The sequence below is a fragment of the Nonomuraea purpurea genome (assembly GCF_042650645.1).
Lineage (GTDB): Bacteria > Actinomycetota > Actinomycetes > Streptosporangiales > Streptosporangiaceae > Nonomuraea > Nonomuraea purpurea.
This window is the reverse complement of sequence record NZ_JBHSBI010000025.1, coordinates 114,666-162,717: the sequence shown is the minus strand read 5'-3', so window position 1 is coordinate 162,717 and position 48,052 is coordinate 114,666. Positions and strand designations below refer to the sequence as shown.

Annotated in this window: 44 protein-coding genes (1 of these 44 running past the window's edge); 28 read left to right on the top strand and 16 right to left on the bottom strand. The window is 69.5% G+C overall.

The features are described 5' to 3' along the window. Positions 1–15: 15 nt before the first annotated feature. From ACFOY2_RS38355 to ACFOY2_RS38340, 4 genes are all read right to left on the bottom strand, one after another. On the bottom strand, positions 16–237 hold the full coding sequence (locus ACFOY2_RS38355) for a hypothetical protein (RefSeq protein WP_379533013.1): 222 nt from the start codon (positions 235–237) through the stop codon (positions 16–18). 203 nt (positions 238–440) lie between these two features. Further along, positions 441–977 carry a hypothetical protein gene (locus ACFOY2_RS38350; RefSeq protein ID WP_379533012.1) on the bottom strand — a complete coding sequence of 179 codons (537 nt, stop codon included), beginning with the start codon at positions 975–977 and terminating at the stop codon, positions 441–443. Between the two features lie 118 nt (positions 978–1,095). Then, positions 1,096–2,316 (bottom strand): helix-turn-helix domain-containing protein, encoded by a 1,221-nt coding sequence (locus ACFOY2_RS38345; RefSeq protein ID WP_379533011.1) that lies wholly within the window; start codon positions 2,314–2,316, stop codon positions 1,096–1,098. Between the two features lie 370 nt (positions 2,317–2,686). Continuing rightward, positions 2,687–3,136, bottom strand: coding sequence for a hypothetical protein (locus ACFOY2_RS38340; RefSeq protein WP_379533010.1), 450 nt, complete (start codon positions 3,134–3,136; stop codon positions 2,687–2,689). 441 nt (positions 3,137–3,577) lie between these two features. Here ACFOY2_RS38340 and ACFOY2_RS38335 point away from each other — a divergent pair, with 441 nt between their 5' ends. The 5 genes from ACFOY2_RS38335 (at position 3,578) to ACFOY2_RS38315 (ending at position 9,030) form a co-directional block, all read left to right on the top strand. Continuing rightward, positions 3,578–4,264: an SDR family oxidoreductase gene (locus ACFOY2_RS38335; protein WP_379533009.1), complete on the top strand. Its 687-nt coding sequence runs from the start codon at positions 3,578–3,580 to the stop codon at positions 4,262–4,264. A 26-nt stretch (positions 4,265–4,290) separates the two neighbouring features. Continuing rightward, positions 4,291–5,466, top strand: coding sequence for an allantoate amidohydrolase (locus tag ACFOY2_RS38330; protein WP_379533008.1), 1,176 nt, complete (start codon positions 4,291–4,293; stop codon positions 5,464–5,466). Further along, positions 5,457–6,779 carry a formimidoylglutamate deiminase gene (locus tag ACFOY2_RS38325; protein ID WP_379533007.1) on the top strand — a complete coding sequence of 441 codons (1,323 nt, stop codon included), beginning with the start codon at positions 5,457–5,459 and terminating at the stop codon, positions 6,777–6,779. Before ACFOY2_RS38330 ends, ACFOY2_RS38325 begins: the two co-directional genes overlap by 10 nt. A gap of 61 nt (positions 6,780–6,840) precedes the next feature. Beyond that, a complete protein-coding gene (hutI, locus tag ACFOY2_RS38320) occupies positions 6,841–7,983 on the top strand; it encodes an imidazolonepropionase (RefSeq protein WP_379533021.1) in 1,143 nt (380 codons plus the stop codon). A gap of 105 nt (positions 7,984–8,088) precedes the next feature. Further along, positions 8,089–9,030: a sigma-70 family RNA polymerase sigma factor gene (locus ACFOY2_RS38315; RefSeq protein ID WP_379533006.1), complete on the top strand. Its 942-nt coding sequence runs from the start codon at positions 8,089–8,091 to the stop codon at positions 9,028–9,030. 263 nt (positions 9,031–9,293) lie between these two features. Here the strand turns inward: ACFOY2_RS38315 and ACFOY2_RS38310 are convergent, their stop codons facing one another. Then, positions 9,294–9,866 carry a TetR/AcrR family transcriptional regulator gene (locus tag ACFOY2_RS38310; RefSeq protein ID WP_379533005.1) on the bottom strand — a complete coding sequence of 191 codons (573 nt, stop codon included), beginning with the start codon at positions 9,864–9,866 and terminating at the stop codon, positions 9,294–9,296. 80 nt (positions 9,867–9,946) lie between these two features. Between ACFOY2_RS38310 and ACFOY2_RS38305 the strand changes: the two genes are divergently transcribed. Beyond that, a complete protein-coding gene (locus tag ACFOY2_RS38305; protein WP_379533004.1) occupies positions 9,947–10,753 on the top strand; it encodes an alpha/beta fold hydrolase in 807 nt (268 codons plus the stop codon). Between the two features lie 30 nt (positions 10,754–10,783). Further along, positions 10,784–11,560 carry an MOSC domain-containing protein gene (locus ACFOY2_RS38300; RefSeq protein WP_379533003.1) on the top strand — a complete coding sequence of 259 codons (777 nt, stop codon included), beginning with the start codon at positions 10,784–10,786 and terminating at the stop codon, positions 11,558–11,560. Positions 11,561–11,568: 8 nt separating this feature from the next. On the opposite strand, the gene ACFOY2_RS38295 is transcribed toward ACFOY2_RS38300, so the two are convergent. Beyond that, on the bottom strand, positions 11,569–12,495 hold the full coding sequence (locus tag ACFOY2_RS38295) for an ABC transporter substrate-binding protein (protein WP_379533002.1): 927 nt from the start codon (positions 12,493–12,495) through the stop codon (positions 11,569–11,571). Positions 12,496–12,704: 209 nt separating this feature from the next. On the opposite strand from ACFOY2_RS38295, the gene ACFOY2_RS38290 reads away from it, so the two are divergent. The 7 genes from ACFOY2_RS38290 to ACFOY2_RS38260 all read left to right on the top strand — a co-directional run bounded on the left by ACFOY2_RS38290 (position 12,705) and on the right by ACFOY2_RS38260 (position 21,156). Beyond that, the gene (locus tag ACFOY2_RS38290) at positions 12,705–14,060 is read left to right on the top strand and encodes an ammonium transporter (protein WP_379533001.1); all 1,356 of its coding nucleotides are present in this window, start codon (positions 12,705–12,707) and stop codon (positions 14,058–14,060) included. Beyond that, positions 14,057–14,395, top strand: coding sequence for a P-II family nitrogen regulator (locus ACFOY2_RS38285; RefSeq protein WP_185071480.1), 339 nt, complete (start codon positions 14,057–14,059; stop codon positions 14,393–14,395). The genes ACFOY2_RS38290 and ACFOY2_RS38285 overlap by 4 nt, the downstream gene beginning before the upstream one ends. A gap of 35 nt (positions 14,396–14,430) precedes the next feature. Further along, the gene (locus tag ACFOY2_RS38280) at positions 14,431–16,656 is read left to right on the top strand and encodes a [protein-PII] uridylyltransferase (protein ID WP_379533000.1); all 2,226 of its coding nucleotides are present in this window, start codon (positions 14,431–14,433) and stop codon (positions 16,654–16,656) included. A gap of 225 nt (positions 16,657–16,881) precedes the next feature. Beyond that, on the top strand, positions 16,882–19,764 hold the full coding sequence (locus ACFOY2_RS38275) for a nitrate- and nitrite sensing domain-containing protein (protein ID WP_379532999.1): 2,883 nt from the start codon (positions 16,882–16,884) through the stop codon (positions 19,762–19,764). A 21-nt stretch (positions 19,765–19,785) separates the two neighbouring features. Further along, on the top strand, positions 19,786–20,208 hold the full coding sequence (locus ACFOY2_RS38270; protein WP_357823577.1) for a roadblock/LC7 domain-containing protein: 423 nt from the start codon (positions 19,786–19,788) through the stop codon (positions 20,206–20,208). A 26-nt stretch (positions 20,209–20,234) separates the two neighbouring features. Further along, the gene (locus ACFOY2_RS38265) at positions 20,235–20,597 is read left to right on the top strand and encodes a DUF742 domain-containing protein (RefSeq protein ID WP_379532998.1); all 363 of its coding nucleotides are present in this window, start codon (positions 20,235–20,237) and stop codon (positions 20,595–20,597) included. After that, on the top strand, positions 20,578–21,156 hold the full coding sequence (locus tag ACFOY2_RS38260) for a GTP-binding protein (protein WP_357823583.1): 579 nt from the start codon (positions 20,578–20,580) through the stop codon (positions 21,154–21,156). The genes ACFOY2_RS38265 and ACFOY2_RS38260 overlap by 20 nt, the downstream gene beginning before the upstream one ends. A 5-nt stretch (positions 21,157–21,161) precedes the next feature. Here the strand turns inward: ACFOY2_RS38260 and ACFOY2_RS38255 are convergent, their stop codons facing one another. Beyond that, positions 21,162–21,929 carry a TetR/AcrR family transcriptional regulator gene (locus tag ACFOY2_RS38255; protein WP_379532997.1) on the bottom strand — a complete coding sequence of 256 codons (768 nt, stop codon included), beginning with the start codon at positions 21,927–21,929 and terminating at the stop codon, positions 21,162–21,164. Positions 21,930–22,008: 79 nt separating this feature from the next. Between ACFOY2_RS38255 and ACFOY2_RS38250 the strand changes: the two genes are divergently transcribed. From ACFOY2_RS38250 to ACFOY2_RS38235, 4 genes are read left to right on the top strand one after another with little or no spacing between them, the layout of a single operon-like run. Further along, positions 22,009–22,947 carry an ATP-binding cassette domain-containing protein gene (locus tag ACFOY2_RS38250; RefSeq protein ID WP_379532996.1) on the top strand — a complete coding sequence of 313 codons (939 nt, stop codon included), beginning with the start codon at positions 22,009–22,011 and terminating at the stop codon, positions 22,945–22,947. Beyond that, positions 22,944–23,732: an ABC transporter permease gene (locus ACFOY2_RS38245; RefSeq protein ID WP_379532995.1), complete on the top strand. Its 789-nt coding sequence runs from the start codon at positions 22,944–22,946 to the stop codon at positions 23,730–23,732. Before ACFOY2_RS38250 ends, ACFOY2_RS38245 begins: the two co-directional genes overlap by 4 nt. Positions 23,733–23,762: 30 nt before the next feature. Further along, on the top strand, positions 23,763–26,639 hold the full coding sequence (locus tag ACFOY2_RS38240; RefSeq protein WP_379532994.1) for a BTAD domain-containing putative transcriptional regulator: 2,877 nt from the start codon (positions 23,763–23,765) through the stop codon (positions 26,637–26,639). A 46-nt stretch (positions 26,640–26,685) separates the two neighbouring features. Then, on the top strand, positions 26,686–27,894 hold the full coding sequence (locus ACFOY2_RS38235; RefSeq protein WP_379532993.1) for an FAD-dependent monooxygenase: 1,209 nt from the start codon (positions 26,686–26,688) through the stop codon (positions 27,892–27,894). Here the strand turns inward: ACFOY2_RS38235 and ACFOY2_RS38230 are convergent. The 6 genes from ACFOY2_RS38230 to ACFOY2_RS38205 are packed head-to-tail and all read right to left on the bottom strand — an operon-like array spanning position 27,872 to position 34,620. Beyond that, positions 27,872–28,018, bottom strand: a complete 147-nt coding sequence (locus ACFOY2_RS38230; protein ID WP_379532992.1) for a hypothetical protein — start codon at positions 28,016–28,018, stop codon at positions 27,872–27,874. The two genes, ACFOY2_RS38235 and ACFOY2_RS38230, sit on opposite strands and share 23 nt — an antisense overlap. Positions 28,019–28,049: 31 nt before the next feature. Then, a complete protein-coding gene (gene betA / locus ACFOY2_RS38225; RefSeq protein WP_379532991.1) occupies positions 28,050–29,672 on the bottom strand; it encodes a choline dehydrogenase in 1,623 nt (540 codons plus the stop codon). Further along, the gene (locus tag ACFOY2_RS38220; protein ID WP_379532990.1) at positions 29,669–30,604 is read right to left on the bottom strand and encodes an ABC transporter substrate-binding protein; all 936 of its coding nucleotides are present in this window, start codon (positions 30,602–30,604) and stop codon (positions 29,669–29,671) included. The genes betA and ACFOY2_RS38220 overlap by 4 nt, the downstream gene beginning before the upstream one ends. Before the next feature lie 53 nt (positions 30,605–30,657). Next, positions 30,658–31,626, bottom strand: coding sequence for an ABC transporter substrate-binding protein (locus tag ACFOY2_RS38215; RefSeq protein ID WP_379532989.1), 969 nt, complete (start codon positions 31,624–31,626; stop codon positions 30,658–30,660). Then, positions 31,623–33,536, bottom strand: a complete 1,914-nt coding sequence (locus ACFOY2_RS38210; protein ID WP_379532988.1) for an ABC transporter permease — start codon at positions 33,534–33,536, stop codon at positions 31,623–31,625. Before ACFOY2_RS38210 ends, ACFOY2_RS38215 begins: the two co-directional genes overlap by 4 nt. A gap of 58 nt (positions 33,537–33,594) precedes the next feature. Next, positions 33,595–34,620: a quaternary amine ABC transporter ATP-binding protein gene (locus ACFOY2_RS38205; RefSeq protein ID WP_379533020.1), complete on the bottom strand. Its 1,026-nt coding sequence runs from the start codon at positions 34,618–34,620 to the stop codon at positions 33,595–33,597. Positions 34,621–34,986: 366 nt separating this feature from the next. Between ACFOY2_RS38205 and ACFOY2_RS38200 the strand changes: the two genes are divergently transcribed. The 4 genes from ACFOY2_RS38200 to ACFOY2_RS38185 are packed head-to-tail and all read left to right on the top strand — an operon-like array spanning position 34,987 to position 39,008. After that, positions 34,987–37,596, top strand: a complete 2,610-nt coding sequence (locus tag ACFOY2_RS38200) for a sensor histidine kinase (protein WP_379532987.1) — start codon at positions 34,987–34,989, stop codon at positions 37,594–37,596. 49 nt (positions 37,597–37,645) lie between these two features. Next, entirely contained in the window at positions 37,646–38,080 is a 435-nt protein-coding gene (locus tag ACFOY2_RS38195) for a roadblock/LC7 domain-containing protein (protein WP_379532986.1), read from the top strand. 12 nt (positions 38,081–38,092) lie between these two features. Continuing rightward, positions 38,093–38,461, top strand: coding sequence for a DUF742 domain-containing protein (locus ACFOY2_RS38190; RefSeq protein WP_379532985.1), 369 nt, complete (start codon positions 38,093–38,095; stop codon positions 38,459–38,461). Then, positions 38,442–39,008: a GTP-binding protein gene (locus tag ACFOY2_RS38185; protein ID WP_379532984.1), complete on the top strand. Its 567-nt coding sequence runs from the start codon at positions 38,442–38,444 to the stop codon at positions 39,006–39,008. The genes ACFOY2_RS38190 and ACFOY2_RS38185 overlap by 20 nt, the downstream gene beginning before the upstream one ends. 6 nt (positions 39,009–39,014) lie before the next feature. Here the strand turns inward: ACFOY2_RS38185 and ACFOY2_RS38180 are convergent, their stop codons facing one another. Further along, positions 39,015–39,974, bottom strand: coding sequence for an SIS domain-containing protein (locus ACFOY2_RS38180; protein ID WP_379532983.1), 960 nt, complete (start codon positions 39,972–39,974; stop codon positions 39,015–39,017). Next, the gene (locus ACFOY2_RS38175; RefSeq protein WP_379532982.1) at positions 39,971–40,993 is read right to left on the bottom strand and encodes a hypothetical protein; all 1,023 of its coding nucleotides are present in this window, start codon (positions 40,991–40,993) and stop codon (positions 39,971–39,973) included. The genes ACFOY2_RS38180 and ACFOY2_RS38175 overlap by 4 nt, the downstream gene beginning before the upstream one ends. 255 nt (positions 40,994–41,248) lie before the next feature. Here ACFOY2_RS38175 and ACFOY2_RS38170 point away from each other — a divergent pair, with 255 nt between their 5' ends. From ACFOY2_RS38170 to ACFOY2_RS38155, 4 genes are read left to right on the top strand one after another with little or no spacing between them, the layout of a single operon-like run. Next, a complete protein-coding gene (locus ACFOY2_RS38170) occupies positions 41,249–42,367 on the top strand; it encodes a polyamine ABC transporter substrate-binding protein (RefSeq protein WP_379532981.1) in 1,119 nt (372 codons plus the stop codon). Positions 42,368–42,378: 11 nt separating this feature from the next. After that, positions 42,379–43,245, top strand: coding sequence for an ABC transporter permease (locus ACFOY2_RS38165; RefSeq protein ID WP_379532980.1), 867 nt, complete (start codon positions 42,379–42,381; stop codon positions 43,243–43,245). Beyond that, complete coding sequence (locus ACFOY2_RS38160; RefSeq protein WP_379532979.1) at positions 43,238–44,020, top strand: ABC transporter permease; 783 nt, start codon at positions 43,238–43,240, stop codon at positions 44,018–44,020. The genes ACFOY2_RS38165 and ACFOY2_RS38160 overlap by 8 nt, the downstream gene beginning before the upstream one ends. Then, positions 44,007–45,056 (top strand): ABC transporter ATP-binding protein, encoded by a 1,050-nt coding sequence (locus tag ACFOY2_RS38155; RefSeq protein WP_379532978.1) that lies wholly within the window; start codon positions 44,007–44,009, stop codon positions 45,054–45,056. Before ACFOY2_RS38160 ends, ACFOY2_RS38155 begins: the two co-directional genes overlap by 14 nt. Here the strand turns inward: ACFOY2_RS38155 and ACFOY2_RS38150 are convergent. Then, entirely contained in the window at positions 45,050–45,655 is a 606-nt protein-coding gene (locus tag ACFOY2_RS38150; protein ID WP_379532977.1) for a TetR/AcrR family transcriptional regulator, read from the bottom strand. The genes ACFOY2_RS38155 and ACFOY2_RS38150 overlap by 7 nt on opposite strands. A gap of 126 nt (positions 45,656–45,781) precedes the next feature. Between ACFOY2_RS38150 and ACFOY2_RS38145 the strand changes: the two genes are divergently transcribed. Next, positions 45,782–47,053 (top strand): glycosyltransferase, encoded by a 1,272-nt coding sequence (locus ACFOY2_RS38145; RefSeq protein WP_379532976.1) that lies wholly within the window; start codon positions 45,782–45,784, stop codon positions 47,051–47,053. A 29-nt stretch (positions 47,054–47,082) separates the two neighbouring features. Next, positions 47,083–48,052, top strand: partial view of an aminobutyraldehyde dehydrogenase gene (locus tag ACFOY2_RS38140; RefSeq protein ID WP_379532975.1) — the 5' portion only. Its footprint extends 428 nt past the window's final position; 970 of the gene's 1,398 nt are visible here — the first part of the coding sequence; the start codon lies at positions 47,083–47,085; its stop codon lies beyond the right edge, outside the window.

Here is a 48,052-nt window from a genome sequence, read left to right as displayed (position 1 = left end):
GATTCGGGTAAGCCATCAGGCCCAGGAACCTCCCTTCAGTTCCTCCCGGCTCAACCGGGGATACAACAGAGCGCCTCGTGGCGCACTGGCGTTCGAGATCAACTCACTGACGATCAACTGCGCGTTGTCCACGTCCTGGTGACCCGCACCCGACAGGATCGCTGCGACGATGCGCCGAGTCACCGGCACCACCCACGTCTCACCGGGGAATACCATCTCGCTCAGAAACTGCTCCATCACTGCGTCACCTCCCAGATCCGCCGTGACCGGGCTCGGTTGGGACGGTCCCGCAAATGACCATGTACCGATCCCGGCAAAGCCGTTCAATCCGCAGCGCCGCCGTCTCCACCGCTGTGGCCGTGCATGAGGTGTACCGCCACTCCGACCGCTCATCCTGGGCGTTCATGCACCAGCGGTATTGCCAGCCAGCCGGCCCCCACTCACACCACACCGTTATCCCAACCGACCAGATCCCCACCAGCGCGATCCCCTCGCACGATGAGATCCGGGGCTCGATACCGAGATGACGCAGTTGGTCCGCCATTTGATGGGCCAGGATCAGCGCAGGGCATGACGTGCTTGTTGTTGTCACCGTTCTTCCCTTCCGCCCCTGGCACATGAGGACTAATTGCCCGCGACGGCCCCTGCTCAGGACCATGCTTGGACAGCGTCTCCTCCGCAGGCCCACCACTCGACGCGGGTTTTCCGCTGTCGCTCTCGCTGCCGGGTGCAATTAGAGCGCCACGCAGATAGCGCCGCTCATGCTCGGCCAGGCTTTCCTGAAGCATTTCGCTGTTGATCGCACGCAGCTCTACTGCTTCATCCTGGATCCGCTGGGCAACCCATTCCGAATGGCTGCCGTCGGGCTTCTGTTCCCGCCAGATGTTCCAGCGCTCGATGTATTCAGCTTGCAGCTCTTCGATTGAGCTTGGCCACGGACCGTGTAGCGTTTCCGCTCTTTCTCTCTCGGGTCTCATCGTGTCATCCTTCGCAGTGTGACTGCTGCGAGGTTATGTGAGGGCCGACCTCTGTAAACAGAAACGCAGCACAGTCTTTTGACTGTGCTGCGTCGCGAAGGACTATGTAACGTAGCCTCTAGTCCGTAACGCCCATTAGATCGGCCAGTGCTCGCTGGTCATCTGTAAGCGTCCGTACCTTCTTGCTCATTACGTCCCGCAGGGTGTCCCGTGCCATCTGCTGATATCGAAGCCATTGTGGGCTCCGCCCACGGATCTCCAGCAATATCTCAATTGCCCGGTCTGGGTCATTTGTCTCGCTGTGTGCTCTTGCTTCGTCTAGCAGATGTCGATCCCACTCTTCGTGTGTCATGTCGTCACCTCGCCGAAGGGAGGACGACAGTTCCAGCGTCTTACCCGCATCGCCCCTGACGAGGGCATTTTCAGCCGCCTTGAGGGCAACCGTCACTGGTCCGAACGTCTTGCTGTCCACGGTCTTGTGCTCGCGCTGTAGCGGCCCGGCCGCCGCAGCAGCAACCCCGATGTACTCTTGGGCCTCTTCGGGCCGGTTGTTTCTCGACGCAGCCGCGCTTGCGCGGAGCAGCATCCAACCCCACGCTGCGAGCTGATCCGGTGTGGCTTTCGACATGCGAGGTTCGAGCTCCTGGGCTGTCTCAGCACACAGCCTTTCCACCTCAGCGAAACGTCCCTGACGCAGCATCGCGTGCGCTTGCCCACTCACGGCTGCTGCCGCAAGTGGCATATCCCCGATCTCCAGCGCATCCCGCAGGGACATGTGAAGGGCAACCAACGCCAGATCATGCGCTCTGACCTGGATAAGGTAGCGTCCGGCCAGCCCCACGATGCTGGCGCGAGTACGCAAGGCATCGAGTCGCTGCCCGTCCGAATACCCCTCGACGTGGTGGTGGGCCGAGCGGACGAGCGCCGGCAGGAAGCCTGCCAACCTGTCATATCGATCGGAGTGGTAAGCCTCCGTCATCGTATTGACCGCTCTGTTTAGCCGGGCAAGGTCCAGCTCATCACCGTCCGCCGTCCCATAAACCGGGCGACCGCCGAGGCCCATTGGTGGATTGATTGCCGACCGAATATCGCTCAGGACAGCCTCATCGTGATCAGCTTCCTTCGGCTCTGGCGAGGTGGACCCGACGAAGGTCACGGTCACCACGCCAAGCGTGCGCGCTAGCTGGTGAAGTGTCTCAAGCCTTGCACTACCACCTTGCTCGATCTTCTTCACCACCTGCACGCTTAGGCCAGCTGCGTTGGCTAGCTCTTCCTGGGTCATCCCGCGCCGCCTACGGATTTCGCGTAGGCGATTGCCTATAAGGTCGTGATCTGGCATTGTGCCTCACCCTTCCACCGTGTCTAGTGGCATCCCCAGGCTAGCTGACTATAAGCAATTCTTGCCCTGATCTCCGATCGGCAGATGAGAGCTACGCCTTGATACATGCCGCTCAGCCTGCTTATTGCGGGGCAAATGGTGCCGAGCCTGCCGGCGTTTGCACATGCGTCATGCCAGGGCCAGGAGCTATAGAGCTTTGGGACCCCCCTCGGGTCAGTCGCCGCTCTGCGTGCCGTTGGTCCGCTCTCCCTTTTACGATCTTGCCGTGAAGTGGGTGTGTCCAGTTAACCCCGCCATGCCTTCCAAGCTTTGGCGTTGGCGGCGCGCAAGATCCGTCCAGTCAGTCGGCGGATCTCTTCGTCCCGGCCGCTCACTCGGCACCGTCGACAGACTGCCCGCCGCTACCGTCGAACGGATTGGCCAGGTCACGGGCGATCTCGGGATCGCTCCAGGCCAGAGCGGTGGAGGTCCACGACCGGCGAGCCCGGGCATAGGGCAGCAGTTCCCCGGTGTCGGCTCCGGCCAGCAGATGAGCGAGGAGTTCGCGGACACACTGCGGCCGCTCGTGCTCCGGAAGCCAGATCAGCCAGGGGAGGTCCTCGGCCAGGGCTTCTTCCGCCAGGGCCCGATTGGAGCGAGCCACGATGGTCATGGATCGGGCCAGCGTGAGGAGAGCGGCGCGGGCCGCCTGGTAACGCTCGTCGCGTACCAGCCAGACGTTTTCGGCGTCTCGCCGCTCCAGGAGCACATCGGCAACGTCGAGCTCGGGGAAGACCTCGTTGCGGTCACGGGCCAGCGCACTGAAAGGGAACGCCTTCATGGCTCCAGGCTACCCATCGAGTGCATCACTAATGCAACACTAATGGCGAAGAGCACGATGGATAGATCTTGAGATTCGCGTTCGCAGGTCGGGTATCGACCGAGGATCTGCAGGGATCCCACCACGTCCAGGCAGCGGCAGCGGTCCCGGGCTGAGCAACTGAGCGAAGGCAGCGGGGCGATTGTGGCCGAGTTCTTCGATCTCGGTCAGTCCCGTTCGGTCGCCTGGTCGCGTCGCCAGATGGCCGGGCGACTGCTGTCACTGCTGGCCGATGCGGGGCATGGCTTCGATGCCGTTGTCGCGGTCCACGCTGCCAGTTCGTCCGACTTGGCCGCCCAGCAACCGCTCATGGCGAGCCGCGTAATCCTGCCAGAGCGGGCGTCGGGAATCTCCCCCTTTGCGCGGGGAGAGCGGTTTCCCCGGCCAATAAGCTTGACCTTCATGAGTGAACGACCGACTGCGCTGGTCACAGGCGCTTCCCGGGGCGTAGGCGCGGCAGTCGCCAGAGCCTTGGGCCCGACCCATCACGTCATCCTCGGAGGCAGAGACGAAGGCGCGCTCGCCGACGTCGCGGCCGGCCTGCCCGACGCGCGGTCGTGGCCGGTGGAGCTGACCGAGGTCACGCAGGCCGACGTCGCGGGGATCGAACGGCTCGACGTGCTCGTGCACAGCGCGGGGATCAGCGTGCTCGGCAGCATCGCCGATCTGCCCGCCGCCGTCTGGCGCCGGACCATGGACGTCAACGTCGTCGCGGTCGCCGAGCTGACCAGGCTGCTCCTGCCCGCCCTCAGGAGGGCCGGCGGCCACGTGGTGTGTGTCAACTCGGGCTCGGGCCAGCGGGCCAACCCGGAGTGGGGCGCTTACGCGGCCAGCAAGTTCGCGCTGAAGGCGTTCGCCGACGCGCTGCGGCTGGAGGAGCCCGAGCTCAGGGTCACCACCGTCTATCCGGGTCGGACGGCCACCGATATGCAGCGCGAGGTGCGTCGGCAGGAGGGCGGCGACTTCGAGGCCGAGAAGTACCTCCAGCCGGAGAGCGTGGCGCGGGCCGTGCTGGCCGCGCTCACGGCGGGACCCGACGCGCACCTGACCGAGTTGACCATCCGCCCCCGAGGCGGTCACGTCAACTGAATGGATCCATTCACTAGAGTGGGGCCATGCTCGAACCACTCGCACACATAGGACGTGATCCGGCGACCGGCGGCTACCTCAGGGACGCCTGGTCGGATGCCGACCTGGAGCTGCGCGAGTGGTTCGCGGGTGAAGCCGCGCGCCGGGGGCTTGACCTGCGCGAAGACCGCAACGGCAACCTGTGGGCGTGGTGGGGCGACCCGTCGCGGCGGCCGGGCGTGGTGACAGGGAGCCATCTCGACTCGGTGCGGCAGGGCGGGGCGTTCGATGGGCCCTTGGGGGTGGTGTCGGCCTTCGCCGCGTTGGACATCCTGAAAAATCGGGAAATAGTGCCTGATCGGCCCCTGGGGGTCGTGTGCTTCACCGACGAGGAAGGAGCCAGGTTCGGCGTGCCGTGCATGGGGTCGCGGCTGCTCACGGGCGTGCTGGGGTCCGACAGGGCGCTCGGGCTCACCGACGACGACGGCGCCACGCTGGCGGAGGTCATGACGAGGGCGGGGCGCAGGCCGTACGACGTCGGGCGCGACGACGAGACGCTGGCCACCGTCGGCACGTTCGTTGAGCTCCACGTCGAGCAGGGCCGGGCGCTCGTCGACCACGATCGCCCGGTGGGCGTGGCCAGCGCGATCTGGCCGCACGGGCGGTGGCGGTTCGACTTCCGCGGCCGGGCCGATCACGCGGGCACCACACGCCTGGCCGACCGCGACGATCCGATGCTGCCGTTCGCCCGCGTGGTCCTGGCCGCCCGCGAGGCCGCCGAGCGCCGCGGGGTCGTCGCCACCGTCGGCAAGGTGCGGGTCTCGCCGGGGAACGCCAACGCCATCCCCGGCCTGGTGTCGGCCTGGCTCGACGTCAGAGGGGCGGACGAGCGGGCGGTGCGCGAACTCGTCGCGGAGCTCGCCCGGTTTTCCGGTGGCGGGCCCGACGTACGCGAGGAGTCGTGGACGCCGACGGTCGACTTCGACGCGGCGCTTCGAGACCGGCTGGCCAAGGTGGTCGGCGGCGACACGCCCGCGCCCGTCCTGCCCACCGGCGCCGGGCACGACGCGGGAATCCTGGCGGCGGCAGGCGTCCCGAGCGCGATGCTGTTCGTCAGGAACCCCACCGGCGTGTCCCATTCCCCCGACGAGCACGCCGAGCGGGCAGACTGCGAGGCGGGAGTCGTGGCACTCGCGGACGTGCTGGAGGATCTGTGTCGCTGACCTACTGGTGCGAGCAGGCCTGGCTGCCCGACGGCGTGGCCGACGGCGTGCTCATCGAGGTCGACGGCCGCAGGATCACCCGGATCGACCGGGGCCCCCAGGGCGCGGCCGAGCGGCTGGCGGGGCTGACCATCCCCGGCCTGGCCAACGCCCACTCCCACGCCTTCCACCGGGCCCTGCGCGGCACCACCCAACAGGGCAAAGGAGACTTCTGGACCTGGCGCGACCGGATGTACGAGGTCGCCGCCAGGCTCGACCCCGACGGCTACCTCCAGCTCGCCAGGGCGGTCTACGCCGAGATGGCGCTGGCCGGGGTGACGTGCGTGGGCGAGTTCCACTACCTGCACCACGCGCACGACGGCCGTCCGTACGACGACCGCAACGCGATGGGCCACGCCCTCATCCGCGCCGCCCGCGACGCCGGCCTGCGCATCGCGCTGCTCGACACCTGTTACCTGACGGGCGGCTTCGGCACCCCGCTGACGGGCGCGCAGCGGCGCTTCGGCGACGGGGACGCCGAACGCTGGGCGTCCAGGACCGAGGACCTCGCGGCGGCCTACAGCGGACAGCCCGACGTGGAGATCGGCGCGGCCATCCACTCGGTACGCGCGGTGCCGCCCGAGCAGATGCCCGTCGTGGCCGACTACTCCCACCACAACGCCGTGCCCCTGCACGCCCACGTCTCCGAGCAGCGGGCCGAGAACGCGGCCTGCGTGGAGCGCTACGCCGCCACGCCCGTCCAGGTGCTGCACGAACGCGGGGCGCTGGGGCCGCGCTCGACCGCCGTCCACGCCACCCACCTGACCGACGTGGACGTCGAGCTGCTCGGCCAGTCACGCGCCTACATCTGCATGTGCCCCACCACAGAACGCGACCTCGCCGACGGCATCGGCCCGGCCAGGGCGCTGGCCGACCGGGGCGCGGCGATCACGCTCGGCTCCGACAGCCACGCCGTGATCGACCTGTTCGAGGAGGCGCGGGCGGTGGAGCTGGACGAGCGGCTGGCAAGTGAGAAACGCGGCCACTGGCCCGCCGCCGACCTGCTCGCCGCCGCCACCTGCGCAGGACACACCTCGCTCGGCTTCCCCGACGCGGGCCTGCTCGTGCCCGGCGCGTGGGCCGACCTGGTGTCGGTGCGGCTCGACTCCGTACGCACGGCGGGCGCGCACGGGCTGGAGGCCGTGGTGTTCGCGGCCACGGCGGCGGACGTGCACTCGGTGGTCTCCGGCGGCCGCCGCGTCGTCTCCGAGGGGCGGCACCAGCTCGGCGACGTCGGATCCATGCTGGCCAAGGCGATTGGGGACCTGCAATGACCGAGCTTGTCGAGGGCATCAATAAGCAGGGAATCATGAGGCCGACGGAGGAGAGCTCGTGATCACGACGCTGATCGACGGCATCGGCCTGCTCTACACCGGCGACCCGGAACGCGAGGAGATCGCCGACGCGGCCCTCGTCCTGGAGGACGGCCTGATCGCCTGGGTCGGCCCGGCCTTCGAGGCCCCCGCCGCCGACACCCGCGTGGACGTCGCGGGCAGGGGCGTCATCCCCGGCTACGTCGACAGCCACGCCCACCTGGTCTTCGCCGGCGACAGGACGGCCGAGTTCAAGGCCCGCATGTCCGGCCGGCCGTACACCGGCGGCGGCATCAGGACCACCGTCGCCGCCACCCGACAGGCCGGCTACCCCGAGCTGGCCGCCCGCGCGCGCGGCCTGGTCAACGAGATGCTCGCCCAGGGCACCACCACCGTGGAGATCAAGAGCGGCTACGGGCTGAGCGTCGAGGACGAGCGGCGCTCACTGGAGATCGCCTCCGGGCTCACCGACGAGACCACCTTCCTGGGGGCCCACGTGGTGCCCGCCGGCATGGACGCCGACTCCTACGTGCGGCTCGTCGCCGGCGAGATGCTCGACGCGTGCGCCCCCTACGCGAAATGGGTGGACGTGTTCTGCGAGCGGGGCGCGTTCGACGGGGACCAAACGCGGGAGATCCTCGCCGCCGGGCTGAAGGCCGGGCTGGGGGCGCGGGTGCACGCCAACCAGCTCGGCGAAGGGCCGGGCGTGCGGATCGCCTGCGAGCTGGGCGCAGCCTCCGCCGACCACTGCACCCATCTGACGACGGCCGACGTGGACGCGCTGGCCTCCTCGGGCACGGTGGCGACGCTGCTGCCCGGGGCCGAGTTCTCCACACGCTCGCCGTACCCGGACGCCAGACGGCTCATCGACGCCGGGGTCACCGTGGCGCTGGCCACCGACTGCAACCCCGGGTCGTCGTTCACCTCCTCGATGGCGTTCTGCCTCGCGCTGGCCGTGCGCGAGATGCGGATGACGCCGCTGGAGGCGATCAGGGCGGCGACGTACGGAGGAGCGCGCGCCCTGCGGCGAACGGACGTAGGCTGGTTGCGGCGCGGAGCCCGCGCGGACCTCGTCGTCCTCGATGCCCCCTCTTATGTGCATCTGGCCTACAGGCCCGGCGTTCCCCTGGTTCACCAGGTGTTTCACCACGGTCTCCTCCTTTAGGAGGACCTCCAGAACCCTCCCTTGGTCGTAGTGCTTTAGGGAATCTTTGCTACGGGCCGGACGTTGGCCGGGTAAGAAGGTAGCTGCGGAACGAGGTGCCTGGGGATGGCAAGGCCTACGGGGAGTCGCACGCAGGAGCAGCATGTCGCCGAGCGCGATCTGCTGGGGACGTATCTGGCCGAGATCGGCCGGGTCCCGCTGCTCACGGCAGAGGAGGAAGTGGAGCTCGCCAAGAGGATAGAGGCGGGTCTTTTCGCCGAGCAGCTCCTCGACAGCGGGGGCTCGGAGCCGCGTATCGGGGACGCGGCCGACGAAGAGCTCGAACGCCTGGCCGTCTCGGGCCAGCGCGCGAAAGACGAATTCATCCAGGCCAACCTGCGCCTGGTGGTGGCGGTGGCCAGAAAGTACTCAGGTCGGGGGATGCCCCTGATCGACTTGGTCCAGGAGGGGAACCTGGGGCTGGTGCGCGCAGTGGAGAAGTTCGACTACCGGCGGGGGTACAAGTTCTCCACGTACGCGACATGGTGGATCAGGCAGTCGGTGGGGCGGGCCATCCACGAGCAGGCGCGGCCCGTACGGCTGCCCACGCACGCGGGGGAGCAGATGACCCGGCTGATGCGGGTCCGCCGCGACATACTGGCCGAGTTCGACGCCGAACCCACCGACGACGACCTCGCCGCGATCCTCGATCTGCCGATCGAGCGGGTACGCGAACTGCGCCGATGGGCCTCCGACCCGGTCTCGCTGCAACTCGGGGTGGGCGACGAGGACGAGACCGAACTCGGCGACATGATCGCCGACGAGACGTGGGCCGACCCCGAGCAGCAGGCCATCGACATCCTGGAGCGGGAGCGGCTGGACCAGTGGCTCACCGGGCTCGAGGGCGACACCAGCGAGATGCTGCGGTGGCGGTACGGGCTGGTGGACGGGCGCGAACACACGCTCACCGAGGTGGGGGAACGGTACGGGATCGGCCGCGATCGCGCCCGGCGAATCGAACGCGACGCGCTGGCCCGCCTCCGCAAAATGGCCACCGCAGCCGCTTGATACCCGCTTGCCCTGACGGGTGACGCTTTCCACGCCGCCCGCTTGAGACCCTTCACGATGACCCGCTTGCCCCGGCCCCTTCGCATGTGACGTGCCAGCCGGGGCAAGCGGCTTTTCGGGTGCCGACTCCCGGCAGGCTGAGCCCCATACCAGCGCACACCACCCCGCCGCCGCAGCGCCCCAAAGACCCCGCTGTCCACTGCGGCGGCCCGCCCACCGCCGCCCGCATCGCCCACGCTCGCGCGTCTGTACGGGTGGGTGGGTCAGGGGCGGTGGTGGAGGAGGCGGTGGAGGAATTCTTCGACGGCGGCTTCGGCGGTTGCGTGGTCGCCGCCCCTGGCCACCAGTAGGGCGCTTTCGTTTACGGCGGCGAGCAGCATGTGGGCGTGCAGGTCCAGGAAGTCCGGCGGCACCGACCCCGTACGTTCCAGCGCCGCCTTGAGCATGCCGAACGAGTAGCGCTCCTCCATGGCGCGCCACCGCTCCCACCCCATGACGGACGGCGCGTCGATGAGGACGATGCGTTTGATGACCGGGTCGCCGGCGAGCCTGATCCAGGCGATGACCCCGGCCCGGAGCGCGGCGGCCGGGTCGGTGATGCCCTGGACCGCCTGGGCGATCTTGACGCCGATGGCCGATTCCGTGGCTTCCAGTACGGCCTCGAACAGCGCTTCCTTGCCCGCGTAGTGGTGGTACAGCGCCCCTCTGCTCAGCCCCGACTCCTGAAGGACCGTCTCGATCGAGGTGTCGTCGTAGCCTCGGTCGGCGAACAGCCGGGTGGCGATCGACAGGACCTTGTCGCGGGTGGCCGCGCCGCGTTCGGCCTTGAGGTTCATGGGACCACCATAGACAAACCGACTGTCAGTCGGTAATTTCGTAGACCGACAGTCGGTTTGTAATCGAGAACGGGGAAACCATGAACGGCATCAACTACGTGGACGTGGGCCAAGGGCCCGTCGCGCTGTTCGTCCACGGCGTCGGCACCAGCTCCTACCTCTGGCGCCACGTCATCGAAGACCTGCGGGACGAACGCCGCTGCGTGGCGATCGACCTGCCGCTGCACGGCGGCAGCGCCTCGCGCGACGACCTGTCCATCCCGGCCCTCGCCGAAGCCGTGGCCGAGCTGTGCGAGGAGCTCGACCTCACCGACGTGGACCTCGTCGGCAACGACACCGGCGGCGCGGTGTGCCAGGTCTTCGCCGTACGCAACCGCGAACGCCTGCGCACCCTCACCCTCACCAACTGCGACGTGCACACCAACACCCCGCCCGAGGCGTTCAAACCCACGCTTGAGCTGGCCGCCGCCGGTCAGCTCACCGAGCTCATGGCGGTCCTGCTCGACCAGCCGGAGTTGATGGCCGGCAGCGCCCTCGGCGAGGGGTACGAGCGCATCGACGACCCGAAGGAACTGGTGGACGCCTTCGTGCGGCCGATCCTGACCAAGCCGGACGGCGGCAGGGACTTCGAGCGGCTGCTGACCTCCATCGACGCCAAGGACATGATCGCGATCGAGCCGGAGCTCACCCTGCTCACCGTGCCGACGCTCCTGGTGTGGGGGACGGGCGACGTGTTCTTCGACGTGAGCTGGGCCCGGTGGCTGCGCGACACGATCCCCGGCGTCCGGGAGATCGTCGAGATCGACGGCGGGCGGCTGTTCTTCCCCGACGAGCGGGCCGCCGAGCTGGTCCCGCACCTGCGCCGGTTCTGGGCCGCCCAGAAATAGGCCATTGGATTCGTTCGTAAGATCGGGTTCATGTACGTACAGGCGTTGCGGCGGTACCCCGTCAAGTCGATGCTGGGAGAGCAGGTCGCCGAGAGCGAGGTGAGCGAGCGGGGGCTGACGGGCGACCGGGCCCGCGCGGTGCTCGACGTCGCGACGGGGAAGATCGCCAGTGCCAAGAACCCGCGGCTCTGGCGCGACCTGCTGACGATCGAGGGTGCCCGCGTCCCCGGCGACGCCGAGTTGTCGGAGGTGCTCGGGCGTGAGGTCCGGCTCATCGACGTGGCGCCGCCGGAGGCCGAGTTCGAGCGTTCCGTCCCAGAACGGGTGCTGGCCGAGGGGCTCGAAGCCGAGGTCCCCTACACCGTGGGACGGCTCGGCGGGGCCTCACCAGAGGGCACGTTCTTCGACTTCGCGCCCGTTCACCTGGTCACCACGTCCGCGCTCGGGGTGGTCGGCGCCGCGGCCCTCCGCTACCGGCCGAATCTGGTGATCGCGACGGAGGCGGAGGGCTTCGTGGAGAACGGCTGGGTGGGGCGCGAACTGCGCATCGGCGACAGCGTGGCGCTCCAGATCATCGCGAGGAGCCCCCGGTGCGCGGTGCCGACGCTGGCACACGGGGACCTCGGGCGCGACCTCGACGCCCTGCGCATGGTCGCCAAGCACAACCGGGTTCCGGTGTTCGCCGGTGACGGATCCGCAGCGAAGCGAGGCCAAGAGGCAACGCCGCAGCCTTGCCTGGGCGTTTACGCTCGCGTGCTGCGGTCCGGCAGGATCGCTGAAGGGGACTCCGTCTCACTCGTGGGGTGAGGTGCCGGTCACACCAGTGGGGTGAGGTATTTGTCCAGGTCGTCGAGGATTTTGCCGGCGGCTGTGACGCCGATGCCGAGCATCCAGACCTCGTCGTCGACGTTGTGGGCGTTGCCGTCCTTGACCGCCTTCAGGTTCTTCCACAGTGGCCCGCCGGTCACCGAGGCCTGCGACTTGGCGGCGGCCTCCCCGTACGCCGTGTAGAACACCACGTCGGCGTCGGCCTTGGCGATGTTCTCCTGGCTCAGTTTGCCGAAGCGCTTGTCATCCTGTTCGGCGAGTTGCTGGGCCTGCGGACGCTGGATGCCGGAGTCGCCCACCACGATGCCGCTGAACGACTCGGGGCCGTAGACGCGGATCTCGGTCGGCATGAACCGCACGATGCCCACCTGCAGCTTCGAGAACTTGGCGCCTATTTCCTCGGCCCGCGTCTCATAGGCGGACATGAGCTGCGTCGCCTGGTCCTTCTTGCCCAGCGCCTCGGCGTCGAGCAGGAAGTTCTCCTTCCAGGTGATGCCGACCCGCTCGGTGAACACCGTCGGGGCGATCTTGCTGAGCTTGTCGTAGAAGGCGGCCTGCCGGAACTTGGTGCCGAGGATGAGGTCCGGCTTGAGCGCCATGATGGCCTCGATGTTGAGCTGCTGGAGGGTGCCCACCGGTTTGGTGGCGGCCAGGGCCGAGCCGAGGTACTTGGGCCAGGACTGGTTCTCCTGGGCTTGTGCCGCGCCGACCGGTGTGAGGCCGAGCGAGACCATCGTGTCGAGCTTGTCGGTGTCGAGGACCACGACCCGCTGCGGGTTCATGGGCACTTTCGTCTCTCCCATGGCGTGCTTGACGGTCCTGGTGGGACCCGCCCCTTCGGAGGAGGTGGACGTCCCGCACGCGGCGAGGGCGAGGAGGGGGAGCATGGCGGTGACGGCCAGGCGCAGACGCATGGGCATTCCTTGATCGCTTAGGTTAGGCAACCCTAAGTGTCTCATGCTTGATGTGTCATTTCCGAAATCGGGGGTGTGAGTGGTCCGAAACGAGCCCGAAACATCAGTGTGGCGAGATTCACGAATGTGAAACACGCCTGGTCGAGCCACGAAACTCCGGGCGAACACGCTGTGGCAACACGTCACATGCAAGAAGGAGGGTCGCTTCGATGATCGACAGCGGCACTACCGCCTGGATGCTGGTATGCACTGCCCTGGTGCTGCTGATGACTCCGGGCCTCGCGTTCTTCTACGGGGGTATGACCCGGGCCAAGAGCGTCCTGAACATGATGATGATGTCCTTCGTGAGCATCATCGTCGTGACGGTCGCCTGGGTTCTGTACGGCTACTCCCTCGCGTTCGACACGGCCGGTGAAGGCGACGGCTTCGTCAACAAGATCATCGGAGGGCTCGACTACGTCGGCTTGAGCGGGGTCTACAACTCCGTCTACGAGGGCCTCATCGTCGAAGGCGGGAACGTGACCGCCGAGGCCGCCGCGGCGGACAACTTCCCGCTGATGGTGTTCGCCGCCTTCCAGCTCACCTTCGCCATCATCACCGTCGCGCTGATCAGCGGCGCCATCGCCGACCGGGCCAAGTTCGGCGCATGGGTCGTGTTCTCCCTGCTGTGGGCCACGGTGGTCTACTTCCCCGTCGCCCACTGGGTCTGGGGCGGCGGCTGGCTCTCCCAGCTCGGCATCGAGGACTTCGCCGGCGGCACCGTCGTCCACATCAACGCCGGCGCGGCGGCGCTCGCGCTCGCACTCGTCCTGGGCAAGCGCCAGGGCTGGCGCAAGGAGCCCATGCGGCCGCACAACCTGACGCTGGTCCTGCTCGGCACCGGGCTGCTGTGGTTCGGCTGGTTCGGCTTCAACGCCGGCTCCGAGCTGGCCCCCGACCAGACCGCGGGCCTGGCGTTCATGAACACCCAGGTCGCCACGGCCGTGGCCGCCGGCGCCTGGATCGTGGTGGAGAAGCTGCGCGACGGTCACGCGACCACGCTCGGCGTCGCCTCCGGCGCGGTGGCCGGCCTGGTCGCCATCACGCCCGCCTGTGGTTTCGTCGACCCGTGGGCCGCCGTGGTCATCGGCCTGCTCGCCGGTGTCGGCTGCGCCTACGCGGTCGGCCTGAAGTACAAGCTGGGCTTCGACGACTCCCTCGACGTGGTCGGCGTGCACCTGGTCGGCGGTGTGATCGGCGCCGTGGCGCTGGGCTTCGTGGCCGCCTATCCGTTCCTGCCCGGCCAGAACAAGGGCATCCTGATCGAGGGTGGCCAGCTCAGCCAGCTCGGCCTGCAGATTCTCGGCCCTGTCGCGGTCGGCGGCTACTCCTTCGTGATGTCCTGGGTCCTCGGTAAGATCATCGACAAGACGATGGGCTTCCGCCTCAGCGCGGACGCCGAGGTCACGGGCATCGACGTCAGCACTCACGCCGAGACCGGCTACGACCTCGGCACGGTCTACGCCTCCGGCGTGGCCTCCCCCAACGGTCCCACCGCTCCTGCTCCGAAGAAGGTGGACGCATGAGGCTCATCACGGCGATCATCAAGCCCTTCAAGCTGGATGACGTGAAGGCCGCGCTGGAACAGTTCGGCATCAAGGGCATGACCGTCAGCGAGGCCAGCGGCTACGGCCGTCAGCGCGGGCACACCGAGGTCTACCGCGGGGCCGAGTACCAGGTGGACCTGGTGCCCAAGGTCCGGCTGGAGGTCCTCGCCGAAGAGGATGACACCGAGGACGTGATCGACGTCATCGTCAAGGCCGCGCACACCGGCAAGATCGGCGACGGCAAGGTCTGGTCCGTCCCGGTGGACACCGTAGTCAGGGTCCGCACGGGAGAAAGGGGCCCAGAAGCCCTGTGAGAGTTCGGGCGGCGCTCGGCAAGGGGGGCACAGTTGTGAGGGGAGAGGCCCGTTCGTATGCCGCGGCCCGCAAGGAGCGGGCCGCGGACACCGACCGCTGGCTCAAGGATCTCTTCCGTACGGCGAGCGACGGCGACCACGTCTCCCTGGTCGCCGTCGGGAGCCTCGGAAGGGGCGAGCTGGCCCCCGGCAGCGACCTCGACCTGGTGCTGCTGCACAACGGCCGGGCCGACGTGGCCAGGATCGCCGACCGGATCTGGTATCCGATCTGGGACTCGGCCGTCAATCTCGATCATTCGGTGCGCACGGTCGAAGAGGCCGTGTCCGTCGCCCGCCAGGACCTCAAGGCGGTGCTGGGCCTCATCCAGGCCAGGCACGTGGCCGGCGACCCCGAGCTGACGCGGAAGGCCAGGGAGGCCGTCCTGGCCGAGTGGCGGGCCGACTCCCGGCGCAGGCTCGGCGAGCTGCGTGAGGCGGCTGACAAGCGGGCTCAGGTCAGCGGCGAGCTGGCCTTCCTCCTCGAACCCGATCTCAAGGACGGGCGTGGCGGGCTCCGCGACGTCCAGGCCATGCAGGCCGTGGCCGCGGCCTGGGTCGCCTCGGCGCCCGGTCCCCGCGCCCGCGAGGCGCACGAGTTCATTCTCGACGTGCGGCACGCGCTGCACGTCGTCACCGCCCGCGGTACCGACCGGCTGGTGCTGCAGGAGCAGGACGCCGTGGCGGGGTTGCTGGGCCTGCTCGACGCCGAGGCGCTGATGCGCAGGCTCGCCGGGGCGGGCAGGACCGTCTCCCATGCCTTCGACGCGACCTGGCGCACCGTTGACCGGTTGTTGTCAGGGCCCGCTCCGCGGGGCCGCCGCCCGCTGGCCGACGGCGTGGTCGAGCACGGCGGCGAAGTGGTGCTCGCCAGGGGGATCGACCCGCGCAAGGACCCCGTGCTGGTGCTGCGCGCGGCTGCCGCGGCGGCCGACTCGGGGTTGCCGCTGGCTCCCGCGACGGTGTCGGTTCTGGCAGCTCAGTCGCCTCCGATGCCGGTGCCGTGGCCGGAGGAGGCCCGCGACTCGCTGGTGTCGATTCTCGGCGCGGGACGCGCCGCCGTGCCGGTGTGGGAGGAGCTCGATCAGGCGGGCATCCTTGTCAAGCTGCTTCCTGACTGGGAACGCGTGCGCCATCGTCCCCAGCGCAACCCGATCCACCGTTTCACCGTCGACCGGCACCTGATCGAGGCCGCCGCCAACGCCGCCAGCCACACCCGCGAGGTCTCCCGTCCCGACCTCCTGCTGATCGGGGCGCTCCTGCACGATGTCGGCAAGGGCTGGCCCGGCGACCATTCGGCGACCGGTGAGGTCGTGGTCCGCGACATCGCCACCCGCATCGGCCTGCCCGCCCAGGACGTCGAGACGCTCGCCACCGTCGTACGCCACCATCTGCTGCTTCCCGAGACCGCCACCCGCAGAGACCTGGACGACCCGGTCACGATCGAGAAGGTCGCCGCCACCGTCGGCACCAGGGAGGTCCTCGACCTGCTGGCCGCGCTGGCGGTCGCCGACGGTCACGCGACGGGGCCGGCGGCCTGGAACAGCTGGAAGGCCGGGCTGGTCGCCGACCTCGTCCGCCGGGTCAGGTCGGTGCTGGCCGGATCGTCGCCGCCCAAGCCGCCCACGCTCTCGGAGGGGCAGGCCTCGCTCGCCAGGCACGGCGGCGGTGCCGTCCGCGTCAACGGGGGAGCGGTCACCGTCGTCGCGCCCGACAGGGTGGGCCTGCTGTGGAGCGCCGCCGGTGTGCTCGCCGCGCACCGGCTCGTCGTCCGCTCGGCCTCGGCCGCCTCGGCGGGGTCCACGGCGGTGATCGAGTTCTCGGTCATCCCCGAGTACGGCACCCCGCCCGACCCGGCCACGCTGGAGTCGGATCTGCGTCTGGTCCTTGCTGGACGTCTTGACATCGAGCAGCGCCTGGCCCGTCGTGCGCGCTCGGTCAGGCCGCCCCGGGTACCTGTGGCTCCACCTCGGGTGACACTGGTCGACGACGCCTCCGCGACCGCCACCGTGGTGGAAGTCAGGGCCCATGACAGGCCGGGGCTGTTGTGGCGTATCGGGCGGGCGTTCGGTGACTGCGGTCTTGACGTGAGGGCCGCCCGCGTGGAGACTCTCGGCGCGGAGGCGGTGGACGTCTTCTATGTAGTGGATCGCGCCGGTCGCCCCCTCAGCGACGACGCGCAGAGGGCCCAAGTTCGCGATCAAGTTCTTGCCGCGTTGCGGTAACCAACAGCACACGACTGCCGGACACGTTTTGTAACAATTGTGTCCGATATGCCGGTTAAGTCAGGTGCTGCGGTTACCGTGTGGACGGTTTGAACGCCCGCAGGCGGACGGGACGATTGAGGGGTAACGGGACCAGTGACAACGGGGAACTCCGACAGCGGCCTCGCCGCGAAGCGGGACCGCGGGAAGCGGTCACTGCCACGCCTCGGCCTGCGAAGCTGGCGCGTGAGGTGGCGGCTCACCGCGCTCATCCTGGTGCCCACCATGGCGGCCGTCGTGCTCGGGGGAGCGCGCGTGGTCGGCTCGGTGCAGACCATCGGCGACTACGACCGCACGGCCACCGGAGCCGAGCAGGCGGGCCGCATTCGCGACCTGGTGCAGGCGATCGGGCTGGAGCGCGACACGGCCGGCTGGATCGGCGCCAACCGCGCGGTGCGCAAGAAGCTCGCCGAGCCGCTGAAGGAGCGGCAGGAGGCCGTCGACGGCCTGGCCAAGCTCGTCCGCGCCGACCTCGGCACGATGGACGACTCCTACGGCGTCCGCATCGCCAAGGCCGCCCGGCAGGCCGGGTCCGACCTGAGCCGGCTGACCAGGATCAGGGCCGAGGGCCAGGCCAACACCAGCCGCTACGACTTCCTCGCCGACAGCCTGCTCAAGCTGCACGACGAGCTGAGCCTGCTGTCCGACGACTCGCAGATCGTCGGCCAGTTCCGCGCCCTGAGCGCGCTCGCCGCCGCCAAGGAGGAGATCTCCCGGCAACGCGTCCAGCTCATGCGGGCCTCCTACAACCCCAACAGCACGGACGCCAAGCAGGTCGAGCAGTTCATCGCCTCCAACGCCCGCGAGCAGAGCGACATGGCCGCCGTCGGCGCCGAGGCGGGCGTCGAGACCGGGCTGAAGTTGTGGCAGCAGCTCACCTCCCGGCCCGAGTACGTCAACCTCCAGCTCACCAAGTCCCGCGCGGTCGCGCTGGTCAGCGGCCGGAGTCCCGGCGCCCAGATCACCCAGAACCTGATCTCGGCCAGGGCCGAGCGCGAGCAGTGGTTCGAGGGCAACACCATCGCCATCGACGTGCTGCACGGGATCGAGAAGGAACTGGCCGGCCGGGTGAACCTGCGCGGCCAGGAACTGCGCGAGGCCGAGATCCGCAACGCGATCATCGCGGGCGTGCTGATCCTGGCGCTGCTGCTGCTGGTCCTGCTGCTCACCGTGGCCATCGCCCGATCCATGGTCGGCCCGCTGCGCCGGCTGCGCACCGAGGCGCTGGAGATCGCCGGTTTCCGGCTTCCCGACGTGGTGCACCAGCTCCGGGTCAGCGGCGACACCTCGGTCACCGACGTGCGGCCGATCGAGGTCGAGGGCCAGGACGAGATCGGCGAGGTCGCCAGGGCCTTCGACCAGGTGCACCGGCAGGCGGTCCGCCTGGCGGGCGAGGAGGCCGAGCTGCGCAGCAACATCAGCTCGATGTTCGTCAACCTCTCGCGCCGCACGCAGACGCTCGTCGAGCGGCAGATCTCGCTGATCGACGGCCTGGAGAAGGGGGAGCAGGACGGCGGCCGGCTGGCCGACCTGTTCAAGCTCGACCACCTGGCCACCCGCATGCGCCGCAACTCCGAGAACCTCCTGGTCCTGGCCGGTCACGAGGCCACCCGCCGGCGCAGCCAGCCGGCCAAGCTGGTCGACGTCGTACGCGCCGCGCTGTCGGAGGTCGAGGGCTACGAGCGGGTCCAGGTCAAGGTGCACCGGGGCACCTCGGTGCTCGGCAGCGCCGCCAACGACCTGGTGCACCTCGTCGCCGAGCTGGTCGAGAACGCCATCCAGTTCTCCCCGAGCAACTCGCCCGTCGTCGTCACCAGCAGCCTCATCGAGGGCGGCGGCGCGTTGCTGTCGGTGAGCGACACCGGCATCAGCATGACCGAGGACGAGCTGGCCGAGGCCAACAGGCGCCTGGCCGAGCCCCCGGTCGTGGACGTGTCGGTCTCGCGGCGCATGGGCCTGTTCGTGGTCGGCCGGCTGGCGCTGCGCCACGGCATCCGGGTGCAACTGCGGAAGGGCGAGGGCGCCGGGCTGATCGCCATGGTGCTGCTGCCGCCCACGCTGGTCGTGGACGGCTCGCAGCCGCAGTCCCAGCCGCAGCGGCCCGCGTTCGGCGGCGGGACGGTGCCCGCGACGCAGCAGCCCGTGCAGAACGGGACGTTCCGGTCGTTCGCCAGCTTCGACGCCCTCGACGCGGGCCAGGCGAGGCCCGGCGGGCCGGCACCGCAGCAGGGGACCGGCTCCTTCGACGGCGGCTCGCTCCCGCGGCGCCCCAGGTCCCACGACAGCCAGGGGCCCGGCGCAGGTCAGGGGCCTGGCGCAGGTCAGGGTCAGGGCGCGGGGCAGGGTCAGGGCGCGTTCGACAGCCAGGGGCCGAGAACCTTCGACAGCACGCCGGGCGCCCCCAGACCGGCGTTCGGCGCGTTCAACTCCGACCCGGGCAGAGCGGGGGTCGCCGGCTTCACGGCCGACACCGACGGCGGCTCCTACAGGCGACGGCACGCCTCGTTCGACTCCGGGACCTACCCTTCGTACCCCGGCACGGGCTCTTTCGCATCCGGTAATGGCGCGTTCCAGACGCCGCCGCCCCCGCAGTCGTACCCCACGAACGACGTGCGCCGCCCGGACCCCGCACCCTCGGTCGAAGTGTCGCCGATGGAGCCTGAGCAGGAGGAATTCCTGCCGATCTTCGCTGCGGTCGAGTCGGCCTGGTTCCGCAGGCCGCCGGACGAGCCGCAGAACGGGCAGACCGAGGGTGGGTCCACGGCCGCGCAAGCCGTACCCTCTGGGGAGGAAACGTGGCGAACGGCCGCCGACGCCGGATGGCAGGCGGCGGCCGCAGCCAGCGAGCCCAGTCTCGGCGGCACCACCGCCGCCGGGCTGCCGAAGCGCACCCCTAGGGCCAATCTGGTGCCCGGTACGGCCGGCCAGACGGCCGCCCAGCCGCAGCAGCCGCAGCGGCAGGCGCCGCCGGTGTCGGCGGACCGGATGCGCAGCCGGATGGCCAGCTTCCAGCAGGGCATGCGCCGGGGCCGCCAGGAAGTACGTGGACAGGAGGAACAGAGTGAGTAAGCGTCCCGCCGGGGAGGATGCGTGACAACCCTTAGCCATGAGGCGCACAAGTTCGACTGGCTGATCACGGATTTCGTTCGTAACACGCCCGGAGTCGCGCACGCCGTCGTCGTCTCGGCGGACGGCCTGTGCCTGGCCGCCTCCGAGGGTTTCCCGCCGGACCGGGCCGACCAGCTCGCCGCGGTCTCGGCGGGCCTGCTGAGCCTGACCGTGGGCGCGGCGAGGGTGTTCGAGGGCGGCGCGGTGACGCAGACCGTCGTCGAGATGCAGCGCGGGCTGCTCATCGTCATGGCGATCAGCGACGGCTCCGTGATCACGGTGCTGGCAAGCCCCGATTGTGACATGGGCCTGGTGGCGTACCAGATGACGCTGCTGGTAGACAGGGCGGGACAGGCGCTCACGCCGGCCTTGCGAGCCGAGCTTCAGGCCGCGAGGACCCGGTGATGTGATGGAACTGATGGGAGAGGGCCGTGTACGGCACTGACGGAATCGGGGAAGAAGAGCCCCTGTTCCGTCCTTACGCGGTGACCGGCGGCCGTTCCGAGCCGCGTTATCACCTCGCGATGGAGACGTTGATCTCGTCGATGTCGATACCGGACGACGAGATGGCCATGCTCACCCCCGAGCAGGAGGCCATCATGCAGTTGTGCAGGTCGATCCGGTCGGTCGCCGAGATCTCGGCCCTGCTCCGCGTCCCGCTGGGCGTGGCCAGGGTGCTCGTGGCGGACATGTCCGACGAAGGGCTTGTCCGCCTGCACCAGCCACAGCTCAGCCAGGGACAGCCAGACCTCAACATGCTCGAAAGGGTGCTCAGTGGACTACGCAGGCTCTAGCGCCGGCCTAACCTCGACGAAGATCGTCGTGGCCGGGGGCTTCGGCGTCGGGAAGACCACGTTCGTGGGGGCGGTGTCCGAGATCCTCCCGCTCACCACGGAAGCGGTGATGACCGACGCGTCCGCGGGCATCGACGACCTCGCCATGACCCCCAACAAGCAGACCACGACCGTGGCCATGGACTTCGGGCGGCTCTCGCTCGACCGCGACCTGATCCTCTACCTGTTCGGGACGCCGGGCCAGCACCGGTTCTGGTTCATGTGGGACGACCTGGTCCGCGGCGCGATCGGCGCCGTCGTGCTGCTCGACACCCGCCGCCTGGCCGACAGCTTCCCCGCCATCGACTACTTCGAAGAGGCCAAGCTGCCGTTCGTGATCGGCATCAACGGCTGGGAGGGGCAGTTCCCGCACTCCGACGTGGAGGTCAGGGAGGCGCTGGCGCTCTCGCCGCACGTGCCGATCGTCCGCACCGACGCGCGCAACCGCGAGTCGGTCAAGGCGACGCTGATCTCGCTCGTCGAGCACGTCGTCCGCCTGCGTTCCGCCCCGGTCTCCTGAAGTGATCAAGCCGAGCGGCGGCTGTTGACCAGGGCCTCGATGCCGTCGAGGACGCGGCGCAGCCCGAACTCGAAGGCGTGCTCCGGGCTGTAGGCGGCGTTGAGCGCCTCGCCCGCCGCCTGGCCCACCCTGGCCGCCGTCGGGAAGTGGTGGGCGTCGGCGATCCTGCTCAGGAAGGGCGCGTGCGCGGCCCACCACTGCTCGTCGGTGATGCCCGTCTTGCTCTCGGCCTGCGCGCTCTCCACGGCGCCCCTGGCGGTGCCGTGGACGAAGCCGGTGACCAGGGTGATCACCGAGTCCATCTCCAGGTCCGACAGGCCGATGCCGTCGATGGCGCGCAGTTCGTAGTCGTACTTGGCCGTGACGTTGGGCCCGAGCACCGGGCGGTTCGCGGCCACCTGCAGCATCCATGGATGGCGCAGGTAGAGGGCCCAGTTCTCGCGGGCGATCTGCTCCAGCCTGCCCCGCCAGCCGCCCGGAACGTCCTGCGGCCTGGCGGTCTCGCCGTAGACCATGTCGAGCATGACGTCGAACAGCTCTGGTTTGCCCGGCACGTACGTGTAGAGCGACATCGTCCCGACGCCCAGCCGTTCGGCCACGCGGCGCATGGACAGCGCCTGCAGCCCCTCCGTGTCGGCCACCTCGATGGCCGCGCGCGCGATCCGGTCGACGCTCAGCTCCGGCTTGCCCTTGCGGCTGGCCCGCTCGCTCGTGCGCCAGAGCAGCGCCAGGCTGCGCGCGGGGTCGCCCTTACCCGAGTACTCAACGGTCACCTTCGTACGGTACACCGTACGGTTGCCGATCTGAATCGTAGACTGTACGGTACCGCCTACGATTCACAGGGAGGCAACCATGCCGGCAGTGCTCGCGCAGGGCCTGCGCAAGACGTACGGCGGGAAGACGGCGCTGGACGGCGTCGATCTGGACGTGGGGCGGGGCACGGTGTGCGGCCTGCTCGGCCCCAACGGCGCAGGCAAGACCACGGCCGTGCGCATCCTCACCACACTCCTGCGGCCCACGGGAGGCCGTGCGGAGGTGGCCGGGTTCGACGTGGCGACCCAGCCCCGCCAGGTACGCCGCCACATCGGCCTCGTCGGCCAGCACGCCGCCGTGGACGAACTGCTCACCGGGCGGCAGAACCTGGAGCTGTTCGGCCGCCTCCACCACCTCACGGGAGCCGAGGCGCGCGCCAGGGCCGACGAACTGCTGGAGAGGTTCGGCCTGGAGCACGAAGGCCCGGCCAAGGAGTATTCGGGCGGCATGCGGCGCAGGCTCGACCTGGCGGCCGGCATGATCCTGGCCCCGCCCGTGCTCTTCCTCGACGAGCCGACCACGGGGCTCGACCCGCGCAGCCGCACCGAGATCTGGCGGGCGGTGCGCGACCTGGTCTCCGGCGGCACCACGGTGCTGCTGACCACGCAGTACCTGGAAGAGGCCGACCAGCTCGCCCACCGGATCTCGGTGATCGACGCCGGACGGGTGGTCGCCGAGGGCACGCCCGCCGAGCTGAAGGCCGAAGTCGGGGGTGACCGGCTCGACGTGGTGATCCGCGACCCCGCGCGGCTCCACGAGGCCGCCGAGATCGTCGGCCGGGCCGCGTCCGGACCGGCCGAGGCCGACCGCGACACCCGGCACGTGAGCGCGCCGGTGCGTGAGCGCGTACGGGCGCTCACCGAGGCCCTGGCCGCACTCTCGGACGCCGGGATCGAGGCCGAGGACGTCGCGCTGCGCCGTCCCACGCTCGACGAAGTCTTCCTCAACCTGACCGCCGCCGGAGGTGGCACGAAGTGACCGCACTGCGCTGGGCGCTGGCCGACGGGTGGACCGTCGCCCGCCGCGACCTGATCCACTGGGCCAACCAGCCGATGACCGTGGTGTTCGGGGTGGTCTTCCCCATGGTGATCACCCTGGCCTTCGGCTACCTGTTCGGCGGCGCGGTCAAGGTGCCGCAGGGGGTGGACTACTTCGCCTTCCTCATGCCCGGCATGTACGGCATGACCATGCTCTTCGGACTGAGCGCCACCATGATCGCGGTAACCACCGACGCCTCCAAAGGCGTCACCGACCGCTTCCGCTCGATGCCCATGGCCCCCGCCGCCGTCCTGATCGGCCGGGCGGTCGCCGACCTGCTCAACTCCGTCCTGATCCTGGCCGGCCTGCTGGCCTGCGGACTCGCGGTCGGCTGGCGCCCGGCCACGCTCTCGGGCGCGCTCGGCGCCGTGGGCCTGCTGCTGCTCCTGCGCTTCTCGCTGCTCTGGGCCGGCATCTACCTGGGGTTGCTGGTACGCGACCCGGGCGGGGTGGTGGCCGTCCAGACACTGGAGTTCCCGATCGGCTTCCTCTCGAACGCCTTCGTCGCCCCCGGCACCATGCCGGGCTGGCTGGGCACGATCTCGGAGTGGAACCCGCTGTCGTCAACAGTCGCCGCTGCCAGGGAACTGTTCGGGAACCCCGGATGGGGCGGGGACTCATGGGTGACCCAACACGCGATCCTCATGGCCGTTCTCTGGCCCCTGGTACTCACGGCCCTGTTCTTCACCCTGTCAGTCCGCCTGTACCAACGCCTGGACCGCTGATCGCTGCGCTGCTGGTGGATAATCGCTGGCATGCGGTTCGCGATACTCGGTGAGACCCGGGCTTGGCGGGCCGACGGGGCCGAGGTCGCGCTGGGCGGCCCTGCCCGGCGGGCGCTGCTGGCGCTGCTGCTGGTCAGCCCTGGTGAGGTCGTGTCGGCCGATCGGTTGGCCGAGGAGATGGATCCGGGTGGCGCGCTGTCGGCGCACGCGCTGCAGTCCCAGGTGTCCAGGTTGCGCGCGGCCCTGGGCCCGGCGGTCGCGATCGAGCGGGCCGGGGCGGGCTACCGGATCGTCGTCCCACCCGAGGGCGTGGACGTCTGGCGGTTCGAGCACCTGACGGGGCAAGGCCGGGCCGCGCTGCGTGACGGCGCGGACGCACGGGCGGTCGCGCTGCTGCGTGAGGCGCTGGGGCTGTGGCGTGGCCCGGCGCTGGCCGACCTGGCGGAGAGCATGACGGCCAGGGCCGCCGCTGTCCGGCTGGAGGAGCTCAGGCTGGAGGCGCTCGAAGATCGGATCGAGGCGGAGCTGCGCCTGGGCGAGCATCGCGGGGTCGTGCCGGAGCTGCGCGAACTGGTGAGCCGCCACCCGCTCAGGGAACGGCCGGCGGGGCTGCTGATGCGGGCGCTGTTCGCCGAGGGCGGGCCCGCCGCGGCGCTGGCGGTGTTCGAGGAGACCCGGCGGCGCCTGGCCGACGAACTGGGCGCCGATCCCTCGGCAGAGCTGGTCGCGCTGCACAAGGAGATGCTGAGCGCAGACTCCCGGCCTGCCGCGCCGCCCGCCCAGTTCACCTCCTTCGTCGGCCGCGCCCAGGAGGTGGCCGAGGTCGCCGATCTGCTGCGCGGCGCGCGGCTGGTCACGCTGATCGGCCCCGGCGGGGTCGGCAAGACCCGGCTCTCGGTCGAGGTCGCCGACGTCACGGCCGACGAGGTGTGCTTCGTCGAGTTGGCCGCGCTGCGCGAGGGCGCCGACCTGCCGCGGGCGCTGCTGGGCGCGCTCCGACTGCGTGAGAACGCCCTGCACGCGGCGGGCCGCGCGCAGGGACCGGTCGAGCGCCTGATCGCGGCGCTGTCGGACCGGGTGCTGCTGCTCGTGCTGGACAACTGCGAGCACGTCGTCGAGCAGGTCGCGACACTGGCGGCCCGGCTGCTGGCGACGTGCCCGCGACTGCGGGTCCTGGCGACCAGCCGCGAGCCACTGGGCCTCATCGGTGAGCACCTGTGGCAGGTCAGGCCGCTGGACGGCGCGGCGTCCGTGCGGCTGTTCACCGACAGGGGTCGCGCGGCGCGACGCGGCTTCACCGCCGACCCCCGCCTCATGGAGCAGATCTGCGCGGCCCTGGACAACCTGCCACTGGCCATCGAGCTCGCGGCGGCACGGCTGCGCACGCTGGACGTCGACGACCTGGCCCGCCGGCTGGACGACCGGCTCGGGATCGCGGCCCGCGGCAGCCGCGCCGCCGACGAGCGGCACCGGACGCTGCGTTCGGTGGTCGCCTGGAGCTGGGACCTGCTGTCCGAGCCAGAACAGCGGGCCGCGCGGCGGTTCGCGGTCTTCGCCGGCGGCGCGAGGGAGGAGGCCGCCAGGCGGGTGTGCGACACCGAAGGCGAAACGCTGGAATCCCTGGCCGACAAGTCACTTCTGGAGGTCGCCGGCGGCCGTTACCGGATGCTGGAGACCATCCGCGCCTATGCCGGGGAACGCCTGGAAGCGGCGGGCGAACACGAAGCGGTCCGCCGCGCCCACGCACGCCATCTTCTGAAGCTGGTCAGAACCGCCGGTCCGCACCTGCTGCGGGAGGGACAACTGGAGTGGCTGCCGGTCCTGGCGGCCGAACACGCTGACCTGCTCGCGGCGGTGCGCTGGACGGTCCAGTCGAAGGAGAGCGTCACCGCCTTGGAGTTGCTCGCTGCGGCTGCGCCCTACCTGTGGATCCAGGGTGTGCCCGCGTCGTTCGCACCTGAGGCGATCGCGCTGCTGAACGCCCTGGGCGACGCGCCCCCGGCGGGGTACTCGACGTCCTCGCATGGTGAGGAGTACGCGTTGTGCGTACTCCTGGCGGCCTTCGGAGCCGCCGGGCGGCCGCTCTGGCAGCGGCACCGCGCCTCCGCCGCGCAGACGCTGGCCGCCGCCTGGCCGGGTGACCGTCCTGGCCGCCATCCGGTCGCGCTGCTGCTGTGGATGTTGCGGAACGCGGCCGAGGCCGACGTTCAGGCCGCGTTTGCGCTCGTCTCGTCCCAGCGCGACTGCCCCGATCCGTGGGTGCGGGCGGTCGCCCGGTACGTGGCCGGGTACGGAGCGCTCGGCGAGGGCGACGTCGAGGGCGCGCAGCGCCTGTTCGGCACGGCCGCCGACGGATTCCGCGCACTCGGCGACCGATGGGGCACCGCGCTGACCCTGGACACGCTCGCCGACCTGGCGAGCGCACGCGGCGATCGCACGACGGCGATCGCGCTGACCGACCAGGCGCTCTCCCTCACCCAGCGGCTCGGCGCCCTGGAGGACAGCGCCGACCTGCTGGTCAACCGGGGCGACCATCTGATCGGCGACGACCTGGCGGCGGCGCGCGCCGACTACGACAGGGCCGCGGCGCTGGCCCGTCGCGCGGGCAGCCCCACCTACCTGGCGGCGGCCCTGCGCGGGCTCGGCGACATCGCCCTGCTGGAGCAGGACCTGGCCGAGGCGGAGCGGCTGTACGGCGAGGCCCTGGAACGCCTCGACCCGCACTGGGTCAAGAGCCTGGGCAACCGGGTGCGCACGTTCGCCGGGCTGGGCCGGGTCGCCGAGGCGCGGGGCGACCACGCCGCGGCAGCCGAGCGATACCGGCAGGCCGCCGCGTTGGTCAGCCCCGACATGCTCCCTCTGATGGGTCTCCCCGAGGCCGTCCTGCGGGCCGTGAGTCCACGGTGAGCTCGCGGTGAGCGCATGGTGAGGCCTGCCGGGCAGGCTCGCCGTCATGAAGAACACCAACGTGCTGATCTCGGGCGCCTCCGTCGCCGGTCCCGCGCTCGCCTACTGGCTGCACCGCCACGGTTTCACCCCCACGATCGTGGAGCGCGCCCCCGCGCTGCGCGACGGCGGCTACGCGGTCGACTTCCGCGGCCGGGCACACCTGTCGATCCTGCGCCGCATGGGCATCCTGGCCGACGTCGAGCGCGCCGCCACCGGCATGGGATCCATGTCGTACGTGAACGACGCCGGCAAACCGCTGGCCCGCATGCCCGCCGACCTGTTCTCCGGCGACATCGAGATCCTCAGGGGCGACCTGGCCGGGATCCTCTTCGACGCGACCAAGGAACACACCGAGTACGTCTTCGGCGACTCCATCACCTCGCTCGCCGAGGACGAGCACGGCGTGAGCGTCACCTTCGAGCGCGCCGCGCCGCGCCGGTTCGACCTGGTGATCGGCGCCGACGGGTTGCACTCCGTCACGCGCCGCCTGGCGTTCGGACCGGAGGAGCGGTTCGTGCGGCACCTCGGCGTCTACTGCGCGATCTTCACCACGGCCAACCACCTCGGGCTCGACCACACCGGGCACGTCTACCGCACCGCGGACCGGCTCGTCTCGATGTACAGCGCCCGCCACAACACCGAGGCCAAGGCCTGCTTCTACTTCGGCTCGCCGGTCCTGGGCCTCGACCGCAAGGACGTGGCGCGACAGCAGGCCGTCCTCGTCGAGCACTTCGCCGGCAACGGCTGGCAGAGCGACCGGCTGCTGCACGACATGCGGTTCGCGCCGGACTTCTACTTCGACTCGGTCGGCCAGGTTCACATGGACGGCTGGTCACGCGGCCGGGTCGCCTTGGTCGGCGACGCCGCCTACTGCCCGTCCTCGCTGTCGGGCATGGGTTCGGGGCTCGCGCTGGTCGGCGCGTACGTCCTGGCGGGCGAACTGGCCGCGGCCCACGGCGACCACCGCGTCGCGTTCGCCCGCTACGAGCGGGAGCTGCGGGAGTACGTCGCGGGCTGCCAGAAGCTGGGCGACGGCGTCGCCAAGATCATGATGCCGAGCAACCGCCTGCTGCTCGCGTTCCTCAACCGTTACTACAAGCTGCTGCCCTACCTGCCCGGCAAGAACATTCCGGCCATCATGGGCCGCAGGGCGGCCGAGAACATCACGCCGCGCGACTACGAGGACCTGCTCAGCGGTGGCCGGGGTCGGTGAGCAGGGCGATCGAGCGTTGGGCCGAGCGGATGCGGCCGGTGATGGGCGCCAGGCCCCAGGCGTCGCCGCAGAACGTCGCCACCCGCTCGACCCATTCGAGCGTCCGCTCGCGGTCATCAGCCATGAAGGTCAGCTTACTTCGGAGGAACTGTACGTCAGCGGCGGTAGAAGTCCACGGGCTCCGGCGGGAGCGGGGTGTTGCCGAGGATGAGGTCGGCGGCCTTCTCGGCGAGCATCATGACGGGCGCGTAGATGTTGCCGTTCGTGACGTACGGCATCGCCGAGGCGTCCACGACGCGCAGGCCGTCCAGGCCGTGGACGCGCATGGTGGCCGGGTCGAGCACGGACATGTCGTCCAGGCCCATCCTGCAGGTGCACGACGGGTGCAGGGCCGTCTCGCCGTCGCGGGCCACCCAGGCGAGGATCTCCTCGTCGGTGCGCACGCCGGGGCCCGGCGAGAGCTCGCCACCGTCCAGGTCCGCCCAGGCCGGTTGGGAGAGGATGGCGCGGGCGTGCCGGATGGCCTCCACCCACTCGCGGCGGTCCTGGTCGGTGGACAGGTAGTTGAAGCGGAGCGCGGGCTTGGCCCGGGGGTCGCGCGAGGTGAGGCGGACCGAGCCGCGGGCGTCGGAGTACATCGGGCCGATGTGCACCTGGTACCCGTGGCCGCCTGCCGGGGCGGAGCCGTCGTAGCGGACCGCGATCGGCAGGAAGTGGAACATCAGGTTCGGGTACGCCGCGTCGTCGTTCGAGCGGATGAAGCCGCCCGCCTCGAAGTGGTTCGTGGCGCCGGGGCCGCTTCTGCGAAAGAGCCAGTCGGCGCCGATGAAGGGCCGTCGCCACCTGGCCAGGGACGGCTGCTGGGAGACCGGCTTCGTGCAGGCGTGCTGGACGTAGACCTCCAGGTGGTCCTGCAGGTTCTCACCCACTCCCGGCAGGTCGTGCACCACGTCGATGCCCAGGTCCGACAGTGGCGTGCGGGGGCCGACCCCCGACAGTTGCAGGAGTTGCGGGGTGTTGATCGCGCCGCCGCACAGGATCACCTCCCCGGCATCGACGCGCTTGCCGTCGCACTGCACACCGACCGCCCGTTTCCCCTCAAAGAGGACCTTCTCCACGAAGGCGCGGGTCCTGACCGTGAGGTTGCGGCGGCCGCGCACCGGGTGCAGGTAGGCGCGGGCGGCGCTGAGCCGGCGGCCCCGGTGGATGGTGCGGTCGAAGGCGGCGAAGCCCTCCTGGCGGTAGCCGTTCACATCGTCGGTGAGCGGGTGGCCGGCCTGCTGGACCGCCTCGAAGAAGGCCTCGAACAGCGGCCCGCGCGCCGGGCCGCGCTCCAGCTTCAGCGGGCCCGCGCCGCCACGGAAGTCCGTGCCGGGATCGGCCAGGCAGTTCTCCATCCGCTTGAAGTAGGGCAGGCAGTGCGCGTAGTCCCAGTGCTCCATGCCGGGGTCGGCCGCCCAGCGCTCGTAGTCGAGGGGGTTGCCGCGCTGGAAGATCATGCCGTTGATGCTGCTGGAGCCGCCCAGGACCTTGCCGCGGGCGTGGTAGACGCGGCGTCCTTCCATGTACGGCTCCGGCTCGGACTCGTACTTCCAGTCGTAGAAGCGGCTGCCGATCGGGAACATCAGGGCGGCCGGCATGTGGATGAAGACGTCCCACAGGTAGTCGGGCCGCCCGGCCTCCAGTACGAGCACCGACACCGACGGGTCGGCGCTGAGCCGGTTGGCCAGGGCGCAGCCGGCGCTGCCGCCGCCGACGATGACGTAGTCGAACCTCAACGCGGCATCCAGTCCTTCCAGACGATCTTGTTCTCCGCCACCCACCGCTTGGCGGCCTCGGCGGCGCTCATCTTCTCGTTGATCATGTCGCTGGCCACGGTGTTCTGGTCGTCGTTGGTCCAGGTGAAGTTGCGGACCAGTTCGTAGGCGGGCCCGCCCCGTTCGGCGAACCGCTTGCTGACGATCTTGTCCAGCAGGTACGGCGGGTAGTCGCAGGCCACCCTGGCCGCCACGTTGTCGCAGCCCACGGCGTACGGGGGCAGCGTGACCTTGACCAGTTTGACCTTGGTGAACAGCCATTGCGGTTCGTAGAAATACATGAGAAGAGGGGTGCGATTCTTCGTCGCGAACTGCGCCGCCTTGATCAGCGCGTCCTCGCTCCCCGAGTAGACGACCTTGTAATTGAGCCCGAGGTTCTTCACGAGAGCCTCGTCGTTGGTGACGAACGTCGGATCGCCATCCAGGATCTGTCCGGCATTTCCGGTTTTTTCGGTCCGGAAAAGGGGGGCGTACTTATTGAGGTTTCGGTAGTCCGTAATATCGGGATACTTTTTGGCCATCCACTCGGGGACGTACCAGCCGATCACCCCTTTGTTCCCGGTGAGCCCGGCCGACAGCGCCACCTTCTTCTCCTCGATGAACTCCTTCTTCAGGTCGGGATGACCCCAGTTCTCGATGATCACATCGACCTTGCCGGTCTCGAAATCCCGCCAGGAATCGGCCTCCTTCATGGTCCGTTTGGACACCTTGTACCCCAGCTCGTGTTCGAGCAGGTACGCCAGCACGGCGGCCTGGGCCTCGTAGCCCACCCAGCCGTGGACGTCGATGTTGACGGCGCCCTTGGGCTGGGCGACGGTCTCGGGCGTCCCGCTGGAGCAGGCCGCCAGCAGCAGGGCCGCGACCAGCGGCCCGATCAGCGTCTTCATGCGCATGAGAGGTCTCCGCGACCGCGGCTCCCCGGCGGGGAGCCGCGCTCAGGCAGCGGTCACTTGGGGATCCAGGCCTGCCACTTGGCGGTGTTGGCCTCGACCCACTTCTTGGCGGCCTGCTCACCGGTCAGGCCGTTGTTGGTCATGTCGTCGGCGACGGCGTTCTGGTCCTCGTTGGTCCAGCTGAAGTTCTTGATCAGGTCGTACGCCTTGCCGCCGGTGTCGGCGAACTTCTTGCTGACGATCTTGTCGAGGTCCAGCTCCGCGTAGTCGCAGGCGACCTTCTTCGGGTCGGCGTCGCAGCCCTCGGTGTAGGCGGGCAGGTTGACACGGACCAGGTCGGTCTTGCTGAAGAGCCAGTGCGGGTCCCAGAAGTAGAACAGCAGCGCCTTCTTCTGCTCCTGCGCCTGCTGGGCGCCCTTGATCAGGGCCGCCTCGCTGCCGCCGACGACGACCTTGAAGTTCAGCTTGAGGTTCTTGATCAGGGCTTCCTCGTTGCTGACGTAGGACGGGTCACCGAACAGCAACTGCCCCTTGCCGCCCGACTCGGAGGTCTTGAACAGGTCGGCGTACTTGTTCAGGTTCTTGGAGTCGGTGATGTCGGGGTGCTCGTCTGCCATCCACTTCGGGATGTACCAGCCGATGACGCCCTTGTTGCCGGTGGAGCCCGCCTCGAGCGCGACCTTCTTCTCCTCGATGAACTTCTTCTTGAGGTCGGGGTGGCCCCAGTTCTCGATGATGACGTCGACGTCGCCGGTCTCGAAGCCCTCCCAGGCGAGCTGCTCCTTGATCTCGGGCAGCTCGACGGTGTAGCCGAGCTCGTTCTTCAGCAGGTACGCCACCACGTTGGCGCTGGCCTCGTAGCCCACCCACGGATTGATCGCGATCTTGACCGTGCCCGCGGCGGAGCCGGCGGCGGTCTGCGGGGCCGAGGAGGAGCCGGTCGAGCTGTCGACCGTGGCCCCGCCACATCCCGTGGCGGCGATTCCCAGTGCGAGAAGGCCTGCGAGCAGGCGAATCTTCATGTGAACTTCCTTTTTCGGGGGGAAGGGCGCTTGTCGGCGCCCTGCGTGATGCGGTCGAGCATGACTCCGAGCAGCACGGTCGCGATGCCCGCGATGAAGCCCATGCCGAAGTCGGTTCGCTGGGAGAACCCGGCGACCACGTCGTAGCCGAGCGCGCCGGCCCCGACCAGGCCGCCGACGACGACCATGGCCAGCGTCATGACGATGCCCTGGTTGGCCGCGAGCAGGATCGCCCGCCTGGCCATGGGGAGCTGCACCTTCCACAGGAGCTGGCCCGGAGTCGACCCGGCCGAGGCCGCCGCCTCGACGACCGTGGCGGGCACGGCCTTGATGCCGTCCTCGACCAGGCGCACCACCGGCGGCACCGCGTAGATGATCGAGGCGAAGATGGCGGTGAACCTGGTCGTCTCGAACAGGGCCAGCGCCGGCAGCAGGTAGACGAAGGCGGGCATGGTCTGGGCGGCATCCAGGATGGGCCGCTGGATGGCCGAGTAACGCGGCGAGCGGGCCGCGGCCACCCCGAGCAGCAGGCCGATCAGCAGGGTGACCAGCACCGCGACGGCCACCGTGCTCATCGTCTGCATGGTGTGCTCCCAGACGCCGAGCAGCGCGATGGCCAGCAGGCAGCCGAGCGCCGTCAGCGCCGGGCGCACCCCGCTGACCCGCCAGGCGACGGTCAGCACCGCGAGGGCGACCAGCCACCACGGGGCCGTGGTGAGCAGCGCCTCCAGGGGGTTGAGCAGGGCGGCGGAGGTGAGGTCCTTGATGAACGTCGTGACCCCGTACCAGCTCGTCTCGGCCCAGCGGACGACGTCGTTCACCCCGGCGACGAAGTTGACCGTCAGGTTCTCCGGCCAGACGCGCGGCAGCACGGGGATGAGCGCCAGCCCGGCCACGGCCAGCACCCCCGCCGCGACCAGGTCGGTCCGGTTGGTCTTGGCGTGCGGGTCGCGCCTGGCGACGGCCATCATCATGCGGTCGAGTACCACCGCCATGACCACGACGGCCACGCCCGCCGGGAGCATGATGCCGACCTGCGCCCGCGACAGGCCCCTGATGATGTCGCCGCCCAGCCCCGGCGCCGAGATCAGGTTGGCGATGACGACCATGGACAGGGCCATCATGATGGTCTGGTTCACCGCCAGCGCCATCGTCGACCTGGCCAGCGGCAGGTAGACCTTGAAGAGCGTCTGCGCGCGCGTCGCGCCCAGCGACGTGGACGCCTCCACGGCCGTGGGCGAGACCCGCGAGATGGCCAGCGCGGTGATGCGGATGGCGGGCGGGATCGAGTAGATCATGGTCGCGATGGCCCCGGCCGGCGCGCCGATGTGGAAGAAGAGCGCGAGCGGCGCCAGGTACGCGAACGTCGGCATGATCTGCATGACGTCCAGCACCGGCGTGATCGTCCGGCGTACGCGTGCCGACAGCCCGGCCCAGACGCCCAGCGGGACGCCGATCGCCAGCGACAGCAGCACGGCCACCGCGACCAGGGCCAGCGTGTCGATGCTCGACTGCCACAACCCCAGCACGCCGAACGTGCTGACGCCCGCCATCGCCAGCAGCCCGATCCGCCAACCGCCCGCCAGCCAGCCCAGCGCGCCCATGACGCCGGTGACGCCCGGCCAGCCGAGCGCGTACAGGACGGTCTCGAAGGCGTCGTAGAGTGCGCCGACGCCGAGCCTGATGTAGTTGAGGAAGTACAGGAAGAGCGGGTTGTCGTTGCGGTGGTCGTCGATCCATTCGCGCAGGTCGGTGACGGCCAGGAACTGCGGCGCCTCCTTGTCGTGCGGCAGCGTCCCGGTGCCGCGGAAGACCAGGTACGCCGCCGCGAACGCCACCGCCACCCCCACCGGAGCCGCCCACCTCGGCAGCCCGAGCCTGGAGGGCGTGCTGACGGCAGTGCTGCTCATGAGACCTCCTTCGTCGGCCTCATGTTTCCTTGCTGTCTGATGAGCTCGACAAGCTCGCTCATGAGACCTTCACCGCGACGTCCTGGCCCGACAGGAAGGTGAGCAGGTCCACGCGGTCCACGACGCCCACCAGCTCCTCGCCGTCCACGACCCGGATCGGGCGCGAGGAGGCCGAGGCCAGGCCGATGGCGTCCTTGACGACCGTGGTGACCGGCAGCGCGGGCCCGTCCAGCGGCTCGCCCGGCTCGGGGTCGCGGCAGATCCAGCGCAGCGTCAGCACGTGGCTCCTGGGCACGTCGCGGACGAAGTCGGCGACGTAGTCGTCGGCCGGCGCGCCCACCAGCTCCTCGGCCGTGCCGATCTGCACGATCGAGCCGGCTCGCATGATGGCGATCCGCTCGCCGAGTTTGAGCGCCTCGGACAGGTCGTGGGTGATGAACACCATCGTCTTGCCGACCTCGCGGTGCAGCCGGATCACCTCGGCCTGCATGTCGCGGCGGATCAGCGGGTCGAGCGCGCTGAACGGCTCGTCGAACAGCATCACCTGGGGATCGACGGCCAGCGCCCTGGCCAGGCCGACGCGCTGCTGCATGCCGCCGGAGAGCTGGTCGGGGTAGGCGTCGGCGTAGCCGTCGAGGCCCACGAGGGAGAGGATCTCGGTCGCCCGCGCGTGCCTGAGCGCCTTGGCGGCGCCCTGGATCTCCAGGCCGTAGCCCACGTTGTCGATCACCTTGCGGTGCGGCAGCAGGCCGAAGTGCTGGAAGACCATGCTGACCTGGTGGCGGCGGATCTCGCGGAGCCGGGCCGGTGAGGCGCTGCCGATGTCCTCGCCGCCGATCGCGATCTTGCCCGCGGTGGGCTCGATGAGCCGGGTGAGGCAGCGCACGAGCGTGGACTTGCCGCTGCCCGACAGGCCCATGACCACGAAGACCTCGCCGGGGCGCACCTCGAAGCTGACGTCTCTCACGGCGGCGGTGCAACCGGTCTTCTCTCTCAGCGCGGCCGGTGCGAGATGTCTGTCATCGCTGTTCAGGACTTTTTCTGCCCTCGGACCGAAGATCTTCCAAAGTCCGGCAACGGTGATAGCCGCGCTGTCGGGAGAATCCCGCACACTCGCCTCCTCGATTGACGTCGATCAACCTATGTGGGAAATAGCGCGAATCTCAATGTTGTGACCGTCCGGAGACCGGTGTGCTTCTCCGGCGTTACGCGCTTGGAACGCGCTAATCGCCCATAGGTGGACATGGGCCGTGTTAAAGGTTTATTTCTCACTCGATGAACTCGGAGGTGGAACTCCAGCTTCTCACCTCAGGAGTCACACGACTCGAATTTTGTCGCGTTATGTTCGGTTGGCCACCAGCCACGGGATGTGTTCCAATTACCCGGCACTTGCTGATTTCCCCCGGGGTGCAGCCCCCTCAAATACGCCGATTCGGGCGAGGTGCGTTCGGTGAGTACAGAGCTGGGCGACAGGCAGGCCAGTGCGGGTAACTGGCGCCTGCGCAATTGGCGCGTCCGGGCGCGTCTGGTCGCCCTCATCCTCATCCCGACTGCGGCCGCCGTGCTGCTCGGCGGTGTTCAGGTGCTGGCCTCGACGAACGCGGCGGGCGACTACACGCGGACGACCGAATTCGCCCGCCTGTCCGCGGAGGTGGGCCGGCTGACGCATCTGGTGTCGGCGGAGCGTGCCAGAACCTCCTGGTTCATCGCCCGCAACCGGCCCGCCGCCGGGCTGGCCGAGGTGCGGAGCCAGATGGACGCGGTGGACGTGTCGGCGGAACGTGTCCGCGACCTGGCCCGCGCGCTCCTGCCAGGGGTGAGCGGCCGCAGCGCGGACCAGCTGGAGAACCTGCTCAGCCGCATGGACGACCTGAAAGACCTGCGCAAGCAGGCCCTTGAGGCCAACCTGCTGGCCGGGCCCGCCGTCGAGCTCTACACGACGGTCGTCGACGAGTTGCTGTCGGTCCACAACGAGCTGGCCAAGGGCAGCGCCGACGACGAGCTGTTCCGCCAGACCCGCATGCTCGACGGGCTCGCCAGGGCCAAGGAGAGCGTCTCCTACCAGCAGGCGCTGGTCACCGTCGTGCTCGCCGAGGGCGCCTTCGACCAGGACCAGCTCAAGCGCTTCCTCGGCGAGCAGTCCAAGGAGGCCAACGAGCGCAGGGGCTTCGCCGTCGAGGCCACCGCCGACGAGCGCCGCCTGTTCGACGAGACCGTCAACGGCAGATCCGCCGACCGCATGCTGCTCCTGCGCGAGCTGGTGCTGATCAGGGCCACCAAGGCGCTGCCGCTCAGCGGGCTCGACCTGGGCAGGGGTGATGACGCCAAGGACTGGTTCGACGCCGCCAACGTGGTCGTCGACTCCATGCGCAAGGTCGAGGAGCGCCAGGCCGAGGGCATCGTGGCACGCAGCCAGGCGCTCAGCGAGGAGGAACGGCAGCGGGCGCTGGTGATCGCGGCCGCCGTGCTCGCCCTGCTCGTGGTCGTGCTCCTGATCACCACCGGCGTGGCCAGGTCGCTGGTGCGCCCGCTGCGCCGCCTGCGCGGCGAGGCCCTGGAGATCGCCGGACGCCGGCTGCCCGACTTCGTCCAGCACCTGCGGGAGTCGCGCGACGGCGCCGTCAACGCCGAGGTCCCGCCCATCGGGATCTTCTCCAAGGACGAGGTCGGCGAGGTCGCGCGCGCCTTCGACGAGGTGCACCGCGAGGCCGTGCGGCTGGCGGGCGACGAGGCGCGGCTGCGCTCGAACGTCAACGCCATGTTCGTCAACCTGTCCAGGCGCAGCCAGACGCTGGTCGAGCGGCAGCTCACGCTGATCGAGAAGCTGGAGCGCGGCGAACGCGACGACACCAGGCTCTCCGACCTGTTCAAGCTCGACCACCTGGCCACCCGCATGCGCCGCAACAGCGAGAACCTGCTGGTCCTGGCCGGGCAGGAGGCCGCGCGCAAGTGGAGCGAGCCGGTCGAGCTGATGGACATCGTGCGCGCGGCCCTCGGCGAGGTCGAGAACTACGAGCGCGTCAGCATCCAGGTCGAGTCGGACGTCGCCGTCGCCGGCCAGGCCGTCACCGACGTGGTGCACCTGCTCGCCGAGCTGGTCGAGAACGCGGTCTCGTTCTCCTCGCGCGACACCAAGGTCGTCATCTCCAGCAGCCGCATCGACGGCGGCGGCCTGATGCTGTCGGTCACCGACCACGGCATCGGGATGAGCCAGGAGGAGCTGGCCGAGTCCAACTGGCGTCTGGCCAACCCACCGGTCGTGGACGTGTCGGTGTCGCGGCGCATGGGCCTGTTCGTGGTCGGCCGGCTGGCGCTGCGGCACAGCATCAGGGTCCAGTTGCGCCAGCAGGACGTCGGCGGGCTGACCGCGATGGTGCTGATCCCGCCGATGCTGCTCACGGCGGTGCCGGGCCCGGCCGCCGCGCCGCAGCCCCGCGTCCAGGTGCCCCGGCAGGCGAGCCCCGTGTCGATGGCGCCGTCCTTCGGGCCCGCGCACCCGTCGCTGGACGTCGCGCCGCCGGCGCCCGAGCCGTCGTCCTGGTTCAGCGCGACGCGCGGCCCGTCGTCGCAGGCGCCGCCCGACGCGGCGCCGTTCGCGTCGTTCGAGGCGTCCGACGGGGCCGCGGCCTCGTTCCCGTCGTACGAGGCCGGCGACGTGGCCGGGGGGTCGTTCCCGTCCTTCGCCACCCCGATGCCGGCCCAGCCCAAGGACGACTTCCAGTCGATCTACGCCGCCATCGAGGGGGGCGGCTGGTTCACCAAGCCGGCGCCGACGGCCGACCATCGTGATCCGGGGCCGCCGCCCGCCGCCGATCCGGCCTGGTCGTCGCCCTCCGACAGCGGCTGGCAGGCCGCCGCCTCGGAGCCCGCCCATGGCGGAACCACGAGTTCAGGCTTGCCGAAACGCACGCCGAAAGCGAATCTTGTACCCGGCACCGCGAATCCACAGCCACCGCCCGTTTCCGCTCCTCCGCCGTCCCCTGATCGACTGCGCAACCGGCTGGCCAGCTACCAGCAGGGCGTGGCCAAGGGACGAGCCGAGCTTGAGGAGGACTCATGAGCGAGCTCATCAGCCGGCAAGGAAACATGAGGCCGACGAAGGAGGTCTCATGAAGGAGCTGAGCCAGGCCGCCAGGGACATCAACTGGCTGGTCAGCGCCTTCGTCGAAGAGGTTCCCGGGGTGGCGCACGCCGTGGTGGTCTCCGCCGACGGCCTGCCCATGGCGTTCTCGCGGGGCTTCCCCCGCGACCGCGCCGACCAGCTCGCCGCCATCGCGGCCGGGCTGGTGAGCCTCACGCAGGGCTCGGCGCGGGTGTTCGAGGGCGGCGGCGTCACCCAGACTCTTGTCGAGATGGAACACGGCCTGCTGCTGGTGATGTCGATCAGCGACGGGTCCTGCCTGGCGGTGCTGGCCGCGCCCGACTGTGACATGGGCCTGGTGGCGTACCAGATGACGATCCTGGTCGAGCGCACGGGACAGGTGCTCACGCCCGCCGTCCGCGCCGAACTGTCGCGGAGCCCGGCCAGGCAAGTAGACAGGTGATGGGAGCGGACGTTGGCATCGTGGGACAACGGGGAGCCGGAGCCCGAGCGCAGCTCGCTGGTCCGGATGTACGCCGTCACCGGAGGCAGGACCACCCCGCGCACGGATCTCGCCATGGAAGCGCTGGTATCGTCGGCGACGTCGGCGCAGCTCGGCACGACCTACACGCGCGAATACCGCGCGATCAGCGAGCTGTGCCGTCAGGTGCGGTCCGTGGCGGAGATCTCCGCGCTGCTGGGCGTCCCGCTCGGTGTGGCACGGGTGCTGATCGCCGACATGGAGGCGGACGGGCTGGTCAGGGTGTACCAGCCGCAGCTTGACGCGGGCCTGCCCGACAGGGGCCTGCTCGAAAGGGTGCTGAGTGGACTTCGAAGGCTCTAGCCGGCTCACCTCCACGAAGATCGTCGTGGCGGGCGGGTTCGGCGTGGGGAAGACCACGTTCGTCGGCTCGGTGTCCGAGATCATGCCGCTGACCACGGAAGCGGTGATGACCGACGCGTCGGCGGACATCGACGACCTCATGCACACACCGGGCAAGACCACCACCACCGTGGCCATGGACTTCGGGCGGCTCTCGCTGGAGAGCGACCTGATCCTCTACCTGTTCGGCACGCCGGGCCAGCACCGCTTCTGGTTCATGTGGGACGACATCGTGCGCGGGGCCATCGGCGCCGTGGTGCTGGTGGACTCGCGGCGGCTGGCCGACAGCTTCCCGGCCGTCGACTACTTCGAGGAGTCGGGGATCCCGTTCGTGGTCGGGCTGAACGGCTGGGACGGCGAGTTCCCGCACAGCGAGGCCGAGGTGCGGGAGGCGCTCACGCTCTCGCCGCACGTGCCGATCGTGCGCACGGACGCCCGGCAGCGCGACGAGGTCAAGCACGCGCTGATCAAGCTGGTCGAGCACGCCCTGGCGGCGCGCTCCCATTGAAGGCTCCTACCGGGCGCCCCACCAGTACGCGGCCACCAACTCCGCCACCAGCGTCTCGGTGAGCAGGGCGACGTCGCGATCGTCGTCGTGCCGGTAGCGGACCGCCGCCGCGGCGTCCTTCACCTCGGCCCCCACCGTGACCACCGTGGACCCCCGCTCGCGTACCCAGTCCATCGCCTGGGCGTCGTAGCGGGAGCCGGGGAAGAGCAGGGCGCGGTAGTCGAGGGTCTTGGTGAGGTAGACGTCCACGTGGGACCAGTCGCCGCTCTCGCACGCGTCGGCCGGACGGCGCGGCCCTTCCCTGAACATCAGGGCCGACTGCTCGGCCGACGACAGACGCTCGGCGGGCGCGATCGTGTAGACGCCGTGCGCCCCGTCGAGCAGTTCCATGGTCGGCGGGAGCCACTCGTCCCTGCGCTCCAGGAGGTCGGCCGTGGCCTGCGCGGCCCGCCTGACCAGGGCGGGAACGTCGCGTTCCGTGCCCAGCAGCCGGGTCTCCAGGGCCAGCAGGAGCGCCAGCGTGTGCTGGAACGTCCGGCAGGCGACGCCGCCGCGCTCCTCGCCCGCGTGCAGGGGGACCACCAGGTCGGCCGCCTCCGCCAGGGCACTGCCCGCGTTGTTGGTGAGCGCGGCCAGGAACGCGGGCCCGCCGGCGTAGCGGGCGGTGGCCTCTAGCGTCTCCCCGCTGGAGCCGGTGGCCGAGATCGGGATGACCAGGGTGCCCGGGGCAGCCGGGTAGGTGGCCTCGGCCGAGGCGTAGTCGGCGTGGGCGTCCACGCCCGCGGCGCGCAGGCGCAGGGCGGCCACCCCCGCGGCGTAACGGGAGCTGCCCATGCCCAGGAAGAGCACCCTTCGGACGTCCCCGGGCAGGCCCGCGAACGGGTCGCCCGCCTCCAGGAGGTCGGCCAGGTTCGCCAGGGACTCCGGCTTGGCCTCCAGATCGGCCAGGTAGAGCTCAGAATTCACGCGATGTTCTCCTCGGTATACCAACTACGCAACACGCCCATGGGGGCGTAACGCCAACGGGGCAGGTGACGGGCGGCGTAGATCAGCTCCCGGCACTCCTGCTCCACCTCGAACGGCCGGATCAGCCGCTCCTCCAGCAACTCCTGCCTGCCCGCCTCCGCCAGCCCGTCACGGTACGCGGTGAGCAGGGCGGCCCGCGCCTCGGCCGCCCACCGGGCCGCGCGGGCGGGCGGGGTGCCCCTGCGTTTGACCGCCACCTGGGCCACGTGCTCCAGGCTCGTGGTGAGCTGGGCGACGTCCCTGGCCGCCGGCTGGTACGGCCGTGCCTCGGTCAGCGTGGGGTTGCCGTCGAAGTCGATCACCGCGTACCCGTCGCGCCACCGGAGGATCTGGCCCACGTGGAGGTCGCCGTGGATCCTGATCAGCGGGCCGGTGACGGGCTCGTCCAGGGGCGCCAGCTCCCGCCTGATCTTGTCGGCGTGCGCGGCCAGCCACCGGCCGTCGTCGCCGCCGGTCAGGTCGAGCGCCTCTCGCAACGCGGCCTCCGCCCTGGCCGCCGGGTCCTCCGGCGCTCCCGCCTCCGAGGAAAGCGGGGACAGGGCCAGATGCAGTTCGGCCGCCAGGCGGCCCAGCTCGGACGCGAACTCCGCGGTGCCGGCCGAGGCCTCGTCCACGCACCACTCCCAGCCGTCCCCGGCGTCGGGAAGGTAGCCCGTGACCAGGGCCAGCAGCTCCTCGCGGCCGTCCACCGCGCGCGTCAGGGCGGCGTAAGGGGGTGCGGTGTCGTTGAATCCGGCCTCAACGAGATGGGCGAGGATCTCCGGGGTCGGGTGCGGCAGGGGCGCGGGCGGGTTCAGCCACTTGACCACGACCTTCTCGGCTACTACCACCGAGTAGTTGGTCTGGTCAACGTGCGGGCCGAAATCCCGCTCACCTGGGACCCCAGTGTGGAGATCTTCAGGGGCGTACGAGAGGCTGGGCAACGGCTGGAAGCGGCGCACCCCGAAGGGTGGTGGCACCTCACCCTCCAGCAGCGCCACAAGCGCGGCGCTGATCCCGCGATCTCGTGCGGTGAGAGGTCTCTCACCGAGAGAGATCAGGCGGTCGCCAATTGAATCCCAATTCAACACGTGCACCGAACTTCCTGGTAGCAATGTGGTTAAAAGTCTTGCTCATGTTGATTTCTGCTGCAACACTCCTGGTCTGGTCTGTCGTGTCCGGTATGGTCGCGCGACCCCTCGTTACATCACAAATTCCAGAAGGAGTAGTCGGCCGTGTCCCGTATCCGGTTCACCCGTCGTCTTCCGGCCGCCGTGGCGGCGGCCGGTCTCGCGCTTGCCGTAGCGGCGTGCGGTGGTGAGTCGTCAAACTCAGATGGCACAACCGTGGCGGCGGCCGACGAGCTCAAGCCCAACGCGGACCTGTCGAAGCAAGCCCTCCAGATCACGGTCTGGCCCGGCTACACGCCCGAGGAGCTTCCCGCGAGGGTCAAGCAGAAGCTCAAGGTGCAGGGCCTGAAGGTTGCTCTGCATGACACGAACGAGATCGCCATGCAGAAGCTCACCGCCTCCGGCGACAGCGGCATCGACGTGGCGTTCGTGTCGGGCCAGTACGCGCAGGCGCTCAACGCGATGGGCCTGCTGGAGCCGATGCACCCCGAGCTGATCCCCAACCTGGCCAACCTCTACCCCGAGGCCACTCAGCTCTCCTACGACAAGGGCAACAAGTACTCGGTGCCCTACACGTGGGGCACGACCGGCATCTGCTACCGCACCGACCTGGTCAAGAAGAAGCCGACCAGTTGGAACGATCTCCTCAAGCCCCCGGCCTGGGCCGAGAAGAAGGTCACCCTGATGACCACCGAGCGCTGGCTGGCCCTGCCGGCGCTCAAGTCGCTCGGCTTCTCGGTCAACACCGACAAGGACGAGGAGATCCAGAAGGCCAAGGACCTCCTCATGGCGGCCAAGCCCCACCTGCTCGCCTTGGACGACACCACGTTCGGCGACCGGCTCAAGTCCGGCGAGGCCGTCATGGTCGAGGCGTGGGACGGTTGGTGCCCGACCAACGACCCGAAGGGCAACATCGCCTTCGAGGTGCCGAAGGAGGGCAGCGACCTCTGGGTGGACACCATGGTGATCATGAAGTCCTCCAAGAACAAGGAGGCCGCGCACGCCCTGATCAACTACATCCTCGACCCCGAGATCCACAGTTGGGCCGCCGAGAACATCAACTACAAGGTGCCCAACAAGGCGGCCATGGAGAGGCTGCAGATCCCCAAGGGCTCGCTGCTGGAGACCAAGCCCGCCGAACTGCTCAACGGTGAGTCGCTCGTCGACCTCGGCCAGTCGTCCCTGAAGTACACGCGCCTGTCGCAGGACATCAAGGCCGGATAGTCGTCGTTGCGGTGAAGTCTGAGGTCAAGGCCCGGCCGGTGGCTCCCCCGCGGGGGCGCCGGCTGGGCGCGTTCGTTTTCCTGTCACCCGGGCTGACATACCTGCTCGTGCTGCTGCTGGTGCCGCTGGCGGTGGTGCTGAGCTACAGCGTCTTCCAGCGCGGGCGTTACGGCGGTGTGGTCTACGAGTTCACCACGGAGAACTTCGGCCGCCTGTTCGATCCCCTCTACCTGAGCGTGGTCGGCGTCTCCCTGAAGATCGCGGGGCTGACGACGCTGATCGCGCTGCTGATCGGCTATCCGACGGCCTACCTGATCGCCCAGCTTCCGCGTAGGTGGAAGACGGTGGCGCTGGTCGCGGTCGTGCTGCCGTTCTGGACGAACTTCATCATCCGGGTCTACGCCTGGATCATGCTGTTGAGCGGCCCCGGGCTGGTCAACAGCGGGCTCAAGGTGTTCGGGCTCGGGCCGTTGGAGTTGCTCTACAACCAGGGCGCGATCGTGATGGGGCTGCTGTACTCGTACCTGCCGCTGATGATCCTGCCGCTGTACGCCGCGATCGAGCGGCTCGACCCGCAGCTCAGGGAGGCCTCGGCCAACCTGGGAGCCTCGGGGTTCACCACGTTCCGCAAGGTCACCCTGCCGCTGACGGTGCCGGGGGTGCTGACCGGGTGCCTGTTCGTGTTCGTGCCGAGCTTCGGCAACTTCGTCATCCCCGAGATGCTCGGCGGCAGCAAGTCGATCATGGTGGGCAACCTGATCCGCGACCAGTTCCTGACGGCCCGCGACTGGCCGTTCGGCGCCGCGTTGTCGCTGGCGCTCATCGCGGTGCTGGTCGTGCTGCTGATCGCGCAGGCATGGGCGGCGCGCCGTGCGTAGGGCCCGACTGCTGTACGTGCCGTTCTGGGCCACGTTCGTCTTCCTCTACCTGCCGATCGCGGTCCTCGTCGTCATGTCGTTCAACTCCGGCGAGTCGGCCTACACCTACGAGGGCTTCAGCCTGAAGTGGTACGGCGAGCTGGCCGGGGACGAGCGGGTCGTCAAGGGCCTGGCCAACACCATCATCGTGGCCTTCGGCTCGACCGCGCTCGCCACCGTGCTGGGCACGCTGCTGGCCGTCGGCCTGGCCAGGTACACCAGGTCCAAGACGCTCGACGCCCTGGCGCTGATGCCGGCCGTGCTGCCCGATCTGGTGGTGGGCATCGGGCTGCTGGTCTTCTACAGCACGATCCAGCTCACGCTGGGCCTGTACTCGGTGGTGCTCGCCCACGCCGTCTTCTCGATGGCGTTCGTCGCGGCCGTGGTGCGCACGCGCCTGACCAACGCCGACCCCTCGCTGGAGGAAGCCTCGCTCGACCTGGGGGCCGGGCCGGTGGTGACGTTCATGAAGATCACGCTGCCGCAGCTCGCGCCGGGCATCGTCGCCGGGGCGTTGCTGGCGTTCACGCTGTCGCTGGACGAGTTCGTGATCGCCTTCTTCACGGTCGGCAACAGTGAGCAGACGCTGCCGATCGTCATCTACTCAATGGTCCGTTTCGGGGTGACCCCGGAGATCAACGCGCTGGCCTCGCTCCTGCTCCTCGTGAGCTTCACGGCGGTGATCGCCGGGCAGCGCCTGACCAAGATCGGAGAGTCCGAGCGTGCTCCAGATTGACGGGATCTCCCGCAAGTTCGGCGACGTCACCGCGCTGGACGACGTCTCGCTGGAGATCGGGCAGGGTGAGTTCTTCGCCCTGCTCGGCCCATCGGGCTGCGGCAAGACCACACTGCTGCGCATCATCGCCGGGTTCGAGCGGCCGGACGCGGGCCAGTTGTGGCTCGACGGCGCCGACCTGCTGCCCATACCGCCGAACATGCGGCCGATCAGCCTGATGTTCCAGTCATACGCGCTGTTCCCGCACATGAGCGTGGCCAAGAACGTGGCCTACGGCCTGGAGCGCGAGCGGCTGCCCAAGCAGGAGATCAGGCAGCGCGTGGGCGAGGTGCTGGAGACCGTCGGCCTGTCGGCGCACGCCTCGCGACGGCCCGCGCAGCTCTCGGGCGGGCAGCGGCAGCGGGTGGCGCTGGCCCGCTCCATCGTCAAGCGGCCCCGGCTGCTGCTGCTGGACGAGCCGCTGTCGGCCCTGGACAAGAAGGTCCGCGCCGAGATGCAGCTCGAACTCAAGCGGTTGCAGAACGACGTCGGCATCACCTTCGTGGTCGTCACCCACGACCAGGAGGAGGCCATGTCGCTGGCCGACCGCATCGCGGTCTTCGACAACGGCGCGGTGCGGCAGGTGGACGAGCCCGTCGCCCTCTACGAACGGCCCCGCACGCCGTTCGTGGCCGACTTCGTCGGCGCCAACAACCTCTTCCACGGCACGGCCGACGGCCCCGACGCCCTCAAGAGCGCCGACTTCGGCTCGCTGCCCGGCACGCCGCTGACGGCGCTGGGGGCCGAGGCGAAGGCGCTGCTGGCGGTGCGGCCCGAGAAGGTCGAGCTCGTGGACGACGACGCCGCCGGGGGCGTCAAGGGCAGCGTCCTGGACGTCAGCTTCTACGGCGGCGTGTCGCACATCTCCGTGGACGTCCCCGGCCACGTCAAGCCGGTGCTGGTCGCCGTCCAGGGGGCCAGTGCCGTCCAGCCGGGCGCCAAGGTCAGGGTGCGCTGGGAGGCGAAGGACGCGGTCATCATGGCGGCCGATCAGTGATTGAGGTCGTTGCCCGTGGCCGCGCGGGCGTAGGACAGGATCAGCTCGGCCGCCTCGGCCGGGCCGATCAGCGGATGCCTGGCCGTGATGCGGTAGCCGTAGGCGTCCTCCAGCGCCACCAGGTTGCGTGCGATCGTCACCGAGGCGGCGCTCAGCCTGAACACGCCGAGCGCGGAGCCGGTGTCGAGGATCGCCTGGTACATCGACACCTGGCGATCGTAGAGGGAGGTGAGCAACACGCCGTACATGCGGTTGCGGCCGGCGGCTCCGCCGAGCTCGTTGAGCAGGCGCACGTCGGGGTCGAGCGGCCCGGTGGGGAGCCCCGACCTGATGGTGACGACCAGCTTCTCGACCGGGTCGGTCAGCGTGGCCAGCTCGCGCAGCCGCTGCTCGTAGAAGCGTTCCATGCCGGCGTGCTGCGCCTCGACCAGCAGTTCGCTGAGGTCGGGGTAGTGGTAGAGCACGGCGCCGGAGGTCAGGCCGGCCTCCTCTGCCACGTGCGAGAGCTGTACACCGTCGACGCCATAGCGGATGATGGCCCTGCGCGCGGCCTCGATCAAATCGATGCGCCGGTCACTGCGGCTCTTACGCTGAGCCACTCCCACCACCTTCACTCGTTCGGCTGCTGTTCAGTTAGCCGTGACCATAGTGCCCTCTACTTGACCATCACGCTAGATCAGTTTTTGAATTCCTCTTCAAATTGACGAGTTTCTCCCGGAGTCTGGATGTCTCTCACCGTTCTGTTCATGCCGGAAAGCGCCTACGGACCGACCAACAATTCCATCGGCATCGGCGACATCCTCCGCCGCCGCGGCCACCGCGTCGTCTTCGCCGCCGAGGCGTCCTGGAAGGGCAAGCTCGAGGCGCTCGGCTTCGAGGAGGACCTGGTCGACCTCGCCCCGCCGCCCGAGCACGCCGAGGAGCAGGACCCGGGCCAGTTCTGGAAGGACTTCATCCGCGAAACCGCGCCCGAATACCGTAAGACCACTCAGGAGCAGCTCGAAACCGTCACCAAGCCCATCTGGGCCGAGCTGATCGAGGGTGCCAAGTTCTGCGAGCCGCAGCTCAAGGCCATCATCGAGCGCGTCGACCCCGACGTGATCGTCGAGGACAACGTGATCACGTTCCCGGCGCTGCTCACGACGGGCAAGAAGTTCGTCCGGATCGTCTCCTGCAACCCTCTGGAGGTGCGCGGGGAGGGCATCGCCCCGCTCTTCTCCGGCCTGCCCGCCGACGACCGCTCCGAGTGGGACGCCTTCCGCGCCGAGTACGACCGCAGCCACCGCGAGCTGTGGAGCGCCTTCAACGAGTGGTGCGTCGAGCAGGGCGCCGCCCCCCTGCCCGAGCTCGACTTCATGCACGAGGGCGACCTGAACCTCTACGTCTACCCCGAGGTCCTCGACTACGTCGACGCCCGCCCGCTGGACGAGACCTGGCACCGCCTCGACTCCTCCGTGCGCGAGACCGACGAGGACTTCGCGCTGCCCTTCGAGCGCAACGAGGGCTCGCTGATCTACTTCTCGCTCGGCTCGCTCGGCTCCTCCGACGTGGAGCTCATGCAGCGGGTGATCGACGCGCTGGCCACGACGCCGCACCAGTACATCGTCTCCAAGGGGCCGCTGCACGAAGAGATCAAGCTTCCTGACAACATGTGGGGCGCGGAGTTCCTTCCGCAGACTAAGATCATCCCGCTGTGTGATTTGGTCATCACGCACGGCGGAAACAACACGACGACCGAGGCGATGCACTTCGGTAAGCCTATGATCTTGCTGCCGCTCTTCTGGGACCAGTACGACAACGCCCAGAGGGTGGACGAACTCGGCTATGGTGTCAGGCTCTCCACCTACACCTTCAGCGACGAGGAACTGAAGGGGGCGGTCTCGCACCTGCTCGGCGACGCCGAGCTGCGGGCGAGGCTCGCCGCCGCGGGCGAGGAGATCCGGCGTCGCGACGGCCTGCGCAAGGCCGCCGACCTGATCGAGCAGCTCGGCCAGTAGGACGACCCCCTGAGAGATGAAGTTTTCCGATGCGTGAACTGATCAACCCCGCCACCGGGCGAGCGTGCGCCGAAGTTCCGGACACGCCGGTGGAGGGTGTCGCGTCAGCCGTCCAGGCGGCCCGTGCGGCCTTCGAGGAGTGGTCCCTGGCCACCCCGGCCGAGCGGGCCCGGCTGCTGTTGCGGCTGGCCGATCTGGTGGAGGCCGAGGCGGAGGAGCTGACCAGGCTCGAAGTGGAGGAGACCGGCAAGCCGGCGGCGGTGTTCAGGGACGGCGAGCTGCCGTTCGCCGTCGACAACCTGCGCTTCTTCGCCGGTGCCGCCCGCTCGCTCGAGGGCTCCGGCGCAGGGGTGTTCAGCGCCGGCTACACCTCGGTCCTGCTGCGCCGTCCCGTCGGGGTGGTGGGTTCTATCGCACCGTGGAACTTCCCGTTCGTCATGGCGGTCTGGAAGCTCGGCCCCGCGGTGGCCGCGGGCAACGCCGTGGTGATCAAGCCGGCGCCGCAGACGCCGCGGACGACGCTGCGCCTGGCCGAGCTGTTCGCCGCGGCGGGCGCCCCCGAGTCGCTGGTGCGGGTGGTCACCGGCGCCGCGGAGGTGGGTCAGGCGCTGGTCACGGACCCGGGCGTGGACATGGTCAGCGTCACCGGCTCCACGGAGACCGGCCGGGCCGTGATGACCGGCGCCGCCGCCACACTCAAGCGGGTGCATCTGGAGCTCGGCGGCAAGGCGCCCGCGCTGGTCTTCGAGGACGCCGACCTTGAGGACATGGCGCGCGGCGTGGCCATGGGGGCCACCTACAACACCGGCCAGGACTGTACGGCCGCCACGCGCGTCTACATCGCCCGCGAGGTGTTCGATGACGCGGTGGAGGCCATCCGGGCAACTATTGCCAAAATCTCCGTCGGTGACCCCTGGGATCCGGCGACGGACATCGGCCCGCTGATCTCGTCCGCCCACCGTGACCGGGTGCACGGCTTCGTCTCCAGGTCGGGCGGGC

Excerpts from the sequence above, each read along its gene's own strand:
- ACFOY2_RS38355 (WP_379533013.1), bottom strand. The coding sequence starts at position 237 with ATGGAGCAGTTTCTGAGCGAGATGGTATTCCCCGGTGAGACGTGGGTG.
- ACFOY2_RS38350 (WP_379533012.1), bottom strand. The coding sequence starts at position 977 with ATGAGACCCGAGAGAGAAAGAGCGGAAACGCTACACGGTCCGTGGCCA.
- ACFOY2_RS38345 (WP_379533011.1), bottom strand. The coding sequence starts at position 2,316 with ATGCCAGATCACGACCTTATAGGCAATCGCCTACGCGAAATCCGTAGG.
- ACFOY2_RS38340 (WP_379533010.1), bottom strand. The coding sequence starts at position 3,136 with ATGAAGGCGTTCCCTTTCAGTGCGCTGGCCCGTGACCGCAACGAGGTC.
- ACFOY2_RS38335 (WP_379533009.1), top strand. The coding sequence starts at position 3,578 with ATGAGTGAACGACCGACTGCGCTGGTCACAGGCGCTTCCCGGGGCGTA.
- ACFOY2_RS38330 (WP_379533008.1), top strand. The coding sequence starts at position 4,291 with ATGCTCGAACCACTCGCACACATAGGACGTGATCCGGCGACCGGCGGC.
- ACFOY2_RS38315 (WP_379533006.1), top strand. The coding sequence starts at position 8,089 with ATGGCAAGGCCTACGGGGAGTCGCACGCAGGAGCAGCATGTCGCCGAG.
- ACFOY2_RS38310 (WP_379533005.1), bottom strand. The coding sequence starts at position 9,866 with ATGAACCTCAAGGCCGAACGCGGCGCGGCCACCCGCGACAAGGTCCTG.
- ACFOY2_RS38305 (WP_379533004.1), top strand. The coding sequence starts at position 9,947 with ATGAACGGCATCAACTACGTGGACGTGGGCCAAGGGCCCGTCGCGCTG.
- ACFOY2_RS38300 (WP_379533003.1), top strand. The coding sequence starts at position 10,784 with ATGTACGTACAGGCGTTGCGGCGGTACCCCGTCAAGTCGATGCTGGGA.
- ACFOY2_RS38295 (WP_379533002.1), bottom strand. The coding sequence starts at position 12,495 with ATGCGTCTGCGCCTGGCCGTCACCGCCATGCTCCCCCTCCTCGCCCTC.
- ACFOY2_RS38290 (WP_379533001.1), top strand. The coding sequence starts at position 12,705 with ATGATCGACAGCGGCACTACCGCCTGGATGCTGGTATGCACTGCCCTG.
- ACFOY2_RS38285 (WP_185071480.1), top strand. The coding sequence starts at position 14,057 with ATGAGGCTCATCACGGCGATCATCAAGCCCTTCAAGCTGGATGACGTG.
- ACFOY2_RS38250 (WP_379532996.1), top strand. The coding sequence starts at position 22,009 with ATGCCGGCAGTGCTCGCGCAGGGCCTGCGCAAGACGTACGGCGGGAAG.
- ACFOY2_RS38240 (WP_379532994.1), top strand. The coding sequence starts at position 23,763 with ATGCGGTTCGCGATACTCGGTGAGACCCGGGCTTGGCGGGCCGACGGG.
- ACFOY2_RS38235 (WP_379532993.1), top strand. The coding sequence starts at position 26,686 with ATGAAGAACACCAACGTGCTGATCTCGGGCGCCTCCGTCGCCGGTCCC.
- ACFOY2_RS38230 (WP_379532992.1), bottom strand. The coding sequence starts at position 28,018 with ATGGCTGATGACCGCGAGCGGACGCTCGAATGGGTCGAGCGGGTGGCG.
- ACFOY2_RS38220 (WP_379532990.1), bottom strand. The coding sequence starts at position 30,604 with ATGCGCATGAAGACGCTGATCGGGCCGCTGGTCGCGGCCCTGCTGCTG.
- ACFOY2_RS38215 (WP_379532989.1), bottom strand. The coding sequence starts at position 31,626 with ATGAAGATTCGCCTGCTCGCAGGCCTTCTCGCACTGGGAATCGCCGCC.
- ACFOY2_RS38210 (WP_379532988.1), bottom strand. The coding sequence starts at position 33,536 with ATGAGCAGCACTGCCGTCAGCACGCCCTCCAGGCTCGGGCTGCCGAGG.
- ACFOY2_RS38195 (WP_379532986.1), top strand. The coding sequence starts at position 37,646 with ATGAAGGAGCTGAGCCAGGCCGCCAGGGACATCAACTGGCTGGTCAGC.
- ACFOY2_RS38145 (WP_379532976.1), top strand. The coding sequence starts at position 45,782 with ATGTCTCTCACCGTTCTGTTCATGCCGGAAAGCGCCTACGGACCGACC.